The sequence below is a fragment of the Caballeronia sp. dw_19 genome, assembly GCF_018449515.1.
Taxonomy (GTDB): domain Bacteria; phylum Pseudomonadota; class Gammaproteobacteria; order Burkholderiales; family Burkholderiaceae; genus Caballeronia.
The window spans coordinates 55,163-107,781 of record NZ_JAAVUQ010000028.1; the positions used below are offsets into that span (position 1 = coordinate 55,163).

Annotated in this window: 54 protein-coding genes, 1 tRNA gene and 1 riboswitch (1 of these 56 cut by a window edge); of the genes, 49 read left to right on the top strand and 6 right to left on the bottom strand. The window is 59.7% G+C overall.

Features of this window, described 5'->3' with window-relative positions:
• From pilQ to ugpQ, 10 genes are all read left to right on the top strand, one after another.
• Positions 1-560, top strand: the final stretch of a protein-coding gene (gene pilQ, locus HB376_RS29000) for a type IV pilus secretin PilQ (protein ID WP_213767128.1). The gene continues 1,066 nt to the left of window position 1, outside the view; only the last 560 of its 1,626 coding nucleotides appear in the window; the start codon falls outside the window, past its left edge; the stop codon is at positions 558-560.
• Positions 561-667: 107 nt separating this feature from the next.
• Positions 668-1,219: a shikimate kinase AroK gene (gene aroK / locus HB376_RS29005; protein ID WP_213767129.1), complete on the top strand. Its 552-nt coding sequence runs from the start codon at positions 668-670 to the stop codon at positions 1,217-1,219.
• Positions 1,220-1,227: 8 nt separating this feature from the next.
• Positions 1,228-2,304: a 3-dehydroquinate synthase gene (gene aroB, locus HB376_RS29010; RefSeq protein ID WP_213767172.1), complete on the top strand. Its 1,077-nt coding sequence runs from the start codon at positions 1,228-1,230 to the stop codon at positions 2,302-2,304.
• Between the two features lie 376 nt (positions 2,305-2,680).
• Positions 2,681-3,907 (top strand): deoxyguanosinetriphosphate triphosphohydrolase, encoded by a 1,227-nt coding sequence (locus tag HB376_RS29015; protein WP_213767130.1) that lies wholly within the window; start codon positions 2,681-2,683, stop codon positions 3,905-3,907.
• A 73-nt stretch (positions 3,908-3,980) separates the two neighbouring features.
• On the top strand, positions 3,981-5,303 hold the full coding sequence (gene ugpB, locus HB376_RS29020; RefSeq protein WP_213767131.1) for a sn-glycerol-3-phosphate ABC transporter substrate-binding protein UgpB: 1,323 nt from the start codon (positions 3,981-3,983) through the stop codon (positions 5,301-5,303).
• A 7-nt stretch (positions 5,304-5,310) separates the two neighbouring features.
• Positions 5,311-6,195: a sn-glycerol-3-phosphate ABC transporter permease UgpA gene (gene ugpA, locus HB376_RS29025; protein ID WP_213767132.1), complete on the top strand. Its 885-nt coding sequence runs from the start codon at positions 5,311-5,313 to the stop codon at positions 6,193-6,195.
• Positions 6,192-7,037, top strand: a complete 846-nt coding sequence (ugpE, locus tag HB376_RS29030; protein ID WP_213767133.1) for a sn-glycerol-3-phosphate ABC transporter permease UgpE — start codon at positions 6,192-6,194, stop codon at positions 7,035-7,037. The genes ugpA and ugpE overlap by 4 nt, the downstream gene beginning before the upstream one ends.
• Positions 7,038-7,051: 14 nt before the next feature.
• On the top strand, positions 7,052-7,360 hold the full coding sequence (locus tag HB376_RS29035; RefSeq protein ID WP_213767134.1) for an antibiotic biosynthesis monooxygenase: 309 nt from the start codon (positions 7,052-7,054) through the stop codon (positions 7,358-7,360).
• Positions 7,361-7,370: 10 nt separating this feature from the next.
• Positions 7,371-8,453 carry a sn-glycerol-3-phosphate import ATP-binding protein UgpC gene (locus HB376_RS29040; RefSeq protein WP_213767135.1) on the top strand — a complete coding sequence of 361 codons (1,083 nt, stop codon included), beginning with the start codon at positions 7,371-7,373 and terminating at the stop codon, positions 8,451-8,453.
• An 11-nt stretch (positions 8,454-8,464) separates the two neighbouring features.
• Positions 8,465-9,208 (top strand): glycerophosphodiester phosphodiesterase, encoded by a 744-nt coding sequence (gene ugpQ, locus HB376_RS29045; protein WP_213767136.1) that lies wholly within the window; start codon positions 8,465-8,467, stop codon positions 9,206-9,208.
• 79 nt (positions 9,209-9,287) lie between these two features.
• Here the strand turns inward: ugpQ and HB376_RS29050 are convergent, their stop codons facing one another.
• Both HB376_RS29050 and HB376_RS29055 read right to left on the bottom strand, forming a co-directional pair.
• Entirely contained in the window at positions 9,288-9,665 is a 378-nt protein-coding gene (locus HB376_RS29050) for a DUF883 family protein (RefSeq protein WP_213767137.1), read from the bottom strand.
• A 343-nt stretch (positions 9,666-10,008) separates the two neighbouring features.
• On the bottom strand, positions 10,009-10,734 hold the full coding sequence (locus tag HB376_RS29055) for an OmpW family outer membrane protein (protein WP_213767138.1): 726 nt from the start codon (positions 10,732-10,734) through the stop codon (positions 10,009-10,011).
• A 267-nt stretch (positions 10,735-11,001) separates the two neighbouring features.
• Here HB376_RS29055 and HB376_RS29060 point away from each other — a divergent pair, with 267 nt between their 5' ends.
• The 3 genes from HB376_RS29060 (at position 11,002) to HB376_RS29070 (ending at position 18,331) form a co-directional block, all read left to right on the top strand.
• Complete coding sequence (locus tag HB376_RS29060; RefSeq protein ID WP_213767139.1) at positions 11,002-11,709, top strand: transposase; 708 nt, start codon at positions 11,002-11,004, stop codon at positions 11,707-11,709.
• Positions 11,710-12,071: 362 nt separating this feature from the next.
• Positions 12,072-16,775: a glutamate synthase-related protein gene (locus tag HB376_RS29065; protein WP_213767140.1), complete on the top strand. Its 4,704-nt coding sequence runs from the start codon at positions 12,072-12,074 to the stop codon at positions 16,773-16,775.
• 89 nt (positions 16,776-16,864) lie between these two features.
• Positions 16,865-18,331: a glutamate synthase subunit beta gene (locus HB376_RS29070; protein WP_213767141.1), complete on the top strand. Its 1,467-nt coding sequence runs from the start codon at positions 16,865-16,867 to the stop codon at positions 18,329-18,331.
• A gap of 147 nt (positions 18,332-18,478) precedes the next feature.
• Here the strand turns inward: HB376_RS29070 and HB376_RS29075 are convergent, their stop codons facing one another.
• Together HB376_RS29075 and HB376_RS29080 are read right to left on the bottom strand one after the other, a co-directional pair.
• Positions 18,479-19,732 (bottom strand): MFS transporter, encoded by a 1,254-nt coding sequence (locus HB376_RS29075; RefSeq protein WP_213767142.1) that lies wholly within the window; start codon positions 19,730-19,732, stop codon positions 18,479-18,481.
• Positions 19,733-19,885: 153 nt separating this feature from the next.
• Entirely contained in the window at positions 19,886-21,637 is a 1,752-nt protein-coding gene (locus tag HB376_RS29080; RefSeq protein WP_213767143.1) for an ABC transporter ATP-binding protein/permease, read from the bottom strand.
• Between the two features lie 372 nt (positions 21,638-22,009).
• Positions 22,010-22,140: riboswitch (TPP riboswitch) on the top strand.
• 238 nt (positions 22,141-22,378) lie between these two features.
• Here HB376_RS29080 and HB376_RS29085 point away from each other — a divergent pair.
• The 29 genes from HB376_RS29085 to tatC all read left to right on the top strand — a co-directional run bounded on the left by HB376_RS29085 (position 22,379) and on the right by tatC (position 45,422).
• Entirely contained in the window at positions 22,379-23,524 is a 1,146-nt protein-coding gene (locus HB376_RS29085; protein ID WP_213767173.1) for an FAD-dependent oxidoreductase, read from the top strand.
• 8 nt (positions 23,525-23,532) lie between these two features.
• Entirely contained in the window at positions 23,533-23,730 is a 198-nt protein-coding gene (gene thiS / locus HB376_RS29090; protein WP_213767144.1) for a sulfur carrier protein ThiS, read from the top strand.
• Between the two features lie 23 nt (positions 23,731-23,753).
• Positions 23,754-24,566, top strand: a complete 813-nt coding sequence (locus HB376_RS29095) for a thiazole synthase (RefSeq protein ID WP_158934218.1) — start codon at positions 23,754-23,756, stop codon at positions 24,564-24,566.
• 2 nt (positions 24,567-24,568) lie between these two features.
• On the top strand, positions 24,569-25,630 hold the full coding sequence (gene thiE / locus HB376_RS29100; protein WP_213767174.1) for a thiamine phosphate synthase: 1,062 nt from the start codon (positions 24,569-24,571) through the stop codon (positions 25,628-25,630).
• Between the two features lie 117 nt (positions 25,631-25,747).
• Positions 25,748-26,566 (top strand): ATP-binding cassette domain-containing protein, encoded by an 819-nt coding sequence (locus tag HB376_RS29105; protein ID WP_213767145.1) that lies wholly within the window; start codon positions 25,748-25,750, stop codon positions 26,564-26,566.
• The gene (mlaE, locus tag HB376_RS29110; protein WP_213767146.1) at positions 26,563-27,330 is read left to right on the top strand and encodes a lipid asymmetry maintenance ABC transporter permease subunit MlaE; all 768 of its coding nucleotides are present in this window, start codon (positions 26,563-26,565) and stop codon (positions 27,328-27,330) included. The genes HB376_RS29105 and mlaE overlap by 4 nt, the downstream gene beginning before the upstream one ends.
• A gap of 118 nt (positions 27,331-27,448) precedes the next feature.
• Positions 27,449-28,015, top strand: coding sequence for an outer membrane lipid asymmetry maintenance protein MlaD (mlaD, locus tag HB376_RS29115; RefSeq protein ID WP_213767147.1), 567 nt, complete (start codon positions 27,449-27,451; stop codon positions 28,013-28,015).
• A gap of 97 nt (positions 28,016-28,112) precedes the next feature.
• Positions 28,113-29,027 carry a VacJ family lipoprotein gene (locus tag HB376_RS29120; protein ID WP_213767148.1) on the top strand — a complete coding sequence of 305 codons (915 nt, stop codon included), beginning with the start codon at positions 28,113-28,115 and terminating at the stop codon, positions 29,025-29,027.
• A 122-nt stretch (positions 29,028-29,149) separates the two neighbouring features.
• Complete coding sequence (locus tag HB376_RS29125; protein ID WP_213767149.1) at positions 29,150-29,779, top strand: ABC transporter substrate-binding protein; 630 nt, start codon at positions 29,150-29,152, stop codon at positions 29,777-29,779.
• Complete coding sequence (locus HB376_RS29130) at positions 29,773-30,048, top strand: STAS domain-containing protein (protein WP_213767175.1); 276 nt, start codon at positions 29,773-29,775, stop codon at positions 30,046-30,048. The genes HB376_RS29125 and HB376_RS29130 overlap by 7 nt, the downstream gene beginning before the upstream one ends.
• A gap of 1,221 nt (positions 30,049-31,269) precedes the next feature.
• The gene (locus HB376_RS29135; RefSeq protein WP_213767150.1) at positions 31,270-32,196 is read left to right on the top strand and encodes an ABC transporter ATP-binding protein; all 927 of its coding nucleotides are present in this window, start codon (positions 31,270-31,272) and stop codon (positions 32,194-32,196) included.
• Positions 32,193-32,948 (top strand): ABC transporter permease, encoded by a 756-nt coding sequence (locus HB376_RS29140; protein ID WP_213767151.1) that lies wholly within the window; start codon positions 32,193-32,195, stop codon positions 32,946-32,948. Before HB376_RS29135 ends, HB376_RS29140 begins: the two co-directional genes overlap by 4 nt.
• Positions 32,949-32,989: 41 nt before the next feature.
• On the top strand, positions 32,990-33,229 hold the full coding sequence (locus HB376_RS29145; RefSeq protein WP_031362176.1) for a BolA family protein: 240 nt from the start codon (positions 32,990-32,992) through the stop codon (positions 33,227-33,229).
• Positions 33,230-33,363: 134 nt separating this feature from the next.
• Positions 33,364-34,632, top strand: coding sequence for a UDP-N-acetylglucosamine 1-carboxyvinyltransferase (gene murA, locus HB376_RS29150; protein ID WP_213767152.1), 1,269 nt, complete (start codon positions 33,364-33,366; stop codon positions 34,630-34,632).
• Positions 34,629-35,321, top strand: coding sequence for an ATP phosphoribosyltransferase (gene hisG, locus HB376_RS29155; RefSeq protein WP_158934227.1), 693 nt, complete (start codon positions 34,629-34,631; stop codon positions 35,319-35,321). Before murA ends, hisG begins: the two co-directional genes overlap by 4 nt.
• A gap of 42 nt (positions 35,322-35,363) precedes the next feature.
• Positions 35,364-36,689, top strand: coding sequence for a histidinol dehydrogenase (gene hisD, locus HB376_RS29160; RefSeq protein ID WP_213767153.1), 1,326 nt, complete (start codon positions 35,364-35,366; stop codon positions 36,687-36,689).
• 82 nt (positions 36,690-36,771) lie between these two features.
• Positions 36,772-37,842 carry a histidinol-phosphate transaminase gene (hisC, locus tag HB376_RS29165; protein ID WP_213767154.1) on the top strand — a complete coding sequence of 357 codons (1,071 nt, stop codon included), beginning with the start codon at positions 36,772-36,774 and terminating at the stop codon, positions 37,840-37,842.
• 29 nt (positions 37,843-37,871) lie between these two features.
• Positions 37,872-38,459, top strand: a complete 588-nt coding sequence (hisB, locus tag HB376_RS29170; protein WP_213767155.1) for an imidazoleglycerol-phosphate dehydratase HisB — start codon at positions 37,872-37,874, stop codon at positions 38,457-38,459.
• 93 nt (positions 38,460-38,552) lie between these two features.
• Positions 38,553-39,173, top strand: coding sequence for a MarC family protein (locus HB376_RS29175; RefSeq protein WP_213767156.1), 621 nt, complete (start codon positions 38,553-38,555; stop codon positions 39,171-39,173).
• Positions 39,174-39,204: 31 nt separating this feature from the next.
• Complete coding sequence (gene hisH, locus HB376_RS29180; protein ID WP_213767157.1) at positions 39,205-39,855, top strand: imidazole glycerol phosphate synthase subunit HisH; 651 nt, start codon at positions 39,205-39,207, stop codon at positions 39,853-39,855.
• 171 nt (positions 39,856-40,026) lie between these two features.
• On the top strand, positions 40,027-40,779 hold the full coding sequence (gene hisA / locus HB376_RS29185) for a 1-(5-phosphoribosyl)-5-[(5-phosphoribosylamino)methylideneamino]imidazole-4-carboxamide isomerase (RefSeq protein ID WP_089166109.1): 753 nt from the start codon (positions 40,027-40,029) through the stop codon (positions 40,777-40,779).
• Positions 40,780-41,061: 282 nt separating this feature from the next.
• Positions 41,062-41,835, top strand: coding sequence for an imidazole glycerol phosphate synthase subunit HisF (gene hisF, locus HB376_RS29190; protein WP_213767158.1), 774 nt, complete (start codon positions 41,062-41,064; stop codon positions 41,833-41,835).
• 3 nt (positions 41,836-41,838) lie between these two features.
• Entirely contained in the window at positions 41,839-42,252 is a 414-nt protein-coding gene (hisI, locus tag HB376_RS29195; protein WP_213767159.1) for a phosphoribosyl-AMP cyclohydrolase, read from the top strand.
• The gene (locus tag HB376_RS29200) at positions 42,252-42,632 is read left to right on the top strand and encodes a phosphoribosyl-ATP diphosphatase (protein WP_062092252.1); all 381 of its coding nucleotides are present in this window, start codon (positions 42,252-42,254) and stop codon (positions 42,630-42,632) included. The genes hisI and HB376_RS29200 overlap by 1 nt, the downstream gene beginning before the upstream one ends.
• A gap of 45 nt (positions 42,633-42,677) precedes the next feature.
• The gene (locus HB376_RS29205) at positions 42,678-43,070 is read left to right on the top strand and encodes a hypothetical protein (protein WP_213767160.1); all 393 of its coding nucleotides are present in this window, start codon (positions 42,678-42,680) and stop codon (positions 43,068-43,070) included.
• A gap of 54 nt (positions 43,071-43,124) precedes the next feature.
• Entirely contained in the window at positions 43,125-43,487 is a 363-nt protein-coding gene (locus HB376_RS29210) for a histidine triad nucleotide-binding protein (RefSeq protein ID WP_213767161.1), read from the top strand.
• Between the two features lie 191 nt (positions 43,488-43,678).
• Positions 43,679-43,909, top strand: a complete 231-nt coding sequence (tatA, locus tag HB376_RS29215; protein ID WP_213767162.1) for a Sec-independent protein translocase subunit TatA — start codon at positions 43,679-43,681, stop codon at positions 43,907-43,909.
• Between the two features lie 94 nt (positions 43,910-44,003).
• Positions 44,004-44,552, top strand: a complete 549-nt coding sequence (gene tatB, locus HB376_RS29220) for a Sec-independent protein translocase protein TatB (protein ID WP_213767163.1) — start codon at positions 44,004-44,006, stop codon at positions 44,550-44,552.
• Between the two features lie 69 nt (positions 44,553-44,621).
• The gene (tatC, locus tag HB376_RS29225; RefSeq protein ID WP_213767164.1) at positions 44,622-45,422 is read left to right on the top strand and encodes a twin-arginine translocase subunit TatC; all 801 of its coding nucleotides are present in this window, start codon (positions 44,622-44,624) and stop codon (positions 45,420-45,422) included.
• Positions 45,423-45,559: 137 nt separating this feature from the next.
• On the opposite strand, the gene HB376_RS29230 is transcribed toward tatC, so the two are convergent.
• Positions 45,560-46,783: a Do family serine endopeptidase gene (locus HB376_RS29230; protein ID WP_213767165.1), complete on the bottom strand. Its 1,224-nt coding sequence runs from the start codon at positions 46,781-46,783 to the stop codon at positions 45,560-45,562.
• A 20-nt stretch (positions 46,784-46,803) separates the two neighbouring features.
• On the opposite strand from HB376_RS29230, the gene HB376_RS29235 reads away from it, so the two are divergent.
• The 7 genes from HB376_RS29235 to HB376_RS29265 all read left to right on the top strand — a co-directional run bounded on the left by HB376_RS29235 (position 46,804) and on the right by HB376_RS29265 (position 51,912).
• Positions 46,804-47,550 carry a Nif3-like dinuclear metal center hexameric protein gene (locus HB376_RS29235; RefSeq protein WP_213767166.1) on the top strand — a complete coding sequence of 249 codons (747 nt, stop codon included), beginning with the start codon at positions 46,804-46,806 and terminating at the stop codon, positions 47,548-47,550.
• A gap of 204 nt (positions 47,551-47,754) precedes the next feature.
• The gene (gene petA, locus HB376_RS29240; RefSeq protein ID WP_213767167.1) at positions 47,755-48,375 is read left to right on the top strand and encodes a ubiquinol-cytochrome c reductase iron-sulfur subunit; all 621 of its coding nucleotides are present in this window, start codon (positions 47,755-47,757) and stop codon (positions 48,373-48,375) included.
• Entirely contained in the window at positions 48,375-49,757 is a 1,383-nt protein-coding gene (locus HB376_RS29245; RefSeq protein WP_213767168.1) for a cytochrome bc complex cytochrome b subunit, read from the top strand. Before petA ends, HB376_RS29245 begins: the two co-directional genes overlap by 1 nt.
• A 19-nt stretch (positions 49,758-49,776) precedes the next feature.
• Positions 49,777-50,529 carry a cytochrome c1 gene (locus tag HB376_RS29250; protein WP_213767169.1) on the top strand — a complete coding sequence of 251 codons (753 nt, stop codon included), beginning with the start codon at positions 49,777-49,779 and terminating at the stop codon, positions 50,527-50,529.
• A 97-nt stretch (positions 50,530-50,626) separates the two neighbouring features.
• Positions 50,627-51,238, top strand: coding sequence for a glutathione S-transferase N-terminal domain-containing protein (locus HB376_RS29255; RefSeq protein WP_031362199.1), 612 nt, complete (start codon positions 50,627-50,629; stop codon positions 51,236-51,238).
• A 64-nt stretch (positions 51,239-51,302) separates the two neighbouring features.
• Positions 51,303-51,818 carry a ClpXP protease specificity-enhancing factor gene (locus HB376_RS29260; protein WP_213767170.1) on the top strand — a complete coding sequence of 172 codons (516 nt, stop codon included), beginning with the start codon at positions 51,303-51,305 and terminating at the stop codon, positions 51,816-51,818.
• Between the two features lie 18 nt (positions 51,819-51,836).
• Positions 51,837-51,912, top strand: a tRNA-Thr gene (locus tag HB376_RS29265).
• Between the two features lie 380 nt (positions 51,913-52,292).
• Here HB376_RS29265 and HB376_RS29270 read toward each other — a convergent pair.
• Positions 52,293-52,619, bottom strand: a 327-nt coding sequence (locus HB376_RS29270; RefSeq protein ID WP_213767171.1) for a hypothetical protein, incomplete at its 5' end; no start/stop codon positions are given.

Below are 52,619 nucleotides of genomic sequence, written 5' to 3' on the forward strand. Positions count from 1 at the left end.
TTGGCGGATTTGACGCCGCGACCGCCGGCCTGACGCTATTCGCCGCGCAGGCTACGCGTTTGCTGAACGTCGAGTTGAGCGCGCTCGAAAACGAAGGCCGCGGCGAGATTGTGTCGAGTCCCCGCGTGATTACGGCGGATCGCGTGAAGGCGGTGGTCGAGCAAGGCACGGAGTTGCCGTATCAGGCGAAAGTGGGCAATGGCGTATCGGGCGTCCAGTTTCGCCGGGCCGCGCTGAAACTGGAGGTCGAGCCCCAAATTACGCCGCATGGCCACGTGATCCTTGATCTCGATGTATCGAAGGACAGCGTCGGCGAGCAGACGGCAGCCGGCCCGGCAATCAACACCAAGCACGTCCAGACGCGCGTGGAGGTGGAGGACGGCGGCACGGTGGCAATCGGCGGGATATATTCCTCCGATGAGCGCGAGGACGTCACGAGGGTCCCGCTGCTCGGTAAAATCCCGGTATTGGGCTGGCTTTTTCGTCATACCGCGCGCCGCAATTCACGCAGCGAACTGGTCATTTTCATTACCCCGCATATCGTTCCGGCGCGTCTGTGAGGGCCGCCGGCAAGCCTTTCCGACTCGACAAACCGGCCCTTTTGCCCTTAAGCTCCCGCACGAACGGGACCAGAATCGGGACCGGAATCAATGCACAAGGAAGCGAGTTGGAAGCCGGGCAAGCGAACGCAAACGTATTTTTTGTCGGACTCATGGGGGCAGGCAAGACCACCGTGGGGCGGGCGGTCGCGCGCCGGTTACAGCGGTCATTCATCGATTCCGACCACGAAATCGAGGCGCGTACGGGCGCGCGCATCCCGGTAATCTGGGAGGTCGAGGGCGAGGATGGCTTCCGGCAGCGCGAAGCGGATGTGATCGACGAGTTGTCGCGGCGCGAGAATATTGTGCTGGCAACCGGCGGCGGCGCGATTCTCCGGGCGGAGAATCGGGAACATCTGAAGAGTCGCGGGCTGGTGATTTACCTGCGCGCCACGCCGCATGAATTGTGGCAGCGCACGCGGCGCGATAAAAACCGGCCGCTGCTGCAGACCGACGACCCGCGCGGTAAGCTGGAAGCGCTCTACAAGGCGCGTGATCCGCTGTATCAGGAGTGCGCGCATTTCATCGTGGAAACCGGCCGGCCGACCGTGAATAACCTCGTCAACATGGTGTTGATGCAACTGGAGATGGCCGGCATCGCCAAGCCGGCTACGTCATAATGTCCGCCATGATTACCGTCAAAGTCGAACTGGGCGATCGCGCCTACCCCATCCATATTGGCGCCGGGCTGATTGGCCGGACCGACCTGTACGCACCGCATATTGCCGGTTCGTCGGTCGCCATTGTCACCAACACGACCGTCGATCCGCTCTACGGCGATGCGCTCCGCGCTGCCCTCGCGCCGCTCGGCAAGAAAGTCACGACCATCGTTCTGCCCGACGGCGAGGCGCACAAGAATCTCGAGACGCTCAACCAGATTTTCAGCGCGCTGCTGACCGAGCGCGCCGACCGCAAGACCACGCTGATTGCGTTGGGCGGCGGGGTGATCGGCGACATGACGGGTTTTGCCGCGGCCAGCTATATGCGCGGCGTGCCTTTTATCCAGGTGCCGACCACACTGCTCGCGCAGGTCGATTCATCGGTGGGCGGGAAGACCGGCATCAATCATCCGCTCGGCAAGAACATGATCGGCGCGTTTTATCAGCCGCAGGCGGTCATCGCGGACATAGGGGCGCTGCAGACGCTGCCGGCGCGCGAACTTGCCGCGGGTATCGCGGAAGTGATCAAGACGGGCGCCATTGCGGACAGCGAGTTCTTCGAGTGGATCGAGGCGAACATCGGGGCGTTGAACGCGTGTGATCCGGCCGCTCTTACGCATGCGGTGAAGCGCTCGTGCGAGGTGAAGGCTTCGGTTGTCGCTGCAGACGAACGCGAAGGCGGCTTGCGCGCCATTCTCAATTTCGGCCACACATTCGGTCATGCAATTGAGGCTGGTCTTGGTTACGGGGAATGGCTGCATGGAGAGGCAGTCGGTTGCGGCATGGTGATGGCAGCGGATCTGTCGGTGCGGCTTGGCCGGCTCGACGAAACTTCACGTGAGCGGCTCACGCGGTTGATCGCTGCGGCGAAGCTCCCGGTCAAGGCGCCGGCGCTTGGCGCGGATCGGTATATCGACTTGATGAAGGTCGACAAGAAAGCCGAAGCAGGTGAGATCAAATTCATCCTGCTCGAGCGTTTCGGTAATACGAAGATCACGGGTGCACCCGACGAGGCAGTGCGCGCAACGCTTGCGGCCAGCGTCTGAGCGGCTGCGTTCAGCAGTGGGTCGTTGCGACGAAGCTCAGTCGCGAGACGTCCGGGTTCACCAATGCGCTGAATGTCGTTCGTGGCCACGGCGCGAAGAACACCATCGCTCATGCTAACAAGTGAGCCGCACTACTTCCGGATGTTGAAGCCGTTCGCGCTGGCTTCGTTGATGCTGTTTTGAGGCGCGGCCATCGCCATGAAGAAGATGATGGTGAGTCGGAGCAACTGCCAAGCCGCGAGAGATGAAAGTTTCGGCCTTTGCGCTGATTTTCCCTGACGCTGTGCTGTGCTGAGGCAAAACCGTTGCCGCAGAAAATACGACCAAGCCAAGACCCAAGCAAAAACAACAAGGCAACGATGATTCGGAGCAGCCGGTGAGCGACAAGACATTCCAGTTTTCCAGCATCACGCCGACGTCCTTCGCGCTTGAGGCGCATCTCGCGCCGTATGCCGCGCATTCGGCCGAGTCGCGTGGCCGCCGCTTCGAAGAAAAACCGCCCGTCGCACGTACCGAGTTCCAGCGCGACCGCGATCGCATTGTTCACTCCACGGCGTTCCGTCGCCTCGAATACAAGACGCAGGTTTTCGTGAACCACGAGGGCGACCTGTTTCGCACACGCCTGACGCACAGCCTGGAAGTCGCGCAGATCGCCCGTTCCGTGGCGCGTAACCTGCGCGTGAACGAAGACCTGGTTGAAGCCATTTCGCTGGCGCACGATCTTGGCCATACGCCTTTCGGCCATGCCGGACAAGATGCACTGAATGAATGCATGCGCGACCACGGCGGCTTCGAGCACAACCTCCAGAGCCTTGTGGTGGTCGATGAACTGGAAGAACACTACGGCGCGTTCGACGGCCTGAATCTCTGCTTCGAAACCCGCGAGGGCATTCTCAAACACTGCTCGCACGAAAATGCGCTGAAGCTCGGCGCGTTGGGTGAACGCTTTCTGACTCGCAAGCAGCCGTCGATAGAAGCCCAGATCGCAAACGTAGCCGACGAAATCGCCTACAACAATCATGACGTCGACGACGGGCTTCGCTCCGGCCTGATCACGCTCGATCAACTGGCCGATGTCGCGTTGTGGCAGACGCACTACGAAGCGGCGCGCGGCGAGTATCCGGGTATTGAAGGGCGAAGACTGATTCACGAGACCATCCGCCGGATCATCAACGCGTTGATCGTGGATCTGATCGAGTCGACGAGCGAGAACCTGGCGCGGTTGAATCCGCAATCAGTCGATGACGTGCGCGACGCCCCGGCGCTGGTCACGCACAGCGAGACAGTTGCCGCCCAGGCTACCGAGCTCAAGCGCTTTCTTTACAAGAATCTGTACCGCCATTACCAGGTGATGCGGATGGCTAACAAAGCGGGGCGCGTGGTGAGCGGGCTTTTCAAGGCGTTCAACGACGACCCGCGCCTGCTGCCGCCCGCCTATCAGGCGCGCGGACCGATCGCGGAAGAGTCCGCCAATGACCCTCGCGGCAGCGAGACTGCTTCGGGCGGCACGCAAGCACGCTTGATCGCGCATTACATCGCGGGCATGACGGATCGTTACGCATTAAAAGAATATGGACGTCTGTTCGTCATCGACGACAATTAGAATCCCGCGTTCCAGGCGCGTTCGCGTTTGTTCCAACCAAAAAACTCCACCGGGGTTCAAGGAGAGGTTACTCATGAGTAGTCGCAAGTTGCTGGTCGGCGCCTTTTCCATCGCCGCCATATTCGCCCTTGGCGCCAGTCAGGCACAGGCCGCCACTGAAATCCAGTTCTGGCACGCCATGGAATCTGCGCTTGGCGAGCGCGTGAACGACATCGCAAACGACTTCAACGCGTCGCAGAGCGATTACAAGATCGTGCCGGTCTTCAAGGGCAGCTACGACCAGACGCTGGCTGCGGGTATTGCGGCGTATCGCAGCGGCAACGCGCCGGCCATCCTGCAAGTGTATGAAGTCGGTACCGCCACGATGATTCAGGCCAAGAAAGCGGTCATTCCCGTTTCCGATGTCTTCAAGCAAGCCGGCGTTCCGCTCGACGAAAAGGCATTCGTTCCGACCATTGCAAGCTATTACAGCGACTCGAAGACCGGCCACCTGATCTCGATGCCGTTCAACAGTTCGACGCCCGTCCTCTATTACAACAAGGACATGTTCAAGAAAGCCGGTATCGATCCGACCCATCCGCCGAAAACCTGGGACGAACTCGAAGCCGATGCGAAAAAGTTGAAGGCGGCCGGCATGTGCGGTTATTCGTCGGGCTGGCAGAGCTGGATTCAGTTGGAGAACTACAGCGCGTGGCACGGCCTGCCGTTCGCATCGGAGAATAATGGCTTCGACGGCACCAACGCCGTGCTCGAATTCAACAAACCGCTGCAGATCGCGCACATCCAGCGCCTGCAGAACATGGCGAAGGACGGCACGTTCACGTATGTTGGCCGGAAGGACGAGGCGGTATCGAAGTTCTATAGCGGCGATTGCGGCATCGTGACCAACTCGTCCGGCTCGTTGGCCAACATCAAGAAATACGCGAAGTTCAATTTCGGCACGGGCATGATGCCGTACGACCAGAGCGTGAAGGGCGCACCGCAGAACGCGATTATCGGCGGCGCGAGTCTTTGGGTGCTGGCTGGCAAGGATCCGGCAACGTACAAGGGCGTCGCCAAGTTCCTGGCTTATCTGACCTCGCCGGCAGTGGCAGCTAAATGGCATCAGGACACGGGTTATCTGCCGGTCACGACCGCCGCGTACGAACTGACGCAAAAGCAGGGCTTCTACGACAAAAACCCCGGCGCCGATACCGCGATCAAACAGATGCTGAACAAGCCGCCCCTGCCTTTCACGAAGGGCTTGCGTCTGGGCAACATGCCGCAGATCCGCACGATTGTCGACGAAGAACTCGAGCAAGTCTGGGCGGAAAAGAAAACGCCGAAGGACGCGCTTGATTCGGCGGTGTCGCGCGGCGACGACCTGCTGCGCCGCTTCGAAAAGGCTGGAAACTAAACTCGCCATGGAAAAACGATCGCGGTTCAATACGAGCCTGCTGCCTTATCTGCTGGTCGCGCCGCAACTCGCCATCACCGCGCTCTTTTTCCTGTGGCCGGCCGGCGAGGCGCTATGGCAGGCCACGCAGACCCAGGACGCGTTCGGTACATCGAGCGAGTTTGTCGGGCTGGCCAATTTCAAGCAGATCTTCACCGATCCGCTTTACCTCGCGTCGTTCAATACGACCATCATCTTCTGCACGCTCGTCACCGTGTCGGGTCTGGTGATCTCGCTGCTGCTGGCCGCGTGCGCCGATCGGGTGACAAGAGGCCGGAAGCTGTATCAGACGCTATTGATCTGGCCATACGCGGTCGCGCCGGCGATTGCCGCCGTGCTGTGGTCGTTCCTGTTTAATCCGAGCATAGGCCTGGTGACGTATGCGCTCGCAAAATACGGCATTGTCTGGAACCACGCGCTCAACGGTTCACAGGCCATGTTCCTGGTCGTGCTGGCGTCAGTGTGGAAGCAGGTCAGCTATAACTTCCTGTTCTTCTACGCCGGGCTGCAGGCTATCCCGCGTTCGCTGATCGAAGCGGCGGCCATTGACGGCGCCGGGCCCGTGCGGCGGTTCTTCGGAATCGCGCTGCCGTTGCTCTCGCCAACCAGTTTCTTCCTGCTGACCGTGAACGTGGTCTACGCCTTCTTCGATACCTTCCCGGTCATCGATGCAGCGACCGGCGGCGGTCCGGCGCAGTCCACAAAAACGCTCATCTACAAGATTTTCACCGAGGGTTTCCAGGGGCTCGATATCGGCAGTTCCGGCGCACAGTCGGTCGTGCTGATGGTGATCGTGGTGGCGCTGACTGTCGTGCAATTCCGCTTTATTGAACGTCGGGTGCAGTACTCATGATCGAGAACCGTCGCGGTTTTGACCTGTTTTGCCACGCGGTGCTGATCGTGGGCGTGGTGCTGGTCGTGTTTCCGGTGTACATCGCCTTCTGCGCGGCCACCATGAGCGAAGCGGAAGTTTTCAGCGTGCCGCTTTCGCTGGTTCCGAGCACGCATTTGTTCGAGAACATAGCGAATATCTGGACGCACGGCAGCGGCAACGCAGCGGCGCCGTTCGGCCACATGCTGTTGAACAGCCTGGTCATGGCGCTTGTGATTTCGATCGGCAAGATCGCTATCTCCATGTTGTCGGCCTACGCCATCGTGTTCTTCCGCTTCCCGTTTAAAAACCTGGCCTTCTGGCTAATTTTCATCACGCTGATGCTGCCGGTGGAAGTACGGATTTTCCCGACGGTCCAGGTGGTTTCATCGATGCATCTCAGCAACACGTACGCCGGACTGACATTGCCGCTGATTGCATCGGCGACGGCGACTTTCCTGTTCCGCCAGTTCTTCATGACGCTGCCCGATGAGCTGATGGAGGCGGCGCGCATCGACGGCGCCGGGGCATTGCGGTTCTTGTGGGACGTGGTGCTGCCGCTGTCGAAGACGAACATTGCCGCGCTGTTCGTGATCACGTTCATCTACGGCTGGAACCAGTATTTGTGGCCGATCCTGATCACCAGCGACCAGTCGCTGCAAACCGCGGTGGTCGGCATCAAGAGCATGATCGCTTCAGGAGACACCGCCACCGAATGGCATCTGGTCATGACCGCAACGCTGCTGGCCATGTTGCCGCCGCTCGCGGTTGTACTGACGATGCAGCGCTGGTTCGTGCGCGGTCTCGTCGATTCCGAAAAATAACGGAGGTTCGTTCAATGATCCTTGAAGTTGCTCAATTGCCGGTGAAGGCGGGCGAAGAGGCCGCGTTTGAAGCCGCGTTTGCTCAGGCCGAAAAGATTATCTCGGCGCAACCGGGCTATCTCTCGCACGAACTGGTGCGTGGCGCCGACGCGGACAACGGCTCGCATTACGTGTTGCTCGTGCGCTGGGAAACGGTCGCGGCGCATCAGGAAGGTTTCCGCAATTCCGCCGGCTACCAGACGTGGCGCGAGTTGCTGCATAAATTCTATGAACCGGGTGTCGCGGTCGCGCATTTTGCGACGGTCGCGGGCGCCCTTAAATGAAGGCGGGTCGATGGCTGCACTGAGCCTTCAAGGCGTCAAGAAAACCTACGACAGCAAGCAGTTCGTCCTGCACGGCATCGACGTGGAAGTGACGGACGGCGAATTCGTCGTGATGGTCGGGCCGTCCGGCTGCGGGAAATCGACTTTGCTGCGGATGGTCGCGGGGCTGGAAAGCGTGTCCGAAGGGACGATTTCCATCGGCGAGAAAGTGGTGAATAGGCTGGAGCCGAAGGACCGGGACATCGCGATGGTGTTCCAGAACTACGCGCTGTATCCGCATATGAGCGTCGCGCAGAACATGGCGTATGCGCTGAAGATCGGCGGTGTGAGCAAATCGGAAATCGACCGGCGCGTGCAGAATGCCGCGAAGATACTGGAACTCGAACCGTTGCTCGCCCGCAAGCCGCGCGAGCTGTCCGGCGGGCAGCGGCAACGTGTGGCAATGGGGCGCGCGATCGTGCGCGAACCGGCCGTGTTCCTGTTCGATGAACCGCTCTCCAACCTCGACGCCAAGCTGCGCGTGCAAATGCGGCTGGAGATCCAGCGGCTGCACGCGCGTCTCGCGACCACGAGCCTGTACGTCACGCACGACCAGATCGAAGCGATGACACTCGCGCAGCGCGTGATCGTGATGAATCGCGGCCGTGCCGAGCAGATCGGGCCGCCGACCGAAGTCTACGAGCGGCCGGCGACGGTGTTCGTGGCAAGCTTTATCGGCTCACCGGCCATGAATCTGCTGGAAGGCCGAGTGTCGGAAGACGGATCGGGCTTCGATGTCGCCGGTAACGGGCCACGCCTGCCGCTCGCGGGCATGCAGTCGTTGCAACAGGATCTGAAGGGCCGCGAGTGGGTGTTAGGCATTCGGCCGGAACACATGCTGCCGGAGCAGCAGAGCGCGCATGTCACGTTGACGGTCGATTCCTGCGAACTCCTCGGTGCCGATAACCTCGCGCATGGCCGTTGGGGCAAACACGACGTCGCGGTGCGTTTGCCGCACGAACATCGTCCGGCGCGCGGCGAGGCGCTGGAAGTGGCGCTGCCGGCTCATCGTCTGCACATCTTCGATCCGGCGACGGGCTTGCGCGTCAATTAATAGGAAAAGCGATGAAAATCTGGCCTTATCCGCGCATCGTTGCGCATCGTGGCGGCGGGAAAGTCGCGCCGGAAAACACGCTCGACGGTATTGATACCGGTGCGCGTCTCGGTCTGAAAATGATCGAATTCGATGCGAAGTTATCGGCGGATAACGTCGTGTTTTTGCTACACGACGATCTCGTCGATCGCACGTCGAACGGGCGCGGCGCGGCGAAAAATCTTCGCTACGAAGAACTTGAGCAACTCGATGCCGGAAGCTGGTTCGATCCGAGTTTCGCCGGTGCGCGCATGCCAACGCTCGCTCAGGTCGCGGAACGGTGTTTTTCGCACGGGTTAGCTGCGAACGTCGAAATCAAGCCGTGCGAAGGGCGCGATGTTGAAACGGGCGTTTTAGTGGCGCAGGAAGCTGCGCGGCTGTGGTCAGGAGCAGAACCGGCGCCGTTGTTGTCGTCGTTTTCCTACGCTGCGCTCGAGGCCGCCGCCGGAGCTGCGCCGGATCTGCCGCGCGGCATGCTCTATGAAGCCATTCCCAGCGACTGGCGCGCGCAAACCGCAGCGTTGTCGTGCGTGTCGCTGCATGCGGATCACCAGACGCTGGACGAGCGTCTGGTCGCCGAGATCAAGGATTCGGGCTTGCGGATACTGGCCTACACCGTCAACGACCCGGAGCGGGCGCGCGAGCTCGCCGCATGGGGCGTGGACGCGATCTGCACGGACCGGATCGATGTGATCGGCGCGGATTTTCTGGACTGAGCGGAAACGAGCGAACGAGTAAAAGCGCGCGCGGAAGCAAATTCCAGCGCGCGTTTTTACATCGATACAAGCAAAAGGCTTATCGGGCGCGGGCCAGCAACACGCCTGCCACCAGCGCCAAGCCGCCCACCAGGGCAATGGTTTGCCACGGTTTGTCGTGAATATAGGTGTCCGCATCGGCCAGGGCCGTATTCGCGCGAGCGCGTACCGCGTCGTGCGTATTATTCAACCGCTCGCGTGCCGAATCCACGCTCTTGCTCAATTGAGCCCGCAGCGCGGCGACGTCGGCCGACGTCCCTTCCGACAGTGTTTCTTCAATCTCCGAAATCAGCGTGCGTAATTCGCCGCCAATGTCCTGCGCCGCGTCGCGGCTGTGACGCGAAATGCGGCGCGCACGGCGGCTGGTGGAGTTCCATGAATCTCCGATGGCATCTCGCGTATTGGGGAATGCGTTCATAGGATCGCTCCGTCGATGGATGAATCGTGGGATGGGCCGCGAAAGTGCGGAAAAACAAAAGGTGAGCAAGTTGGATGCCGATTCGGCCGCCGCGTTCAACATTGCACGCTCGAGCCTTGCCACACAAGGCATCTCGCGAAAACTAGAAAATCAGGAAAAGTAGAAACTGCCCGGCCAGGCTCGGAAAAGTGCGTGCTGCGCGTCATATTTACAAGCGCTGAAACACAAACGCCGTTACGAGGATTCCCCGCAACGGCGTTTGTGTTTGTTCTTGGCTTGCTTTGACGGAACAGCGTAAAAACAGAAGGGGTGTCGGCGTTTAGAACCGAGTTTAGAACCGAGTTTAGAACCGATACCCGACGTTCAGGTACGTCACGATCGGGTTCAGCTTCAGCTTTGCCTCCGACTTCACGGTGAGCTGACCAACTGGCGTCTGCGCCTGCGTTGTCAGCTTCGCCGTGGCATGGAGCGGCACGAACGAGAGGGAGAAACCGGCGAACCAGTGATCGTTGAACGCGTATGTAAGGCCTGCATTAAACACGGGAGCCCACGAACTATCCGTCGATACGTCGGTCGGACCATGCAGTACGTTGGCTTCGAAAGCGGTGTTCGTGATCTTTGCGTCCGAGAACCACACGCGCGTCACGCCAATACCCACATACGGGCGAATCTTCGATTGCGGTTGCATGAAGTAGTACTTCAGCAGCAGCGTCGGGCTCCACTGCTTGGCCGTGCCGAGCGTGCCGTATTGCGAATACGACTTTTCGCCTTTCAGGTCGAACGAGGGCGGAATGCCGATAACGAATTCGCCGGCAATATGGTCGGTGACAAAGTAGCCGGCGGTGAAGCCTGCGGTGTCGGCGTTAGAGAGGCTCGCGCCGGTGTTGGGTACTTCAATGCCGACTGCCGATCCACCCACGCTCGTTTCCTTGAGCGGGCCGCTACTGGAAATAGGAGCGAAATGGAACCAGCCTGTAGTGACGTAGAAAGTGTTTGCTGACTGGGCATGTGCTGCGCCAGACACGCACGCGAATGCGGCGATCCCCGTAACAACCCGTTTTATTTTCATTGAGTGCTCCTCCGAAAAAGCACGCTAATTATGAACAGAACATTTGAAACAAACCATGCTTCGCCTCAGAGCGTTTTCCCTAAGAAGAATGCTGGCTCCGATTGGGTTAGCGAGCTGCCGGGCTCCTGATTTTCCCGGCTGATGCATGGGTTGCTGCCTATCCCGCACGACTTGAACGAAAAATTTCAAGGTGGCCCAGAATGTGGCTTTGACGGACCGCCGGAATACCCCGAACCCGACCAACGCTCGACCAACGGAAAATCCAGCATGGCACGGCTTGCACGACTCTACGTTCCCGAACAGCCGCAGCACGTCATCTTGCGCGGTCTCGATCAGCAGCCCGCTTTCGTCGAAGCTCCGGACTATGAGCTTTTCATCGAATGCCTGCGCACCGCCTCCCGCGACCACCATCTCGCCATCCACGCTTATGCGCTGATGCCAGGCGCGGTGCATCTGCTCGTCACTCCCCGCGACGAAGCTAGTCTCCCGAAAGCCATGCAGGCTGTCGGCCGGCGCTACGTCGCGCATTTCAATCGTCGTTATGCCCGCCGCGGCACCTTGTGGGAAGGCCGCTACCGGGCAACGGTGATTGAAGGCGAAACCTACTTCCTGCTCGCGAGCCGGGTAGTCGAGATGGCGCCGGTGCATGCCGGCCTCGCGGCCCTCCCGCAAGACTACAAATGGTCCAGCTACCGCCATCACATCGGCTTGACGCTCGACAGCCTTATAACCGACCACTCGCTGTACTGGAAGCTCGGCAATACGCCGTTCGAACGCCAGCGCGCCTATACCGAGTTGTGCGAGCAGCCGCTCGATGAACGCGAAGCCAACCGGCTGCTTCAGGCGACGCTCAAGGGCTGGGTGCTCGGCAGCGACTCCTACAGGGAGTGGGCAGGACGCGCCGCCAACCGGCGCGTCTCACCGTTGCCTCGCGGCCGCCCTCGCAAGATTCGCGAGACTCCTCAGACGCGTTAACGGTGTTTTTGCGCCGGAACTGAAGAATGACTGAACGGCATGACGACAAAAATCGGGATGCCGTTTATTTTTTGCCTTACTTGATGTGGACCTAATTAAATGGGGCAATCATGCACCAACTCGATAATAGGTGTCAGATCAACGCGTTTTGGTTGCCAAGTTTTTGATTCATCGCGTATATTTCGTTTTCCGGCAGTTCAGGACGCATCGCGTCTGTTTGCACGACCGGCTTCGCGTTTTTCGCCCAGGTTCAGGGTCTTGGCCTGCCGGAGGCGCGAGCAACGCACGTAAGCAATGCACGTAGGCCCAAGCAAGAACATGTTCAACGGCCGCCCGCGGCCCCCCACAGAACACGGTGACCCATGAACGATCAACTGCCGCCGACTCTCGGTTCCGCTCCCGCCGCGCAGGGCATGTACGACCCCGAAAACGAACACGACTCCTGTGGCGTCGGCTTCGTTGCGCACATCAAGGGCAAGAAGCGCCACGAAATCATCCAGCAGGGTCTGAAGATCCTCGAGAACCTCGACCATCGCGGCGCTGTCGGCGCCGACAAGCTGATGGGCGACGGCGCGGGCATCCTGATCCAGATCCCGGACGGGTTTTATCGCGAGGAAATGGCGAAGCAGGGCGTGACGCTGCCGCCGGAAGGCGAGTACGGCGTCGGCATGATCTTCTTGCCGAAGGAAAACGCATCGCGTCTCGCGTGCGAGCAGGAGCTGGAGCGCACGGTGAAGGCCGAAGGTCAGATCGTGCTGGGCTGGCGCGATGTGCCGGTGGACGCCACCATGCCCATTTCGCCGACCGTGAAGGCCAGCGAGCCGCTGATACGGCAGATTTTTATCGGCCGGGGCAAGGACATTGTCGTGACCGATGCGCTCGAGCGGAAGCTGTACGTGATCCGCAAGACCGCTAGTCACCGGATCCAGGCGCTCAAGCTCAAGCACGGCAAGGAATACTTCGTGCCGTCCATGTCGGCGCGTACCGTCGTCTATAAGGGTCTGCTGCTGGCCGGTCAGGTTGGCGTGTATTACCGCGACCTGCAGGACGAACGCACCGTATCGGCACTCGCGCTCGTGCACCAGCGCTTCTCCACCAACACGTTCCCTGCGTGGGAACTCGCGCACCCGTACCGGATGATTGCGCACAACGGTGAAATCAACACCGTGAAGGGCAACGTCAACTGGCTGAACGCGCGTACCGGCGCGATCGCCAGCTACGTGCTGGGCGACGACCTGCCGAAGCTCTGGCCGCTGATCTACCCGGGCCAGTCGGACACGGCATCGTTCGATAACTGCCTTGAACTCCTGGTCATGGCGGGTTATCCGCTCGTCCACGCAATGATGATGATGATTCCCGAAGCCTGGGAACAGCACACGCTGATGGACGACAACCGCCGCGCTTTCTACGAATATCACGCTGCCATGATGGAGCCGTGGGATGGCCCCGCCGCAATCGCGTTCACGGACGGCCGCCAGATTGGCGCCACGCTCGACCGCAACGGCCTGCGTCCGGCGCGCTATGTCATCACCGACGACGACCTCGTGATCCTCGCATCGGAATCGGGCGTGTTGCCGGTGCCGGAATCGAAGATCGTGAAGAAGTGGCGTCTGCAGCCGGGCAAGATGTTCCTGATCGATATGGAGCAAGGCCGGATCATCGACGACAAGGAACTCAAGGACAACCTCGCGAACGGCAAGCCGTACAAGAGCTGGATCGACGCCGTGCGCATCAAGCTCGACGAGATCGAGCCGAAGGCCGAGGAAGTTGACACGCAGCGCCGTGAAGCGGCTGCTTTGCTGGATCGTCAGCAGGCGTTCGGCTACACGCAGGAAGACGTCAAGTTCCTGATGGCGCCCATGGCGCAGTTGGGCGAAGAAGCCGTTGGCTCCATGGGCAACGACTCGCCCCTCGCGGTCATGTCGAACAAGAACAAGACGCTGTACCACTACTTCAAGCAGCTCTTCGCGCAGGTCACGAACCCGCCGATCGACCCGATCCGCGAGAACATGGTGATGTCGCTGGTGTCGTTCGTCGGCCCGAAGCCGAACCTGCTCGACACGACCAACATCAACCCGACGATGCGTCTCGAAGTCTCGCAGCCCGTGCTCGACTTCAAGGACATCGCGAAGATTCGCGCCATCGATAAATACACCGGTGGCAAGTTCAGCTCGTATGAACTGAGCATCTGCTATCCGGTGGTGTGGGGTAACGAAGGCGTGGAAGCGCGCCTCGCTTCGCTGTGCGCGGAAGCAGTGGATGCGGTCAAGTCCGGCTACAACATGCTGATCGTCTCCGATCGCAAGATGGATCGCGACAACCTGGCTATTCCGGCGCTGCTCGCTACGTCTGCTATCCATACGCATCTCGTGCAGCACGGTCTGCGCACGAGCACGGGTCTGGTCGTGGAAACGGGCTCGGCGCGCGAGACGCATCACTTCGCGCTGCTCGCCGCGTACGGCGCGGAAGCCGTGCATCCGTACCTCGCGCTGGAAACGCTCGCACAAATGGCCGAAGGCCTGAAGGGCGATCTTTCCGCCGATAAAGCCATCTACAACTACACGAAGGCCGTGGGCAAGGGCTTGTACAAGGTCATGTCGAAGATGGGCATTTCGACGTACATGTCGTACACCGGCGCGCAGATTTTCGAAGCGGTCGGGCTCTCGAGCGAACTCGTGGAGAAGTACTTCAAGGGCACGGCGTCGAAGGTCGGCGGAATCGGCATTTTCGAAGTGGCTGAGGAAGCGATTCGTCTGCATCGTGAGGCGTTTGGCGAGAACCCCGTGCTCGCGACCATGCTCGATGCGGGCGGTGAATACGCGTATCGCGTGCGTGGTGAAGAGCACATGTGGACGCCTGACGCTATCGCCAAGCTGCAGCATTCCACGCGCAGCAACTCGTACCAGACGTACAAGGAATACGCGCACCTGATCAACGACCAGACCAAGCGTCACATGACGTTCCGTGGTTTGTTCGAGTTCAAGGTCGATCCGGCGAAGGCGATTCCTTTGGACGAAGTGGAACCGGCGAAGGAAATCGTAAAGCGTTTTGCGACCGGCGCAATGTCGTTGGGTTCGATCAGCACCGAAGCGCACGCCACGCTGGCTGTGGCCATGAACCGTATCGGCGGGAAGTCGAACACGGGTGAGGGCGGTGAAGACGCGAACCGGTATCGCAACGAACTTCGCGGCATTCCGATCAAGAACGGCGACACGATGCGCTCTGTGATTGGCGATGAAGTCGTCACCGATATCCCGTTGAAAGACGGCGATTCGCTGCGCTCGAAGATCAAGCAAGTGGCGTCCGGACGCTTCGGCGTGACGGCGGAGTACCTGTCGTCGGCGGATCAGATCCAGATCAAGATGGCGCAGGGCGCGAAGCCGGGCGAAGGGGGGCAACTGCCGGGTCATAAGGTCAGCGATTACATCGGCAAGCTGCGGTACTCGGTGCCGGGCGTGGGCCTGATTTCGCCGCCGCCGCACCATGACATCTATTCGATCGAAGACCTGGCGCAGCTCATTCACGACCTGAAGAACGTGAACTCGTCGTCGAGCGTCTCGGTGAAGCTGGTCTCGGAAGTGGGTGTGGGAACCGTTGCCGCGGGCGTTGCGAAAGCGAAGGCCGATCACGTCGTGATCGCCGGTCACGATGGCGGCACGGGCGCTTCGCCGTTGTCATCGCTCAAGCATGCCGGTACGCCGTGGGAACTCGGTCTGGCCGAAACGCAGCAAACGCTGGTGCTTAACCGCCTTCGCGGCCGTATCCGCGTGCAGGCCGATGGCCAGATGAAGACCGGCCGCGACGTGGTGATCGGTGCGCTGCTCGGCGCCGATGAATTCGGTTTCGCGACCGCGCCGCTCGTCGTGCAGGGCTGCATCATGATGCGCAAGTGTCATCTGAACACGTGCCCGGTCGGCGTTGCGACGCAAGATCCCGTGCTGCGCGCCAAGTTCACGGGACAGCCGGAACATGTGGTGAACTTCTTCTTCTTTATCGCGGAAGAAGTGCGCGAAATCATGGCGCAACTGGGTATCCGCAAGTTCGATGACCTCATCGGCCACGCCGAATTGCTCGATACGAAGAAGGGCGTCGAGCACTGGAAGGCTAAGGGCCTGGATTTCTCGAAAGTGTTTTATCAAGTGCCGAACGACGGCAGCATCGCGACGAAGCACGTCGAGACGCAGGATCACGGGCTTGAGAAGGCGCTCGATCATGTGCTGATCGAGAAGTCGAAGGCGGCTATCGAGAAAGGCGAGCACGTCTCGTTCATCCAGCCGGTGCGCAACGTGAACCGCACGGTGGGCGCGATGTTGTCCGGTTTGATCGCACGGAAGTACGGTCACGACGGCCTGCCCGACGACTCGATTCATATCCAGTTGAAGGGCACGGCGGGCCAGAGTTTCGGTGCATTCCTGGCGAAGGGCATCACGCTGGATCTCGTCGGCGATGGCAACGACTACGTTGGCAAGGGTCTGTCGGGCGGACGCATCATCATTCGCCCGACTAACGACTTCCGGGGCAAGTCGGAGGAAAACATCATCTGCGGCAACACGGTGTTGTACGGCGCGATTGAAGGCGATGCGTATTTCCGGGGTGTCGCGGGCGAGCGTTTCGCCGTGCGTAACTCGGGCGCGACCGCAGTCGTGGAAGGCACTGGCGACCACGGTTGCGAATACATGACCGGCGGCACGGTGGTCGTGCTCGGCGAAACCGGGCGCAACTTCGCGGCGGGCATGTCGGGCGGCGTGGCGTTTGTCTTCGATGCCGACGGCACGTTCAGCGGCAAGTGCAACAAGGCGATGGTCGCGCTCGATCCTGTCTTGCAGCAGGCAGAACAGGAACGTACGGTGGACCGGGCTTTGTGGCACACCGGCAAGACCGACGAAGCGTTGCTCAAGGACCTGATCGAGCGGCACTTCCAGTCCACCGGTTCGACGCGTGCGAAAGCGCTGCTCGAGAACTGGGATGCGTCGCGCCGTCAATTCGTGAAGGTGTTCCCGACGGAATACAAGCGAGCGCTCGGCGAGATGGGCGCAAAGAAAGCAAAAGACGCGATTGCGGCCTGAGCTTCCTTCCGTTTCCGATGACTAGTACGGCCCTTCGGCGTTAGACGCCGAAGGGTGGATCAACCCCCAATACAGAGAAAGAGAACCACATGGGCAAGGCAACCGGTTTTCTCGAGTTCGAGCGCCAGCATGAGACGTACGAAGCGCCGCTCGCTCGCGTCAAGCATTACAAGGAATTCGTTCACGCGCTGTCCGACGAGAACGCGAAGATCCAGGGCGCGCGTTGCATGGATTGCGGCATTCCGTTCTGCAATAACGGCTGTCCGGTGAACAACATCATTCCGGACTTCAACGACCTGGTGTTCCAGCAGAACTGGAAGACGGCCATTGACGTGCTGCATTCCACGAATAACTTCCCGGAGTTCACCGGGCGCATTTGTCCGGCGCCGTGTGAGACGGCTTGCACGCTCGGTATCAACGACGATCCGGTCGGCATCAAGTCGATCGAACACGCCATCATCGATAAAGCCTGGGCCGAAGGCTGGGTCGCACCCTTGCCGTCCAAGCACAAGACTGGCAAGAAGGTGGCCGTGGTCGGATCGGGTCCCGCCGGATTGGCCGCTGCGCAGCAACTGGCGCGTGCGGGGCATGACGTGACGGTGTTCGAGAAGAACGATCGGATTGGTGGATTGCTGCGATATGGCATCCCCGATTTCAAGCTCGAAAAGTGGCTGATCGATCGCCGCATGCGGCAGATGGAAGCCGAAGGCGTGGCGTTCCGGACCAATGTTTTTATCGGTAAGGATCCGCTGCCGGGGCATATCGCGAATTCATCGCGTGAAACCATTTCGCCCGATGAGTTGCGTGAGCAATTCGATGCTGTTGTCATTGCAGGCGGCTCGGAAACGCCGCGTGATTTGCCGGTGCCTGGGCGTGAAATGCAGGGCATCCATTACGCGATGGAATTCCTGCCGCTGCAGAACAGGGTGAATGCCGGCGATACGGTCGTCGATCAGTTGATTGCCAAGGGCAAGCACGTTGTGGTGATCGGTGGCGGCGATACGGGTTCGGATTGTGTCGGGACATCGAATCGGCATGGCGCGAAAAGCGTGACGCAGTTCGAGTTGCTTTCACAGCCGCCGGAGACGGAGAACAAGCCGCTGGTGTGGCCGTACTGGCCGATCAAGTTGCGCACGTCGTCGTCGCATGAGGAAGGCTGCGAGCGCGATTGGTCGGTGGCGACCAAGCGCTTCGAAGGCAAGAACGGCAAGGTTGAAAAGCTGATCGCGGTGCGCGTGGAATGGAAGGACGGGAAGATGCAGGAAGTGGCGGACTCGGAGTTCGAAATGAAAGCCGATCTGGTGCTGCTCGCGATGGGATTCACGCAGCCCACATCGCCGGTGCTCGAGGCGTTTGGTGTGGATAAGGACGCGCGCGGGAATGTGAAGGCTTCGACCGAAGGGGAAAAGGCATACTTTACGTCGGTGCCGAAGGTGTTCACCGCCGGCGATATGCGTCGGGGTCAGTCGCTGGTTGTGTGGGCGATTCGTGAAGGACGGCAGTGCGCGCGCTCGGTCGATGCGTTTTTGATGGGGTCTAGTGAGTTGCCGCGATAAGATTTTTCTCGTGGGATGTTCGTTGAAAAGCCGGGCTCGGGGTTTGAGCCCGGTTTCAGTAGACCATCTGCCGAAAGGCGGCGCATGGCACATAAGCAGGCCGTTTTAACGCAAGTTAAAACGGCCTCGTTTTTATCCTCAAGAAACTCACCCCGTCACCGCACCAAGCGCCTTCCCCCGCGTTTCCGGCAACAATAACGCCGCAACAATCACCAACAAATATCCCGTTCCTGCCACCACGCCCATCGCTTTAACCAGCGACATTCCCTGTGAAAGCACGCCGACAAGAATCGGGAAAAACGAGCCGAGCCCGCGCCCGAGGTTATAACAAAACCCTTGTCCTGAGCCGCGTATCGCATTCGGGTACAGCTCCGATAAATACGCGCCCACGCCCGCAAAAATCCCCTGTACGACAATGCCAAGCGGAAAGCCGAGCAGCAGCATCGCATGGTCGGTAATGGGGATCATCGTGTAGATCATCCCTAGCAGAAACGAGCCGATAGCAAACAGTACGAACGATGCACGCCGCCCAATCTTGTCGCAGAGAATAGCCCCGAACACATAACCAAAAAACGAGCCGACAATCAGCACTACGAGATAACCGCTCGTATTGAACACGGACAAATGGCGCTCGGTCTTGAGATAGGTCGGCAGCCACGTGGTGATGGCGTAATAACCGCCGAGCATGCCGGTGCACAACGCGCTGCCCAGTATCGTGGTCTTGAGGTGCGAGCCTTTGAAGATATCGGAGAACGTAGCGGTTTCAGTGCCGGCATCGCGCGCGCGGCGTGTAGCGAGATAGATGTCCGGGTCGCTGACGTTGCGGCGAATGTAGAGGATCCACAGCGCCGGCAAGATACCGATCCAGAAGCACGCGCGCCACGCGTTATCTTCGGGCAGCAACGCGAAGAACGCCCAGTAGAGGATGGCCGCCGCACCCCAGCCGAATGACCAGCTGCTCTGCACAGTCCCCACGGCTTTCGCCCGATGCTGCGGCGAACGAATGGTCTCGGCCATCATCACGGTGACCACGGACCATTCGCCGCCGAAGCCCACGCCTTGCAGCGTGCGCGTGGCCAGCAACTGTCCGAATGAATGCGTGAAGCCGGAAAGAAACGTGAAGAACGCAAACGTGCCGATCGTCCACTGCAATACGCGGACGCGGCCATATCGGTCAGAGAGAATGCCGGCGAGCCAGCCGCCAATAGCCGATGAAATCAGCGAGCTCGTCGCAATCATCCCGGCTTCGCTCTTCGTCATGCCCCACGTGGCAATCAGCGTGGGAATGAGGAACGAGTAGATCATGAAGTCGAAGGCATCGACGGCGTAACCGCCGAAACCTGCGTAAAGCGTGCGGCGCTCGCGCGTCGTCAACTCGGTGAACCACTCGAACGCTCGCATCCGGTCTCCCGTTCAAAGCCTGCGATGCAGGCGCCGGGACATTCTACGGTGCGTCGTTCAACGGGAAAAGCAAGTCAAAAAGAACCTGCCCGGTTGCGAGTCACACGCCGTTCGATGCCAAGGGGCACCGGGCATCGAACAAGCGCTTCGCTCTTACACAACCAGGCTTTCAGCTCCCGCGCGCTCGATCTCGATCCGGCTCTCATGGAAGCCACTCACCGACTCGCGATGCGCGACGCTGACGATCGCGGCGTTCGGTAACGCGTCGATGATCGCCGTATAGATCAGCATCTCGTTCTCGGCGTCGAGCGCACTGGTGGCTTCATCGAGGAACATGAAGTCGGGTTTTTGCAGCAACACGCGGGCCGCCGCGAGCCGCTGTTGTTCACCCGGCGACATCATCTTGGCCCAATGCCCCGACTCCTCCAGACGCGTGCCGTACGCGTTCAGGTTGCAGGCGCGCAAGGCTTCGCGGCAGGCTTCATCGGAGAAGGCTTCCGCAGTCGACGGATAACTCAGCGCCGCCTTCAACGTGCCGATCGGCAAGTAGCTTTGCTGCGGAATGAACATCAGCTTGGCGTCGACCGGGGCGTCGATCGTGCCGTCACCGAACGGCCACAGGCCGGCCAGCGCGCGCATCAACGTACTCTTGCCCGAACCGGACGGGCCTTGCACCAGCCAGCGCGAGCCCGGCTTCACGATCACATCCGCGACGTTCGCGAGCGGCGTACCGTTCGGCAACGAGAGCTTCAGCCCCGTCGTGGTCAGCGCTTTTGTATCCGTGTAATGCAGGTTGATGCCGCCGTGGGCGGTCGCTGGCGATATCGCTTCCTTGATGTGCGTGGAGCGCATCACGCGCTTGAATTCGCGCAGCCGGTTCACGGTGGCGCGCCATTCGACCAGGGTCGAGTAACTATTGATGAACCAGGAAAACGAGTCGCTGACTGTGCCGAACGCCGAACTGATCTGCATCAGCACGCCGAACGTGAATGCGCCTGCGAAGTAGCGGGGAGCGGCGACCATGATCGGGAAAATAATCGCGATCTGGCCGTAGAAGGACAGCACGAAGGTCATCCGCCGCGTGTACTTCATGATCTGCCAGTAATTCTGGCGGATCGTTTCGAAGATGGTCCGGGCGTTGGTGTTTTCCGTCGCGATGCCGTCGTAAAACGCGATTTGCTCGGCGTTCTCACGAATGCGGATCAGGCCGAAACGGAAGTTGGCTTCCACTTTCTGCGCCTGGTAATTAATCGATACCAGCGGGTGGCCGAAACGCTGGATCAGCAGCGAGCCGAGCACTGCGTACAGCGCGGCGGCCCAGACCATGTAGCCCGGAATAGTGATCGGCGTGCCGAACAACGAGAAACTCAGCGCGCCGGCCAGCGTCCACAGGATCGTGATGAAGGTGACGAGCGTGACGAGCGTGGACAACAGATCCAGCGACAAAGACAGCGTGGTCGTGGCGAAAGACTGCAGGTCGTCGCTGATCCGCTGGTCGGGGTTATCGGCGAGACGATCGCGTTCTATGCGGTAGAAGGCTTTATCGCCGAGCCATTGTTCGAGGTACCGGTGCGTGAGCCATTGGCGCCACCGGAAGCCGAGCATCTGGCGCAGATACCGGCCATACACGGCGAGCAGGATGTACGCGAACGCGAGACCCGCGAAGATCAGCAGCAAACGCGGAAACTCGGCGACCCGCTTGGCCTGCAGCGTGTTATAGAAGTCCGCGCTCCAGGTGTTCAGGCGGACATTGATGTACACGACCGTCATGTTGATCGCGATGATCGCGATCAGCAAAAGCCATGCAATGCCGCGTTCTTCCGATACCCAGTAAGGCTTGATAAGACTCCACGCCGACACTTTGTCGGCGTTTTGTTCTGTGTTGCCGGGAGGTGTGGTGGTCATGAGCTTCCTGAAGACGTGCCGGCTCGGCGGCAGGTTGTAACTTGGCGGTATCGTATCGATGCGGAGGGTCCTGCTCCGTCTCAATGATCGTAAGAGGCCATTAAAGACGGCGCGTGCCGGAGCATTGTTTCGGGCGTGGCTTAATTCTTCCTTAATCCTCGCCCGGCTGGCGACCGCCCGCTGATGCAATGCAGCAGCGAGGCGCTTGCCGTACGCGTATGCTGCCGGCCAACCAAGACGAATCGGCGTTCGCGGCATTGTGCCAGAGTGCGCGTACCGCGAACGAAAGGGAAGGCTGTCCGGTCTTGTCCGCGCCGGGTCCCCGGCTTTTCCCGGTTTGCGGGTCGTTTCGCTTTTATGTTTTAATGATCGATGACGAAACAGGGGTGCTTCGGCACGCGTCTGCCTCCTTGAAATAACGGAGAAACGCGCGGCGAGGCTGAGAGAGTCCCTTTGCACCCGATCCGGGTAATACCGGCGAGGGAAGTTTCCGGAAACCGCCGCGTTTCCAGTTTCTTCCAGTATTGGCTGGCACAGGAGCCGCAGGTTATGCGCTCCCGAGCCGCTTTCTCGCCGTGGTTTCGTCCCTGAATTATGTTTTTGTGCGCCGCGCGTGCAACCAGGGTTCGAAACGGGCGTTCCTCCCGATCTCGATTTCCGTGCTGTGTGCTCCGTGCGTTCTGCAGCGTCTGCTGAGGAGGCATCGTCATCGTGAACACCGCTGTGCATTCCCATTCCACTATGCACTCCACTCGCTCCCGTGCGTCCGGGCGAGACGACTTTGCCGTCGTTGGCGGTGGCTTGTGCGGGCGGCTGGTCGCCTGGCTGCTGGCGGGCACGGGGCATCGCGTGGCGCTGTACGACCGGGGCGATGCCGCCGGCACGCAATCGGCCGCATGGGTCGCGGCGGCGATGCTCGCGCCGCTCGCCGAGGCCGCCAGCGCTGAATTGCTGATCACTGAACTTGGGGCGGCATCGCTTGAGCGCTGGCCGGGTTTTATCGCTGAAATGCCGGAACCGGTGTTTTTCCAGCGCAATGGCACGCTGGTCGTCTGGCATGCCGGCGACCGCGCCGAAGCGCCGCTGTTCGAGCGCCGTTTGCGCGCGAATGCGCCTTCGGAGCTTTTCCAGAACGGCTTCGTCAAGCTCTCCGGCGCGCAAGTCGCGGCGGCGGAACCGTCGCTGGGCACGCGTTTTCCGCAAGGCTGGCTGCTGCCGAACGAAGGCCAGCTCGACAACCGGCAAGTGCTGACTGCGCTGGCTGCGGGGCTGGCCGAACGTAACGTCGATCTCCACTGGAATACGACGATCGATACCGATACCCCGCCGGACGCACATTTCGTGATCGATTGCCGGGGGCTCGGCGGAAAACCGGCATGGCCGGCGTTAAGAGGCATTCGCGGCGAAGTAGCGCGTGTGCATGCGCCGGGTATCGGCCTGACGCGGCCGGTGCGCTTGCTGCATCCGCGCTATCCGCTTTATATCGCGCCGAAACAGGACGACCTTTACGTGATTGGCGCAACCGAAGTGGAAGGCGAAGACATGTCGCCGATGACCGTACGCTCCGCGCTCGAACTCCTGAGCGCGGCGTTCGCGGTGCATCCGGGTTTCGGCGAGGCGCGCATTCTCGAACTCAATTCGCAATGCCGGCCGACCTTGCCCGACCATCGTCCGGCAATTGTCTGGGACGGCGCACGAACCTTGCGGGTAAACGGGTTGTATCGACACGGCTACATGATCGCGCCCGAAGTCGCCGACTCCGCCCGTGCGCTCGCCGAAGCGCTGCTCGGTGGTGCGATCACCAATCCGGATTCCTTCGACGACTGGCGCCGCCAAGCCCGCTGGTCCGCCTTGCTGCGCTGCGAACACGCGGCGCCCGTGCTTTGACTTTCATCATGAACATTCACATCAATCAGCAGCCTTTTTCCATGCCCGACGAAGCGACCGTCACCGACGCCCTCGCGGCCTTCGGCGCAAAACCGCCGTTCGCCGTGGCGCTGAACGGGCAATTCGTGGCGCGTGGCGAACACGCATCGAAGGCGCTTACGGCTGGCGACAAACTCGATATCGTCTCGCCGGTCGCCGGCGGCTGAGGGTAACCAAAGGGAATCGAACCATGACTTCAACCATCACCACAGCCGATACCCTCACGCTCTACGGCACGTCGTTCCCGAGCCGGGTGCTGCTGGGGACGTCGCGCTATCCGTCGCTGCAATCGCTGTCGGATTCCATCGATGCCGCCCGTCCCGGCATGGTCACCGTCGCGTTGCGGCGCCAGTCGAACACGGGCGAGGCCGGTTTCTTCGATGTCCTCAAGCGTCACGGCGTCGCGTTGCTGCCCAACACGGCCGGCTGCCAGACCGTGGACGAGGTGCTGACCACGGCGCGCATGGCGCGTGAACTCTTCGATACCCCGTGGCTGAAGCTCGAACTGATCGGTGACGACTACACGCTGCAGCCCGATCCTATCGGCCTCGTGGAAGCCGCTGAAATACTGATCCGCGAGGGGTTCAAGGTGCTGCCGTATTGCACCGAGGATCTGGTGATCGGCCGGCGTCTGCTCGATGTCGGTTGCGAGGCGTTGATGCCGTGGGGCGCGCCTATCGGAACGGGGAAAGGGGTGACGAATCCCTACGGATTGCGCACGCTGCGTGAGCGGCTGCCGGATGTGCCGCTTATCGTCGATGCCGGTCTTGGCGTGCCGTCGCATGCGTGCCAGGTGATGGAGTGGGGTTTCGACGGCGTGTTGCTGAACACGGCTGTCTCACAGGCGACGTTTCCGCCGCAGATGGCGCGTGCGTTTGCGCTGGGCGTCGAGGCGGGGCGAATGGCCTATCTCGCCGGGCCGATGGCCGAGCGTGATAGCGCACAAGCGAGCACGCCGGTGGTCGGCATGCCGTTCTGGCATCAAGACGGGAGTGCTGCATGAGTATGGCATTGCTGGATAAGGAAGTATTTTGGCCCCCGGCGGATGAATTGCTGGAAGCCGCCGAGCGAATCCGGCGGCGGCTGGGCGAGTGGCCGGCGGCATCTAAGACATGGCGAATCTGCTTGAGCGAGCCGGATCATCCGCGCTCGGGTGATTTGATCGTGGATGGCGGCGTTGAGCCGTTGCCGAAGGGAGTTGGGCGTCTGGAGGTAGAAGCGGGGAGGGCGACGCTGCATCTGGATAACGTCGCGTACACACTGGAGGGCGAATGGTCGGACGATTGGCCGGCCGCGTTGGCCGCATTCCTTGATTGCGGTTTCGAGCCGCACGACGCGCTCGTGCTGGCGCTTGCGTGGCGCCCGGCCAATCTGGATGAACTCGACGCGTGGCCCGTCGATTTTTCCACGTTTCCGAAGGTCGGGAAATTGCCGGCGGCCCCTTCAAAGCCTTTCCCCCATTGCCCGGAGAGGCTTGGCTTATATCCCGTCCTGCCGAGCGCGGAATGGGTCGAACGGGTTCTCGACCAAGGCGTCCGAACGGCGCAATTACGCCGTAAAACCACCGATTCCGGCGATTTAAAGCAGGAAATCGAACGGTCGGTGGCGTCGGGCGCGAAGCACGAGGCGCAGCTTTTTATCAATGATCATTGGCAGGAAGCCATCAAGGCCGGTGCGTACGGCGTGCATCTCGGGCAGGAAGACGTGGAGACTGCCGACCTGAACGCGATTGCCGAAGCGGGCTTGCGCTTGGGCCTGTCGACCCATGGCTACTATGAAATGCTGAAGGCGCTGCATTTCAAGCCGAGCTACCTCGCGCTCGGCGCGGTGTTCCCGACCACGACGAAAATCATGCCAACGGCGCCACAAGGTTTGTCGCGTTTGACACGTTATGTGCGCTTGCTCGACGGCATCGTGCCGCTCGTTGCAATTGGCGGCATCAACGGCCCGGTTTTGCGACAAATTATTTCAACCGGCGTGGGAAGCGCAGCAGTCGTGCGGGCCGTTACAGAGGCGCCGGATCTGGGTGCCGCCATTTCTGCGCTGCAACAGGAATTCGGGCGATAATGCGCCGGATTCGGGAAAATATTCAGCCGTTAAACCAACCGAAGGGGGCCCCCACGACACCCGTTGCGTAGAGGCCCTATAATTCGGCCCTCTTGCGTAAAAGGATTGTCAGCCTTCGTGTCAGCTTCTCCCGAGACCTTGCTAGAGCTTCGCGACGTCGATTTCGGCTACGGCGACCGGCTCGTATTATCGAACCTGAACATGCGCTTCAAGCGCGGTCAGGTCGTGGCTGTCATGGGCGGTTCCGGCTGTGGCAAGACGACCGTGCTACGCTTGATCGGCGGCTTGGTGAAGGCTAAACGCGGCCAGGTGTTGTTCGGCGGCAAGGACGTCGGCACCCAGAGCCGCGACGGCCTTTACGCGCTTCGCCGCAAGATGGGGATGCTGTTCCAGTTCGGCGCGCTGTTCACCGACCAATCCGTATTCGATAACGTCGCGTTCCCGCTGCGGGAACACACCGATCTCCCCGAAGAACTCCTGCGTGACCTCGTGCTGATGAAGCTCAACGCGGTTGGTTTGCGGGGTGCGCGCGATCTCGCGCCGTCGGAGATATCGGGCGGCATGGCTCGCCGCGTGGCGCTTGCCCGCGCCATCGCGCTGGATCCCGAACTGATGATGTACGACGAGCCCTTTGCCGGCCTCGATCCCATTTCGCTCGGCATCACGGCTAATTTGATCCGCACGCTGAACAGCGCGCTGGGCGCCACGTCCATTCTGGTGACGCACGACGTGCCGGAATCGTTCGCCATTGCCGATTACGTGTATTTCATCGCGAACGGCGGCGTTCTGGCGGAAGGCACGCCGGCGCAGTTGCGGGCGTCCCAGGAACCGTCGGTTCGGCAGTTTATCGACGGTACGCCGGACGGTCCGTTCAAATTTCACTATCCAAGCACGACGCCGCTGGCGGCGGACTTTGGACTCGGAGCAAAAGCATGATCAGCGCCATCGGACGGTCGGTGCTCGGCAGCTTCGGCACGATTGGTTACGCGACGCGCATGTTCCTGCGCCTGGTCGTCGAATTCTTTCCGTTGATGCGCCGACCGCGCCTTGTCACGAAACAGATCCTGTTTGTCGGTAACTATTCGCTGTTGATCATCGCGGTTTCGGGCTTGTTCGTGGGTTTTGTGCTCGGTTTGCAGGGTTATCTCACCCTTAACCGATACGGCTCCGAGCAAGCGCTCGGCCTCCTGGTGGCGCTGTCGCTGGTGCGCGAACTCGGGCCGGTGGTGACCGCGTTGCTGTTCGCGGGTCGCGCGGGCACGTCGCTGACGGCGGAAATCGGCCTGATGAAAGCCGGCGAGCAGCTTACCGCCATGGAAATGATGGCGGTCGATCCGCTCAAGGTGGTGGTGGCGCCGCGCTTCTGGGCGGGCATCATCGCCATGCCGATTCTGGCCGCCATTTTCAGCGCGGTCGGCATTTTCGGCGGTTATGTGGTCGGCGTGCTGATGATCGGCGTGGATTCGGGCGCGTTCTGGTCCCAGATGCAAGGCGGCATCGACGTATGGAGCGACGTAGGCAACGGCGTGATCAAGAGCCTGGTGTTCGGCTTTGCCGTCACGTTCATTGCCCTGTTCCAGGGTTATGAAGCCCAGCCGACGCCGGAAGGCGTTTCGCGCGCGACCACGAAAACGGTGGTGTACGGCTCGCTGGCCGTGCTCGGGCTGGATTTCCTGCTGACCGCGCTGATGTTCAACTGACTACTCCGGGCCGGACCGCGACGCTCTTTGTGTCGCGATTCGGTTCACCGGTTCGTGGACGTTGTGAAGGGCACAGTCCTTCACACAAAAAACTGCGACAAGATTCTTTGGGAAGACGATGAAAAAGACTGCTGCTCTCGACTTTTGGGTCGGCCTCTTCGTGGTGCTGGGCTTCGTGGCGCTGTTATTCCTTGCGTTGAAGGCGGGCAACATGAGCTCGCTGTCGTTTCAGCCGACCTACGCGGTCAAGCTGAAATTCGACAATATCGGCGGGCTGAAGCCGCGTGCGCCGGTGAAGAGCGCGGGCGTGACGGTGGGCCGTGTGGATTCGATCGGTTTTGACCAGAACACGTATCAGGCGTTGGTCACCATCAATCTCGATAAGCAATATCAGTTTCCGAAGGATTCGTCGGCGAAGATCCTGACGTCGGGCTTGCTCGGCGAGCAGTACATCGGCCTGGAGCCGGGCGGCGACGACCAGATGCTCAAAGCGGGCGACACCATTTCGATGACGCAATCGGCGGTGGTTCTTGAGAATCTGATCGGGCAATTCCTGTACAACAAAGCGGCGGATTCGGGCGCATCCAAGAGCCCGGCAACCTCTGCCGCACCTGCTGCAACGCCTGCTGCGCCAGCTTTCCCGGGCGCCGCGAGCGCGATGGGCGCGAGCGCGGCGACTCAATGAGCCGGACTGGCGGTTCCAGATTCCAGGCAGTCGAAGGCGCGCCGATCTCGCAGTACGGGCTTGGCCTTCGGATCAGCATCAATAAGGAGAAGAACAAATGCAGGCAATGCGCGTAAATAGCGCGGCTGTGATAGTCGCGGTGGCGGTGCTTGCCGGGTGCGCAACCGTCACCACGCCGACCAAGGGTGATCCGTTCGAGAGTTACAACCGGACGATGTTCACGATCAACGACAAGATCGATGAAGTCGCGCTCAAGCCGATTGCCAAGGGGTACGTGTACGTTACGCCGCAGCCGGTGCGCGACAGTGTCACAAATTTCTTCGGCAATATCGGCGATATTTATACCGCTGCGAATAATCTGGTGCAGTTGAAGATTGCAGACGGCGTGTCGGACATCATGCGTGTCGTGATGAACTCGATCTTCGGCGTGGCCGGCTTGTTCGACGTAGCGAGCGTTGCCGGACTGCCGAAGCACACCCAGGACTTCGGCTTGACGCTCGGCCATTACGGCGTGCCGGCGGGTCCCTATGTCGTGCTGCCGTTGCTGGGACCGAGCACGGTGCGTGATACGGCGGGTACGGTTGTCGATTATTTCGGCAGCGTGACGAGCTTCGTGGACCCGACCTGGTTCCGTTCCACGCTGTTCGGTCTGCAACTGATCAACACGCGAGCCAACTTGCTGGGCGCGGGCGACGTGCTGGCGGGCGCGGCGCTCGACAAGTATTCGTTCGTGCGTAATGCGTATCTGCAACGCCGCCAGTATCTGATCGGCGGCGACAACAGCGCGAGCGACGGCAACGAAGCTCTGCCGAAGTACGAGGATGTAGACAGCGGCGCGGCAGCAGGCGCAGCGCCTGCTTCAGCTACCACTGCGGCGCCGGTTGCGGCTGCGTCGGCACCGGAGGCGGCTTCGGGCGAGACTGCGGCGAGCGAACCCGGTGCAAATACTGTGCGGCCGGACCAGATGGTGCCGCCGCGGATTCCGTCGTTCCCGTCGTTCAGGCTGCGTTAAAGCGTGCAGAATGACGGCCCGGTAATATAACGAAAGCCTTTCGATGGCTGAAAGGGTGTGGAAGATGAACTCATGGTGAACACCACGCTCAAACTCAGGCCACTTTTTTTGCAGAGTCCGTAATGAAAAAACTATTTCTACTTCCCCTGTTTGCCGTGCTGATGGCGTTTTGCAGCGGTGCGTTCGCGCAGGCTGGCGACATGTCCACTCCTGACGGGTTGGTCAAGACAGTCACATCGCAAGTGCTCGATCAGATCAAGGCTGACAAGCAGATCCAGTCGGGCAACATCACGCGCATCACGCAGCTGGTGAACGAGAAGATCCTGCCGTACACGGACTTCACGCGGACCACGCGTCTTGTCATGGGGCGCAACTGGAACACGGCTACGCCGCAACAGCAGAAAGACATCGTCGAGCAGTTCAAGATGCTGCTGATCCGTACGTATTCGGGGGCGCTTGCTCAGGTTCGCGATCAACAGGTCCAGTACAAGCCGTTCCGGGCAGATCCTAGCGATACAGACGTGGTGGTGCGCTCGGTGGTGCTGAACAACGGTTCGCCGATCGAGCTCGACTATCGTTTGTACAAGACGCCGCAGGGCTGGAAGGTCTATGACATCAACGTGCTGGGCGCGTGGCTGATTCAGGCTTACCAGCAGCAGTTCAACGAGCAGATCCAGCAACACGGCGTGGACGGGCTGGTGCAGTTCCTCACGCAGCGTAACCAGCAACTGGCGAGCGGCAAGGCATCGTGAGTCGCTTCGAAACCGCCGCGACGCTCACGCACGAGAGCGCAAGAAGCGCGCTCGACGCGGGTTTGTCGCGGATCGCCGCTGGCGCGACTGAAGTGGATTGCGCGTCGCTCAAACAATTCGATTCGTCGGCGCTCGCCGTGCTGCTCGCGTGGCAACGCGCGGCGGTTGCGCGTGGCGCGGCGCTTACTGTTGTTAATCTTCCCTCGGGGCTTGCCAGTCTTGCGCAGGCTTATGGCGTGGATTCACTTCTGTCTTTTCGTTCGCACTAGGGGGATGGGTTCCGGGTGCGAGCGTTAGGGGGCGGGGTTGATGCCGGGTTGGTCGGTTCTGGGGTTAGTGGTCGGGGTCTATGCCGGGTTGCTGCTTTCAGCGTTAGTGGTCTGCAGGAGTCGGATTTTCTCTTTATCACTATTAGCCACTGTGCGTGGCGGCACGTCATTTCTTTGTCCAAAGCGACAAAGAAACGAAGCAAAGAAAACGCTTTAACCGCGCTACCCTAAGTGTCCACAGCGTGCAGTTTCAATTCATGGGTGCCCCAAAAGCACGGTGCTCGCCAGAGCGGAGGATGTGTGAACCCCTCCTTCTCCGAACACGGATACCCACACGCTTCGCCACCAGTGACTGAATCTGCCCAAGGAGCACCCCGCGCTATCCGCGGATAACCTCCCTCCAATGTGTACGCGCCTCGAACCTCGTCGCCAACCCGCCAAGAAACGAAGCCGCGAAGATGCGGGCGGCCGTAACTGACGAAAATAGCTGTACAGAACGCGCAGCCAATTCACAAAAACTGAGGCAGTAACCACAAGCACGCATCAAGCTGTGGCCTACGAATACGGTCGCACAGACCAGATAGCTAATCCGTCAAAACCGCAGCCGTAAATACCCGTAAGGCTGTGCGGGTTCCTTAGCAATTGTGCTTGCCCGAGAGCGTACGGGGCGAAGCGTGTTCGTGTCAGGATTCGCGAGAAGGAGGGGTTCACACATCCGTGGCTCTGGCGAGCACCGTGCTTTTGGGGCACCTATGAATGAAAACTGCACGCTGTGGACACTTAGGGTAGCGTGGTTGAAAGCGTTTTCTTTGCTTCGTTTCTTTGTCGCTTTGGACAAAGAAATGACGTGCCGCCACGCACAGTGGCTAATAGTGATAAAGAGAAAATCCGACTCTCACAGACCACTAACACTGAAAGCAGCAACCCGGCATAGACCCCGACCGCTAACCCCAGAACCGACCACCCCGGCATTGACCCCGACCACTACCGCCGAAACCACCAACCCAGCATTGACCCCTAACCACTAAACACCGAAAGCACCAACCCAAACAGAACCCCAAGTGCGAACGAAGACCCCTTGAGCAATCGGCTAACCTCCGCCGCGTTTGGCCTATAATCAACCGTTTTTTCGGCCTGCTATCCGCCTTTCATTTTGTAAAGGCCGGTTCCGGTTCCGATCCGCACACATCGAGGCGCAGCCCCGCCGGCGCGCGCACTGTCATGTCAGCCATAGAAATACGCAACGTCAAGAAGCGCTACAAAGAGCTGCAAGCGCTCAAAGGCGTGAACCTCGTCGTCGAAGAAGGCGAGTTTTTCGGCCTGCTCGGCCCCAACGGTGCCGGTAAAACGACCCTCATCAGCATCCTCGCGGGCCTCGCGCGCGCCGATAGCGGAGCCGTCTCCGTGCTCGGCCACGACGTGGTCACCGACTTCCGCCAGGCGCGCCGCTCGCTGGGCGTGGTGCCGCAGGAACTCGTCTTCGATCCGTTTTTTACCGTCCGCGAAGCACTGCGCATCCAGTCCGGCTATTTCGGCCTGCGCAAGAACGACGACTGGATCGACGAAATCATGGCCAATCTCGATCTCACCGAGAAAGCCGATGTCAACACGCGCGCGCTCTCAGGTGGCATGAAACGTCGTGTGCTGGTAGCCCAGGCGCTGGTCCACAAGCCGCCGGTGATCGTGCTAGACGAGCCAACCGCGGGTGTCGATGTCGAATTGCGCCAGACGCTCTGGAAGTTCATCTCCCGGTTGAACCGCGAAGGCCACACCATCGTGCTGACCACGCACTATCTTGAAGAAGCCGAGGCGTTGTGCGACCGGCTCGCCATGCTGCGTCGGGGTGAAGTCGTCGCGCTTGAACGAACCAGCACGCTATTGCAGCGCTTCGCCGGAATGCAGCTTTCGTTGCGTTTCTCGCACGGCGTATTGCCCGTCGAGTTGCGCGCGCTGGAAGTCGATTCGCGCGCGGCTTCCGGGACCAACCATTTGTTGCGGCTCGCAAGCTACGACGACGTCGAGCCGATCCTGGCGAAATGCCGCGCAGCGGGCTGCACGTTCGATGAAATCGATGTGCGCAAAGCAGATCTGGAGGATGTGTTCGTGCAGGTGATGAACGAGCCGGAAGTCATCGAGGGCCTTTCATGAGCGGCTTTCGTACCCTGTTCTACAAAGAACTCCTGCGTTTCTACAAAGTTGGGTTTCAAACGGTGCTCGCACCGGTTATCACCGCGCTTTTGTACCTGATGATCTTCGGGCACGCGCTGACAAATCACGTCGAGGTTTATCCGGGCGTGGCTTACACAAGTTTCCTCGTGCCGGGACTGGTGATGATGAGCGTGTTGCAGAACGCGTTCGCGAACAGCTCGTCGTCGCTGATCCAGTCGAAGATCACGGGCAACCTCGTTTTCGTGCTGCTGCCGCCGCTGTCGCACTGGGAAATGTACTTTGCGTATGTGCTCGCGTCCGTCGTGCGCGGGATTGCGGTCGGTTTTGGCGTGTTTATCGTCACGGTGTGGTTCATTCCCATGAGTTTCGCCGCGCCGTTCTATATTCTCGGTTTTGCGATCCTCGGTTCTGCAATTCTAGGAACGCTCGGATTGATCGCCGGCGTCTGGGCCGATAAATTCGACCAGCTCGCGGCATTCCAAAACTTTTTGATCATGCCGCTGACTTTCCTGTCGGGCGTGTTTTACTCCACCCATACGCTGCCGCCGATCTGGCGCGAAGTGTCGCGACTGAATCCGTTCTTCTACATGATCGACGGTTTCCGATACGGCTTCTTCGGCATGTCCGACGTCAATCCACTCGCGAGCCTTGGCATTGTCGGCGGGTTTTTCATCGTACTGGCGGGAATCGCCATACGCTTGCTGGCAAGCGGTTACAAACTGCGTCATTGATAGCGTCACTCATCAGTTCGCTTAATTTTCAGGAGACTTCCATGTTGCCAACTCCGGAACAAGTGAAGGAATACATTGCTGGCGGCCTCGCTTGCCAGCATGTCGAAGTAGAAGGCGACGGCCAGCATTTCTTCGCGACCATCGTGAGCGACGCATTCGAAGGCAAGCGGCCCATCGCTCGCCATCAACTCGTCTACGCGGCGCTCGGCGACCGCATGCGCGCGGAAATCCACGCGCTGAGCATGAAAACGCTGACCCCGGCCGAGTGGAAACCCGTCTGAGCGTTCCCAACATTTGATGATGTCACCGCATCACCCGTAACCGACTGGCTGAAAATTTAGTGCGATTCACTCAAGACAACCGCAGCGCCGATAACGGCGCTGCAGCAGGAAGCTCCGTAGAAGGAACGCCAAGCATGGACAAACTCGTGATTGTCGGGGGCGCGAAGCTCTCGGGCGAAATCGTGGTATCGGGTGCGAAGAACGCGGCGCTGCCCATTCTTTGCGCCAGTCTGCTCACGGCTGACGACGTGCATCTGGAAAACGTGCCCAACCTGCAAGACGTGCGCACGATGCTCAAACTGCTCAACCAGATGGGCCTGCGTTCCGAATCAGCGAACGGAAAGGTCTGGCTGAATGCATCGAAGGTCGACAACCTGCTCGCGCCGTATGAAATGGTCAAGACCATGCGCGCGTCCATTCTCGTGCTCGGGCCGCTGCTCGCGCGTTTCGGCGAAGCCAAGGTGTCGTTGCCGGGCGGCTGCGCGATCGGCGCGCGTCCCGTCGATCAGCACATCAAGGGCCTGCAGGCGATGGGCGCCGAGATCACGATCGAACATGGGTTCATTGAAGCGCGGGCGAAGCGGCTGAAGGGCGCACGCATTGTCACCGACATGATCACCGTCACCGGCACGGAAAACCTGCTGATGGCTGCGGTGCTGGCGGAAGGCGAAACGGTCATCGAGAACGCGGCGCGCGAGCCGGAAGTCAGCGATCTCGCGAATCTGCTCGTCGCGATGGGCGCGAAGATCGACGGGATCGGGTCGGACCGGCTGGTGATTCAGGGCGTAGACAAGTTGCACGGCGCGCGTCATTCGGTGGTGCCGGATCGGATTGAAGCGGGCACGTTCCTGTGCGCGGTCGCGGCTACCGGCGGCGACGTGACGTTGCGTAACGTGAATCCTTCGTTGCTCGAAGCCGTGATTGAAAAGCTGCACGAAGCGGGTGTATCTATTGAAGAAGGCGAGAACTGGCTTCGTGTACGTATGAACAAACGTCCGACGGCGGTCAGCTTCCGTACGTCGGAATATCCGGCGTTCCCCACCGACATGCAGGCTCAGTTCATGGCGCTCAACACGCTCGCGACCGGCACGTCGCAAGCGGTGGAAACCATCTTCGAAAACCGTTTCATGCACGTGCAGGAATTGAACCGATTGGGCGCAAGCATTACCGTCGACGGTAATACGGCGCTCGTGAACGGTGTACAGAAACTGTCGGGCGCGAAGGTGATGGCGACGGATCTGCGGGCATCGGCGAGTCTGGTGATCGCGGCCATGTGCGCGGATGGTGAAACGTTGATTGATCGTATCTATCACCTCGATCGCGGCTACGACCGGATGGAAAGCAAACTGACCGCAGTTGGCGCGAACGTACGGCGTATCAACGGTAGCGGAGGCGAGCAATGAGTTCGCTGCAAACTTCGCAGTCGTTGAGTTCGGTGCCGGCTAGCGCGATGTTGACGCTGGCGTTATCGAAGGGACGCATCTTCGACGAAACCCTGCCGCTGCTCGCCGCAGCCGGCGTGGAAGTGACGGAAGATCCCGAAACGTCGCGCAAGCTGATCCTGCCGACCACGAACCCGAACTTGCGCGTGATCATCGTGCGTGCAACCGATGTTCCGACCTACGTCGAATACGGCGCGGCCGACTTCGGCGTGGCGGGCAAGGACGTGTTGATCGAGCATGGCGGCGGCGGTTTGTATCAACCGATCGATCTGAATATTGCGCGCTGCCGGATGTCGGTGGCGGTGAAGAATGGCTTCGATTACGAAACCGCCGTGCGCCAGGGTGCACGGCTGCGCATCGCGACAAAATATGTTGAAGTGGCACGTGAGCATTTCGCGGCGAAGGGCGTTCACGTCGATCTGATCAAGCTGTATGGATCGATGGAACTGGCGCCGCTGGTCGGTCTGGCCGACGCCATTGTCGACCTGGTCAGTTCAGGTAATACATTGCGCGCGAATGATTTGGTCGAAGTTGAAGAAATCATGGAAATATCGTCGCGTCTGGTCGTCAATCAGGCCGCGCTGAAGTTGAAACGCGCCGCGTTGAAACCGTATCTCGATGCGTTCGAACGCGCGTCGGTTGGCGCGTAAAAGTAGAGTAAAGCAGAGCAGGGCAAACAACCGGATACCAGCATGTCTATCAAGATTCGCAAACTCGATTCCAGCGCCAACGGTTTTCACACGGCGCTGCACGCGGTGCTCGCGTTCGAGGCGAGCGAGGACGAAGCCATCGAGCGCTCGGTCGCGCAAATTCTCGCCGATGTCAAAACGCGTGGCGACGACGCTGTCCTGGAATACACGAACAAGTTTGACCGGCTGAAAGCCGAGAACGTCGCGTCGCTGGAATTGCCGCAGGCTGAACTGGAAGCGGCGCTCGAAGGGCTCGTACCGAAACGCCGCGCCGCGCTGGAAGCAGCGGCGGCGCGCGTGCGCGGTTATCACGAGAAACAGCGGATCGAGTGCGGCAGCCATAGCTGGCAGTACACGGAAGCAGACGGCACGGTGCTCGGCCAGAAAGTCATGCCGCTGGATCGCGCGGGTATCTACGTGCCGGGCGGCAAGGCGGCGTATCCGTCGTCGGTGCTGATGAACGCGATTCCCGCGCGCGTGGCCGGCGTGAAGGAAATCGTGATGGTCGTGCCCACGCCCGACGGCGTGAAAAATCCGCTGGTGCTCGCGGCGGCGTTGCTGGGCGGCGTGGACCGCGTGTTTACCATCGGCGGCGCGCAGGCGATCGGCGCGCTGGCCTACGGCACGCAATCCATTCCTGCCGTCGATAAAATCTGCGGCCCGGGTAACGCGTACGTTGCATCGGCAAAACGGCGCGTGTTCGGCACCGTCGGTATCGACATGATCGCGGGACCGTCGGAAATCCTGATTATCTGCGATGCGACCACGGACCCGCGCTGGGTCGCAATGGATCTGTTCTCGCAAGCCGAGCACGACGAACTCGCGCAATCCATCCTGCTGTGCCCGGACGCGACGTTTATCCAGCGCGTGGAAGACGCGATCAACGAATTGCTGCCCACGTTGCCCCGTCGCAATGTGATCCAGCGCTCGCTCGAAGACCGTGGTGCGCTGATCAAGGTCGCCGACATGAACGAAGCTTGCGCGATCGCCAACGACATCGCGCCGGAACACCTCGAAATTTCCGCGCTCGATCCGCATCACTGGGCGGCGCAGATCCGTCACGCGGGCGCTATTTTCTTGGGCCGCTACACGAGCGAAAGCCTTGGCGATTACTGCGCGGGACCGAACCATGTACTACCGACGTCACGTACCGCGCGGTTTTCATCGCCGCTGGGCGTGTACGACTTCATCAAGCGCTCAAGCGTGATTGAAGTCAGCGCGGAAGGCGCGCAGACGCTCGGCGAGATTGCAGCCGAACTGGCGTATGGCGAAGGCCTGCAGGCGCATGCGCGCAGCGCTGAATATCGGATGAAAAATACATCGCAGTAACAAAGCAAAGACGCAAACCGAGTTAAACACCGAGGCGGCCTTAGAGCCGCCCAACGTCCGGCGCCTGGCGTCCGGCAATACCATGACACGACCACAAGACATTCTCCGCCCCGACGTCCTTGCAATGACGTGTTATCCCGTGCCGAATTCAACCGGTCTAGTGAAGCTCGACGCAATGGAAAATCCGTATCGGTTGCCGGCGAAGCTGGCTGCTGAATTGGGCGAACGCTTATCGGACGTCGCCTTGAACCGATACCCCGAACCCCGTCCGACCGCGTTGATCGAGAAGATCAAGCGCGTCATGCAAGTGCCCGCCGCGTGCGAATTGCTGCTCGGCAACGGCTCGGATGAATTGATCAGCATGATGTCGATGGCGTGCGCGAAACCCGGCGCCACCGTCGTCGTGCCGGTTCCCGGCTTCGTGATGTACGAGATGTCGGCGAAATTCGCGGGGCTTGAGTTTATCGGCGTGCCGTTGAACGCTGATTTCACACTCGATGTCGACACGCTGATTTCCGCGATCGAAACGCACAACCCGGCGCTGGTATATCTCGCGTATCCGAACAATCCGACCGGCACGCTTTACGACGACGCGGATATTGAACGCGTGATCGCGGCGGCATCGAACAGCCTGGTTGTAATCGATGAAGCGTATCAACCGTTCGCCCAGCAAAGCTGGCTGCCGCGCGCTGCAGATTTCGACAACGTGGTCGTGATGCGGACGATGTCGAAGCTCGGCCTGGCGGGTATTCGCCTGGGTTATCTGGCGGGCAAGGCGTCATGGACCACGGAATTCGATAAAGTGCGTCCGCCGTACAACATCAACGTGCTGACGCAGGCGGCCGCGGATTTCATGCTCGATCACCTCGATGTGCTCGATGCCCAAGCCGCCGAACTCCGCATTGAACGCTCGCGGTTGGAACTGGCCTTGAAGGCGCTGCCCGGCGCGACCGTTTATCCCAGCGCCGGCAACTTTCTGCTGGTTCGTGTTCCCGATGCTGCTGCCGTCTTCGAAACCCTGCTGACATCGCGGGTTTTGATCAAAAACGTGAGTAAAATGCATCCGTTATTGGCGAATTGCGTGCGTTTGACGGTCGGATCGGCAGAAGAGAATGCGCAAATGATCGCCGCTCTGAAACTCGCGCTGCACTGAAATCTCTTAAAAGTCTCAAAGGAAATACCATGCGCAATGCGGAAGTCGTTCGCAACACCAGCGAAACGCAGATCCGTGTGAAGCTCGACCTGGACGGCACCGGCAAGCAAAAGCTTGCCACCGGTGTGCCGTTTCTCGACCACATGCTCGACCAGATCGCGCGTCACGGCCTTTTCGACCTTGAAGTCGAAGCGCATGGCGACCTTCATATCGATGACCACCACACGGTGGAAGATACGGGTATCACGCTGGGTCAGGCCGTGGCGAAGGCCATTGGCGACCGCAAGGGCATTCGCCGATACGGCCATTCCTACGTGCCGCTCGACGAAGCGCTGTCACGCGTGGTGATCGATTTTTCGGGCCGGCCGGGGCTGGAATTTCACGTCCCGTTCACGCGTGCGCGCATTGGCACGTTCGACGTCGATCTCACCATCGAATTCTTCCGCGGTTTCGTGAATCACGCGGGCGTGACGCTGCACATCGACAATTTGCGCGGCATCAATGCGCATCATCAGGTGGAAACCGTCTTCAAGGCATTCGGCCGCGCGTTGCGCATGGCTGTTGAGCTGGACGAGCGCGCGGCAGGGCAGATTCCATCGACCAAGGGCAGCCTTTAAGCGCCTTCTAAATAACGCGAAACTGGCACATGTCGGGCGTGTTTCCAAGCGCGTCCGGGCCGTCCGCGTCGATACGAGCCATGCCGGCCTGCGATGAATCTACTCAAATCGTTTATTTCGTTGCTCGCGCTGATCAATCCGGTCGGCGCGATCCCGTTTTTTCTGAGCTTGACGACCGATATGTCGAGCCCGGAGAAGAAAAACACGATCCGGATCGCGTCCATTTCGGTCTTCTGCGTGATTGGCGTGACTGCGCTGCTCGGACAGCAGATCATCGCGTTCTTCGGGATTTCCGTCGGATCTCTTGAAGTGGGCGGCGGCATCATCATGTTGTTGATGGCGATCAACATGTTGAACGCGCAAGTCGGCAACGCGCGCTCCACGCCGGAAGAGCGACACGAAGCCGAGATGAAAAGCAGCATCGCGGTCGTGCCGCTCGCCATTCCGCTGCTGACGGGACCGGGTTCCATCAGCACGGTGATCGTCTATTCTGCAAGTGTGGTGCACTGGTATGACCGTATCGGACTGGTCATGATCGGCGGGGTGCTGGCGCTGTTGTGTTTCGGTGCGCTGCGCCTGGCTGAACCCATTGCGAGCTGGGTCGGGCGTACGGGCATTAACATTGGTACGCGCCTGATGGGTTTGATGCTGTCGGCGCTGGCGGTGGAATTTATCGTCAACGGATTGAAGGCGTTGCTGCCCTCCTTGAAATAGCGTTCTGGAACGTGCTGAATTGAATACTTCGATGAAAACTTCGATAGCAATCGTGGATTACGGCATGGGCAACCTGCGTTCCGTGTATCAGGCGCTGCGCAAGGCCGCGCCGGAAGCGGACGTGGCGATCGTCGAGCAGCCCGAAGCAATCCGTGCGGCCGACCGGGTCGTGCTGCCGGGACAGGGCGCCATGCGCGACTGCATGGCGCACCTCGGCGCGTCGGGCCTGCAGGAAGCCGTCATGGAAGCCGCGCGCAACAAACCCATGCTGGGCGTGTGTGTCGGTGAGCAGATGCTGTTTGACTGGAGCCAGGAAGGCGACGCGAAGGGCACGAATGGCCTTGGCCTGATACCCGGCAAGGTCGTGCGCTTCGATCTGGAAGGCCAACTGCAAGATGACGGCTCGCGTTTCAAAGTCCCGCAGATGGGCTGGAACCGCGTGCGTCAGACGCAGCGGCACGCGCTGTGGGACGGCGTGCCCGACGAATCATTTTTCTATTTCGTGCACAGTTATTACGGCGTTCCGGACAATCCGGCGCATACGTCCGGCGAAACCCTGTACGGCGCGCCGTTTACTTCGGCTATTGCTCGGGACAATCTGTTCGCGACCCAGTTTCACCCAGAGAAGAGCGCCGATGCGGGCTTGCGGCTGTATCGAAACTTCGTACACTGGAAACCATGAAGTTCGCGTTTTTGGTGCTGTTTTAGCGGTGATTTGACGTTTTGGCTTATGCCGTTTGCAGCGGCGAGCCTTGCATCACTTGTACTACACTAGCGAGACGGCAGGCAAAACAGGGCGCTGTGCCCAAATTTGCAACCGTTCGATCAACCCTCATCCGATAACGCTATTTCTATGTTGCTCATTCCGGCCATCGATCTAAAAGACGGTCAGTGCGTACGCCTCAAACAAGGCGATATGGACCAGGCGACCATTTTTTCCGAAGATCCGGCGGCAATGGCCCGGCTATGGGTCGATCGGGGCGCACGGCGGCTTCATCTCGTCGACCTGAACGGCGCGTTTGCCGGCAAGCCGAAAAACGAAGAAGCCATCCGCGCGATCATCAAGGAAGTCGGTAACGACATCCCGGTGCAGCTCGGTGGCGGCATTCGCGACCTGAACACCATCGAACGCTATCTCGATGACGGTCTGGAGTACGTGATCATCGGCACGGCGGCGGTGAAAAATCCGGGCTTCCTGCAAGATGCGTGCACCGCGTTTGCGGGTCATATCATCGTCGGGCTGGATGCGAAGGACGGTAAGGTCGCCACCGACGGCTGGAGCAAGCTGACGGGGCACGAGGTCATCGACCTCGGCCGCAAGTTCGAAGACTACGGCTGCGAGGCGATCATCTATACGGATATCGGCCGCGACGGCATGTTGCAGGGCATCAACATTGAAGCCACTGTGCGCCTCGCGCAAGCCGTCAAGATTCCAGTGATCGCGAGCGGCGGATTATCGAACCTGGGCGACATCGACTCCCTGTGCGAAGTGGAAGACGAAGGTATTTCCGGCGTGATTTGCGGACGCGCGATTTATTCGGGCGACCTGGATTTCGCCGCCGCGCAAGCGCGCGCCGACAAGCTGCGCGAAGCCGACGACGCCTGAGCCTAAGTTCTTACGCCTAAGTCTTAAGCCTAAGCAGCCGCATGTTGCGAGGGCGCCGCGCAGTCGTGGGTAACTGACCACGCGGCGACCTTTTCGGCCAGCCTGATTTAAGCGCCTTATGTGCTTCCGGACAGTTTTCTGCTCAGCCTGATCGAGGCGCGCCGCAAGTCCGTACAGGCGGGGCGGCCATTCGTTTCGCTTCTTTCCGCGATGGTCAATTTCGATTGAACCGCCTCGCTTATCCTAAGCACTCACTCGCAGCGCAACGGCATTCGTAACAACATGGCTCTCGCTAAACGCATCATCCCGTGTCTCGATGTCACCGCTGGCCGCGTGGTCAAGGGCGTCAATTTCCTCGAATTGCGCGACGCGGGCGATCCCGTCGAAATTGCTCGCCGATACGACGACCAGGGCGCCGACGAACTCACGTTCCTCGACATCACCGCCACCTCCGACCAGCGTGACCTGATCCTGCCGATCATCGAACAGGTGGCGTCGCAGGTCTTTATCCCGCTGACCGTTGGCGGCGGCGTGCGCGCGGTGGAAGACGTGCGTCGGCTGCTGAACGCGGGCGCCGACAAGATCAGCATGAATTCATCGGCGGTGGCGAATCCGCAACTCGTGCGCGATGCATCGGACAAACACGGTTCGCAGTGCATCGTGGTGGCCATCGACGCAAAGCGTGTCAGCGCCGTGGGCGAAACCCCGCGTTGGGAAGTTTTCACGCACGGTGGCCGCAAGAACACGGGACTCGACGTGATCGAGTGGGCGCGCAAGATGGCGGAATTTGGCGCCGGCGAAATCCTGCTGACCAGCATGGATCGTGACGGCACGAAAAGCGGCTTCGATCTTGCGCTGACGCGCGCGGTGTCCGACGCTATTTCGATTCCGGTGATTGCATCGGGCGGCGTGGGTTCGCTCGCGCATCTGGCCGACGGCATCACCGAAGGTCACGCCGATGCGGTGCTTGCCGCCAGCATTTTCCACTATGGCGAACACACGGTCGGCGAGGCGAAACGCTTCATGGCCGATCAGGGTATTTCGGTGAGGATTTAAGCGGTGACTGCACAAACTGAAGAAGCGAGTTGGCTCGATAAGGTCAAGTGGGACGCGAACGGTCTCGTGCCGGTGATCGCTCAGGAATCCACAACGGGTGACGTGCTGATGTTCGCGTGGATGAACCGCGAAGCGTTGGCGAAGACCATCGAATTGAAGCGCGCCGTGTATTACTCGCGTTCGCGCCAGCGCCTGTGGTTCAAGGGCGAGGAATCGGGACACGTCCAGCACGTGCATGAAGTCCGGCTCGATTGCGATGAAGACGTCGTATTGCTCAAAGTGGAGCAGGTGTCGGGCATTGCGTGCCACACCGGCCGCCATTCGTGCTTTTTCCAGAAATTCGAGGGATCGGTCAAAACGGGCGACTGGATCGCGGTCGATCCGGTCTTGATGGACCCTGAACATATCTATAAGTAATGACTCAAGCCACGCTTTCCACGCAAGACACGTTGCTGCGCCTCGCGGCGATTATCGATAGCCGCAAGGGCGGAGATCCGGAACAATCTTACGTTTCCCGACTCTTTCATAAAGGTGACGACGCCGTTCTCAAGAAGATCGGCGAGGAAGCTACCGAAGTCGTGCTGGCCGCCAAGGACACGCGACACGGCGGTGCACCCAAGGCGCTTGTCGGCGAAGTGGCCGACTTGTGGTTCCATTGTCTCGTGATGTTGTCCCATTTCGACCTCGGTCCGGCAGACGTCATTGCCGAACTGGAACGGCGAGAGGGGATGTCGGGGATCGAAGAAAAGGCGTTACGCAAATCCCGCGATCGTGAGCAGAACGAAAACGGCGGCTAAGCTGCAGGGTCGGGTCACGTTCGACCGGTCGCCGAGGAGGATGAAATGAATCAGCCTTATGAGCCTTATCCGCCGCCTGTTTACCAAAACTCGCCCGAATCCGAACGCCTGCGCAGCTTGCGCACGCTGACCCACGTGCTATATGCGCTTTACGCCGCGTACTGGCTCACTGGCGGGTTGACCGTGCTGATCGCGGTCATCATCAATTACCTGAAACGCGATGACGTCGCCGGAACGCCGTATGAAGCGCATTTCCGGTGGCAGATCCGCACCTTCTGGTGGGCGCTACTCGGTCATGTGATCGGCATAGCGCTGATCTGGGTGTTTATCGGCTTCCCCATTTTGTTCGTGGTCGGCATCTGGACGCTGTATCGCGTTATAAAGGGCTGGCTGTTTTTGTACGAGAACAAGCCATTGCAACCGGGTGCCTGGGTTTGAGACCGAACGCCTGATCTTCAACATGCATTCATATCGGGATATCCCGCGACACACATGAGCCAAGAGAACTGCATTTTCTGTAAGATCGCTGCAGGAGAAATTCCGAGCAAGAAAGTCCATGAAGACGATGAATTCGTTGCTTTTCACGATATCAACCCGGCCGCGCCCGTCCATGTGCTGGTGATCCCGCGTAAACATATTGAGACGCTGTCGAGCTGCACCGAAGCCGATGCGCCGCTGCTTGGTAGAATGCTGAGCCTGACGGCACGGCTTGCCAGCGAGCTGGGCGTTGCGTACACGGGCGGCGAGACTGGTTTCCGAACGGTCATCAATACCGGTCCGGGCGGCGGGCAAGAGGTGTATCACATTCACGCTCATATCCTCGCCGGGGAACGTCCGTGGCGCCGGATGGGCTGAAGGATCGTCGATGGAAAGGGCTGATCGTGTGATCAAGATGTAATGAAAGCGAAAGCGTCTTTCCATCGCAATATTAGGCGTGCAAGATATCGGTTTAATCATCGGGGCGTCGACGCTCCGACTCGGGCCGCAAGGCCCACATTCTTCGTCGCGAGCGACATGCGCGGCGAAGCCAAGGAGAGTTTTCAGTCATGGGTTCGTTGAGCATTTGGCATTGGTTGATCGTTTTGCTGATCGTGGCACTGGTCTTCGGCACGAAGAAACTGCGCAACATCGGCGGGGATCTGGGCGGCGCGGTAAAGGGTTTCAAGGAAGGTATGAAGGAAGGCGAAGGGACGCCGGCCGAGCAGCGCGAATTGCCGCGCAACGGTACGGTCGACGTGGAAGCGAAGGACAAGACCCGTTCGAGCGACTACCGCTAATCAAGCTGATTAATCTGACCCAGGTAATCTGACCCAGGCACGGTAAGCCCGGCACCGGTCACCTTCACTCGCCACCCTCAGGATCTTCGATTCCATGCTCGACCTTGGTCTGACCAAAATGGCGCTGATTGGCGTCGTCGCGCTGGTAGTGCTCGGGCCGGAACGCTTGCCCGGTGTGGCACGAACAGCAGGCGCGCTGTTTGGCCGCGCACAGCGGTATATCAACGACGTCAAGGCCGAAGTCTCGCGTGAGATGGAACTCGACGAGTTGAAGAAGATGCGCACCGAGTTCGAAACGGCGGCATCGAATGTCGAGAACAAGATTCACGACAATCTTCGCCAGCACGAAAACGAACTCAACGACGCCTGGAACCAGGGCACGTCCGTGTCGGACAGCGTGGCGGGCGGTGGCGACCCGAATCTGACGCACGTTTCCGGGGACACCTGGCGTTCGAACTCGGACAACACGTTCAGCAGCAGCAACGTGTCGCCGGCGAAACGCAAGAACTGGCGCGTCAAGCAGGCCGCCATTCCGAACTGGTACAAGCGCACCACGTTACGCAAGACGCGCGTTCAGTCAGGTGCGGCGCGCGTGGCGCGGCATACGCCTGAGACGCTGCGTCGTCCCACGCGGTTTTTCTGATGTTTGCGCCACTTTCATTGCGCGAACGCCAACTTCCCTTCCATCGATGAATCCCAGCAGAGGGCCGGCGTGAGCGACCCGCAACAGATTAAAGACGAGCCCGTCGAAGAGACGTTTATCTCGCACCTGGTCGAACTGCGTGACCGCATCATCCGCGCAGGCGCTTCAGTCATCGTCGTGTTCATCGGGCTGGTTTATTGGGCACCGGACATATTCAGGCTGCTCGCGCGTCCGCTGATGCAGAACTTGCCGAAGGACGGCAAGATGATCGTCACTGACGTCACTGGCTCGTTCTTTGTGCCAATGAAGGTGACCATGATGGTCGCGCTTGTTATAGCGTTGCCAATTGTGCTGTACCAGATCTGGGCGTTTATCGCGCCGGGGCTGTATCAGCACGAAAAGAAGCTGGTCGTGCCGCTGGTCGGGAGCAGCTATGTCCTGTTCCTGTGCGGCATGGCGTTCGCCTATTTCGTCGTGTTTCCCACCATTTTTCGCGTGATGGCGCATTACAACGCGCCGCTCGGTGCGGAAATGACGACGGATATCGATAATTACCTGAGCTTCGTCCTCACCATGTTCCTCGCGTTCGGCGTGACCTTCGAGGTGCCGATCATCGTGGTGATCCTCGCGCGCATGGGGTTCGTCACCATCAAGAAGTTGCGGCAGATCCGGCCGTACGTGATTGTCGGCGCGTTCGTGATTTCCGCCGTGGTGACGCCGCCGGACGTGTTCTCGCAACTGATCCTGGCTGTGCCGCTGATCATTCTTTACGAGGTCGGCATCATTGCGGCACGGTTGATCGTGGGCAAGGACAAGATCAAGGAGCAGGAAGCGGACGCTGCAGAGGACGCGAAGCGGGAAGAGGAGTGAGGGTTTCAGTCGCCGGGTGACGGGCAAGAATACAAAAAAGGGGCCGTTCCAAACGTGAGTTGGAACGGCCCCTTTGGTTTGTGCGCGTTACAAGTACGAGGAGTTGCCGGTCAACGATCGGCGGCAACGTTCCTAGTTCACTCGTCGTTTTGATCCCCGCCGCCGTTATCATCGTCCGGTGCCTGGGGCTGCTTGGGCTGCATCGGTCGTTTGCCGATTACCACGCTCAAGTCCAGTTCGCGGCTTTTGCGCATCAGATGCACCTTCACCGACGTTCCCGGCTTGATCTGCGCGACTACATTCAGCAGGCGCGTGGTGTCGGTGATGGTGTCGTCGTTGATGCTGATCAGGATGTCGCCGGGCTTGATGCCGGCTTTATCGGCCGGTCCGCCTTGCAATACGCCGGCCACGATCGCGCCGGACTTTTGCTCGAGCCCGAACGATTCCGCGATTTCCGGCGTCACGTCCTGCGGTTCCACGCCAATCCAGCCGCGCGTGACCGTGCCCGTGGTGATGATGCTTTCCAGCACGCTGCGCGCCGTTGACACGGGAATGGCAAAGCCAATCCCGAGCGAGCCGCCGCTGCGCGAATAGATCGCCGTATTGATGCCGAGCAGATTACCGTTCACGTCCACCAGCGCACCGCCGGAATTACCCGGGTTGATGGCCGCGTCGGTCTGGATAAAATTCTCGAAGGTATTGATGCCGAGGTGATTGCGCCCGAGCGCGCTGACAATCCCCATGGTCACCGTCTGCCCGACGCCAAACGGATTGCCGATCGCCAGCACCACGTCGCCCACGCGCGTTTGATCCATGCGGCCGAGCGTGATGGTGGGCAGGTTGGTCATATTGATCTTCAGCACGGCGAGATCGGTTTCCGGATCCACGCCGATCACTTTGGCCGACGAGGTCCGTCCGTCAGCCAAAGCAACTTCGATCTGATCAGCCCCATCGACGACATGTTGGTTCGTTAGAATGTAGCCTTCGGAGCTGACAATCACGCCTGAGCCGAGATTCGACGCCGGCGTTTCGTCGCCCTTACGCTTGTTCTTGTCGCCGAAGAAATAGCGGAACAGCGGGTCTTTCGCGCGCGGATCGGGCGGTAATGTGCCGTCCTTGCTCGAAAACACGTTGACCACGGCGGGCATCGCTTTCTGCGCGCCATCCGCATAGGACGATTGGGCGGGCCGGGAACCGATGCTTGGCGCAACTTCCTGCAACGCGACGATCGGTTCGGCGAGTTGCTTGCCGAACGTTCCCTGGCGTTGAAGCCACTGCGGTTTCAAGGTCGCGACGATGAACATCAGCGCCAAAAGCACGGTCACCGCTTGGGCAAAAAACAGCCAGAAGCGTCTAAGCATTTGATGGAATAGAGGAATTCATGGATCGGATCGAACTAGAATTGTATCTGAACAATCTGCTTGAAATCGGGCGCTTCAAGGACTATTGCCCGAATGGTCTGCAGGTTGAAGGCTCACGTCGCGTGGGCAAACTGGCAACCGGCGTGACGGCGTCGCAGGCGTTCCTGGACGCGGCCATCGAATGGGGTGCCGATGCCGTGCTCGTGCATCACGGCTACTTCTGGAAGAACGAAGCGCCGCAGGTCACGGGCCGCAAATACCGGCGGCTGAAGACGCTGCTGGACCATGACATCAACCTGTTCGCGTACCACCTGCCGCTCGATTCGCATCCCGAATTCGGCAACAACGCCCAGCTTGGCGCGCGTCTTGGATTGATCGCGGACAACCGTTTCGGCGACCAGGATCTCGGCTGGATTGCGTCGTTGCCGGTGCCGTTGTCGCTCGAGCATTTCACCGCGACGGTCGAGAACGAATTAGGGCGCAAGCCGCTCGTATTCGGTAATCCGGATTGGGAGCTGCGTCGCGTGGCGTGGTGCACAGGCGGCGCGCAAGGCTTCTTCGACGAAGCCATTGCCGTCGGCGCCGATGTCTACATAAGCGGTGAAGTCTCCGAGCAGACCATGCACATCGCGGCGGAAAGCGGCGTAGCCTACGTTGCGGCAGGGCATCATGCCACTGAACGATACGGCGTCCAGGCGCTCGGCGCCCATGTGGCCGAGCATTTCGATATCGAACACGTTTTTATCGATATCGATAATCCGGTGTGATTATCTTGCAGTGCAATAAATAATCGAATGGGTTAAATAACCCCTTCATTCCATACTCACGATAAGTGCGGGGAAACCCTTAATAATGAAGGACTTCGAGCGTTTTTTGCTATTCAACTCTTGTAAATGACGACTCCATTCGCGCACACTAGCGTCGGTAGAACGACCTGACGGTATAAATCCAACTCAGAAGTGGGGCGTGTGATGCGAGACAACGAAGATCAACGCGTCGACGGCAGCCGCCGAACCTGGCTGATCACGACGACCGTAATGGGCGGAATTGGTGGCGTAGCGGCTTGCGTCCCGTTCGTCGGGTCGTTTGCACCGTCGGAAAAAGCCAAGGCAGCGGGCGCGCCGGTCGAAGTCGATATATCAGGTCTCAAGCCTGGCGACCTGATGACGGTTGCCTGGCGTGGCAAGCCTGTCTGGATTTTGAATCGTACCGACAAAATGCTCGCCGACGTGAAGAAGGCCGATCCCGAACTCGCGGATCCGCAATCGAAGAAAGTATTCAGCATGCCGCTGCCGGAATACTGCAATAACGAATACCGTTCGCGCACCGATCATAAGAATCTGCTTGTTGCCGTGGCCGTGTGCACTCACCTCGGCTGCACCCCTACGCCGCGTTTCCAGGAAGGCGCCCAGCCTAATCTCCCTGACGACTGGCCCGGCGGTTTTCTCTGCCCGTGCCACGGTTCGACCTATGACCTGTCCGGCCGCGTCTTCAAGAACAAGCCCGCGCCGGACAACCTGGACATCCCGCCTTATATGTTCACTTCGGCGACGTCACTCGTGATTGGCAAGGACGAAAAGGGAGAAGCGTAATGGCGGCTACCGACAAGGAAGTGGAAACAACGGGGTTTCTGGGCTGGATCGACCGGCGGTTTCCGCTGACATCGACCTGGAAGGCGCACGTTTCCGAGTACTACGCACCGAAGAATTTCAACTTCTGGTACATCTTCGGCTCGCTGGCGCTGCTGGTGCTGGTGAACCAGATCGTCACCGGCATCTTCCTGACCATGAACTACAAGCCCGATGCGACGCTCGCGTTCGCATCGGTCGAATACATCATGCGGGAAGTGCCGTGGGGCTGGCTGATCCGCTACATGCACTCCACGGGCGCGTCGATGTTCTTCGTCGTCGTGTATCTGCACATGTTCCGCGGGCTGTTGTACGGCTCGTATCGCAAGCCGCGCGAACTCGTTTGGATCTTCGGCTGCGCGATTTTCCTGTGCCTGATGGCCGAGGCGTTCTTCGGCTACCTGCTGCCGTGGGGCCAGATGTCGTTCTGGGGCGCGCAGGTGATCGTGAACCTGTTCTCGGCTATTCCGTTCATCGGCCCGGATCTGTCGCTCTGGATTCGTGGCGATTACGTGGTGTCGGACGTGACGCTCAACCGCTTTTTTGCGTTCCACGTGGTCGCCATTCCGCTCGTGCTGATCGGACTGGTGGTCGCCCACCTGGTCGCGTTGCACGAAGTGGGGTCGAATAACCCGGATGGCATCGAGATCAAGGCGAAGAAGGACGAGAAAGGCATTCCACTCGACGGCATCCCGTTCCATCCGTACTACTCCGTCCACGACTTCATGGGCGTGTGCGTGTTCCTGTTCATCTTCGCTGCGATCATTTTCTTCGCGCCGGAAATGGGCGGCTATTTCCTCGAAGCCAATAACTTCGTGCCGGCGAACTCGCTGCAGACGCCGAACGAGATCGCCCCAGTCTGGTATTTCACCGCCTTCTACGCGATGCTGCGCGCCACGACCGACCCGTTCAAGATTGTCCTGATGATCGTGGTTGCGTTGCTGGGCGTGCTGGCGTTGCTGCGAGCGCGCGGCAAATGGCGGATCGGTTTGCCGGTGCTGGCGTTGCTGATGGTCGTGTTCATGGCGTTCACCGAATCGAAATTCTGGGGCGTGGTGGTGATGGGTACGGCCGTGGTATCGCTGTTCTTCCTGCCGTGGCTTGACCGAAGTCCCGTCAAATCCATTCGCTATCGGCCGTTTTTCCACAAAGTGTTCTATGGCGTCTTTGTGTTCGCGTTCCTGGTACTTGGCTATCTCGGCACGAAACCGCCGTCGCCGGCCAGCACATTGATAGCGCAGATCTGTGCATTGATTTATTTCGCGTTTTTCCTCGGCATGCCCTTCTGGACGACGCGCGGCCGCTTCAAACAGCCGCCCGACCGCGTGCGGTACAAGCCGCATTGACCCCAAAGGAGACACGACGATGAAAAAATGTTTTTCTACCCTCGCGGTGATTGGCGCGGCGCTGCTGTCGTTCGGCTTGATCCCGGCGCACGCGCAGGAAGTGCCGCTGGATGCCGCGCCCGATAGCTCCGAAAATTTTGCTTCGCTTCAACATGGCGCAAAATTGTTTGTAAACTATTGCCTGAATTGCCACAGCGCCAATTTGATGCGTTACAACCGGCTGACGGACATCGGCATCGATCCGAAGGAGATCGAGGATAATTTGCTTTTCACGACCGACAAGGTCGGCAATACGATGACGATCGCCATGCGTCCCGATGATGCAAAAACGTGGTTCGGGGCGGCGCCGCCGGATTTGTCGGTGGAGGCGAGGGCGCGCGGCAAGGACTGGATCTACACGTACTTGCGGAGTTTTTATCGCGACGATACCCGGCCGACCGGCTGGAACAATCTCGTGTATGAAAACGTCGCCATGCCCCATGTGCTGTGGGAGTTGCAGGGTATACGGACGGCGAAATTCGATACTGACGTCGACGAAAAAACCGGTGAAAAGGTCAAACATTTCGCGGGTTATACCCAAGTGACTCCGGGGACGATGTCGCCAGTAGATTATGATTCGGCTATGGCCGATCTGGTTTCGTACCTTTCGTGGATGGCGGAACCGGCCCAGCAGGAGCGAAAGCAGCTGGGTGTCTGGGTCCTGATGTTCTTGGGAGTTTTGAGCTTTCTGGCGTGGCGCCTCAACGCGGCATACTGGAAGCAAATTAAATAACACGCCGCGATCGGTGTGGGTCAGCGTGGACGAAGCGCCTCCTAGCAGGCGCTTTTCGCACGCTGGCCCTTATGTTTTTCTGAAGGGACTTTTAATCATGATGGTTTTGTACTCCGGCACTACCTGCCCGTTCTCCCAGCGCTGCCGGCTGGTGTTGTTCGAAAAGGGCATGGACTTCGAAATCCGCGACGTTGACCTGTTCAACAAGCCGGAAGACATCGCGGTGATGAATCCGTACGGCCAGGTTCCCATTTTGGTCGAACGCGACCTGATCCTGTATGAATCGAACATCATCAACGAGTACATCGACGAGCGTTTTCCGCATCCGCAACTCATGCCCGCCGATCCGGTGCAACGCGCCCGTGCTCGTCTGTTCCTGCTGAACTTCGAGAAAGAGCTGTTCGTGCACGTCGGCACGCTGGAAAACGAAAAGGGCAAGGCTGCGGAAAAGAATCACGAGAAGGCGCGCAACGCCATCCGCGATCGCCTGACGCAACTCGCCCCCATTTTCCTGAAGAACAAGTACATGCTCGGCGAAGAGTTTTCCATGCTCGACGTCGCCATCGCGCCGCTGCTGTGGCGCCTGGATCACTATGGCATCGAACTGTCGAAGAACGCTGCGCCGTTGATGAAGTACGCCGAGCGAATTTTTAGCCGTCCGGCCTACATCGAAGCGCTGACGCCTTCGGAAAAGGTAATGCGTCGCTAATATTTTCGATTGGCGGGCGCGCCGGCTCGACCGGCGGCGCTCCCCATCGATCGAGGGCAAGTCGATGCAAGAAATATCCACCAAGCCTTATCTACTGCGCGCGCTCTACGAGTGGTGCACGGATAACGGCTTTACGCCGCATATCGCGGTGCGGGTCGACAACGGCACGCGCGTGCCGCGCCAGTTCGTGCGCAACGATGAGATCGTGCTGAACATCAGCTTCGAGGCGACGAGCCAGTTGCAGATGGGCAATGAGTGGATCGAGTTCAGTGCACGCTTTTCCGGCAAGTCGCACAAGATCGAAGTGCAGGTCACCAACGTGCTGGCTATCTATGCACGAGAGAATGGCCAGGGCATGGCCTTTCCCGTCGATCCCGCTGCGATCGGCGCGGCGCCGGACGTGTCGGGGGAGAACGGGCCGCGTTCGTCGGAGCTGGGTCCGGAGGAAAGTGGGGCTGAGCGGATCGAGCACCGTGAGACGACGGCGTCAGCACGCGACGCACGAGATGACAATGAGTCGCCTCCTGACGACGATGGGTCGAAATCATCTGGTCGAGGCCGCCTCAAGGTCGTCAAATGAAGTAAAATCGCTGACTTCGCCGGCTTAGCTCATCAGGTAGAGCAGTTGATTTGTAATCAGAAGGTGGCGGGTTCGAGTCCTGCAGCCGGCACCAGTTTAGCTTTTCATGAAGTACCAAGATGTATTGAACCCCGCGCCCGGTAACGGTCCGCGGGGTTTTTTGTTTTCGGCAGCATCAATCGCTCGATGCTGAATAGCGCGATGGGCGTGGTCCTTGGGGCCCTCGGCCGACATCTTTGCGTCGTCATTTGCTGCAAAGCAGGACCTGGATCCGGAAGCCGGGCGAGTTTCCGAGATAGCGGCGGGAAGCAAATTTCCGAAACAGTGCGGCACGAAGTCGAGTAAATCACCACGGTCTTCGATGCGCTTGGTACTTGAGACTTGATCGGCCGATGCCCGATGCCAAAGGGTGCGATAGCGACTCGCCCCCCGATCGATTCCGCATATCCATCAGAAGGTCTTCTCAGCGGGCAATCACGCGTGTGTCTGGTCGTAGTTCTTCTTCATATTTCGCTGGATTCGCGCGGACTCTTCACGTGCCATTAATAATCTTTTCACAAACCCCTTGCACAACGTCTGAGGGGGCACTAGAATTCGGCCTCTTCGCTTCTGGATGAGGCGAAGAGAAGCGGGAAGTAAGGGCGTTAGCTGTTCAGTTTCGGTACCCGGAGAGCCAAGCAGGACGGCGCTTCGACGGAATTGGAAAGTCCAGGTGGTCGAGATGATGTTTGTCACGAAGCGGTAAAAAACCTGTTGACGGAAAGCGAAACGCAGGACATAATCTCGTTTCTGTGCTGCAGA

Excerpts from the sequence above, each read along its gene's own strand:
- HB376_RS29260 (WP_213767170.1), top strand. The coding sequence starts at position 51,303 with ATGCAAGAAATATCCACCAAGCCTTATCTACTGCGCGCGCTCTACGAG.
- hisB (WP_213767155.1), top strand. The coding sequence starts at position 37,872 with ATGCGCAATGCGGAAGTCGTTCGCAACACCAGCGAAACGCAGATCCGT.
- HB376_RS29035 (WP_213767134.1), top strand. The coding sequence starts at position 7,052 with ATGATCCTTGAAGTTGCTCAATTGCCGGTGAAGGCGGGCGAAGAGGCC.
- hisF (WP_213767158.1), top strand. The coding sequence starts at position 41,062 with ATGGCTCTCGCTAAACGCATCATCCCGTGTCTCGATGTCACCGCTGGC.
- ugpE (WP_213767133.1), top strand. The coding sequence starts at position 6,192 with ATGATCGAGAACCGTCGCGGTTTTGACCTGTTTTGCCACGCGGTGCTG.
- murA (WP_213767152.1), top strand. The coding sequence starts at position 33,364 with ATGGACAAACTCGTGATTGTCGGGGGCGCGAAGCTCTCGGGCGAAATC.
- ugpQ (WP_213767136.1), top strand. The coding sequence starts at position 8,465 with ATGAAAATCTGGCCTTATCCGCGCATCGTTGCGCATCGTGGCGGCGGG.
- HB376_RS29095 (WP_158934218.1), top strand. The coding sequence starts at position 23,754 with ATGACTTCAACCATCACCACAGCCGATACCCTCACGCTCTACGGCACG.
- hisH (WP_213767157.1), top strand. The coding sequence starts at position 39,205 with ATGAAAACTTCGATAGCAATCGTGGATTACGGCATGGGCAACCTGCGT.
- HB376_RS29140 (WP_213767151.1), top strand. The coding sequence starts at position 32,193 with ATGAGCGGCTTTCGTACCCTGTTCTACAAAGAACTCCTGCGTTTCTAC.
- thiS (WP_213767144.1), top strand. The coding sequence starts at position 23,533 with ATGAACATTCACATCAATCAGCAGCCTTTTTCCATGCCCGACGAAGCG.
- HB376_RS29070 (WP_213767141.1), top strand. The coding sequence starts at position 16,865 with ATGGGCAAGGCAACCGGTTTTCTCGAGTTCGAGCGCCAGCATGAGACG.
- hisA (WP_089166109.1), top strand. The coding sequence starts at position 40,027 with ATGTTGCTCATTCCGGCCATCGATCTAAAAGACGGTCAGTGCGTACGC.
- hisD (WP_213767153.1), top strand. The coding sequence starts at position 35,364 with ATGTCTATCAAGATTCGCAAACTCGATTCCAGCGCCAACGGTTTTCAC.
- tatB (WP_213767163.1), top strand. The coding sequence starts at position 44,004 with ATGCTCGACCTTGGTCTGACCAAAATGGCGCTGATTGGCGTCGTCGCG.
- hisC (WP_213767154.1), top strand. The coding sequence starts at position 36,772 with ATGACACGACCACAAGACATTCTCCGCCCCGACGTCCTTGCAATGACG.
- tatA (WP_213767162.1), top strand. The coding sequence starts at position 43,679 with ATGGGTTCGTTGAGCATTTGGCATTGGTTGATCGTTTTGCTGATCGTG.
- HB376_RS29040 (WP_213767135.1), top strand. The coding sequence starts at position 7,371 with ATGGCTGCACTGAGCCTTCAAGGCGTCAAGAAAACCTACGACAGCAAG.
- HB376_RS29135 (WP_213767150.1), top strand. The coding sequence starts at position 31,270 with ATGTCAGCCATAGAAATACGCAACGTCAAGAAGCGCTACAAAGAGCTG.
- HB376_RS29210 (WP_213767161.1), top strand. The coding sequence starts at position 43,125 with ATGAGCCAAGAGAACTGCATTTTCTGTAAGATCGCTGCAGGAGAAATT.
- ugpA (WP_213767132.1), top strand. The coding sequence starts at position 5,311 with ATGGAAAAACGATCGCGGTTCAATACGAGCCTGCTGCCTTATCTGCTG.
- HB376_RS29175 (WP_213767156.1), top strand. The coding sequence starts at position 38,553 with ATGAATCTACTCAAATCGTTTATTTCGTTGCTCGCGCTGATCAATCCG.
- HB376_RS29205 (WP_213767160.1), top strand. The coding sequence starts at position 42,678 with ATGAATCAGCCTTATGAGCCTTATCCGCCGCCTGTTTACCAAAACTCG.
- mlaD (WP_213767147.1), top strand. The coding sequence starts at position 27,449 with ATGAAAAAGACTGCTGCTCTCGACTTTTGGGTCGGCCTCTTCGTGGTG.
- HB376_RS29075 (WP_213767142.1), bottom strand. The coding sequence starts at position 19,732 with ATGCGAGCGTTCGAGTGGTTCACCGAGTTGACGACGCGCGAGCGCCGC.
- HB376_RS29145 (WP_031362176.1), top strand. The coding sequence starts at position 32,990 with ATGTTGCCAACTCCGGAACAAGTGAAGGAATACATTGCTGGCGGCCTC.
- HB376_RS29085 (WP_213767173.1), top strand. The coding sequence starts at position 22,379 with ATGCACTCCACTCGCTCCCGTGCGTCCGGGCGAGACGACTTTGCCGTC.
- petA (WP_213767167.1), top strand. The coding sequence starts at position 47,755 with ATGCGAGACAACGAAGATCAACGCGTCGACGGCAGCCGCCGAACCTGG.
- HB376_RS29235 (WP_213767166.1), top strand. The coding sequence starts at position 46,804 with ATGGATCGGATCGAACTAGAATTGTATCTGAACAATCTGCTTGAAATC.
- HB376_RS29080 (WP_213767143.1), bottom strand. The coding sequence starts at position 21,637 with ATGACCACCACACCTCCCGGCAACACAGAACAAAACGCCGACAAAGTG.
- aroB (WP_213767172.1), top strand. The coding sequence starts at position 1,228 with ATGATTACCGTCAAAGTCGAACTGGGCGATCGCGCCTACCCCATCCAT.
- HB376_RS29245 (WP_213767168.1), top strand. The coding sequence starts at position 48,375 with ATGGCGGCTACCGACAAGGAAGTGGAAACAACGGGGTTTCTGGGCTGG.
- mlaE (WP_213767146.1), top strand. The coding sequence starts at position 26,563 with ATGATCAGCGCCATCGGACGGTCGGTGCTCGGCAGCTTCGGCACGATT.
- HB376_RS29065 (WP_213767140.1), top strand. The coding sequence starts at position 12,072 with ATGAACGATCAACTGCCGCCGACTCTCGGTTCCGCTCCCGCCGCGCAG.
- thiE (WP_213767174.1), top strand. The coding sequence starts at position 24,569 with ATGGCATTGCTGGATAAGGAAGTATTTTGGCCCCCGGCGGATGAATTG.
- HB376_RS29230 (WP_213767165.1), bottom strand. The coding sequence starts at position 46,783 with ATGCTTAGACGCTTCTGGCTGTTTTTTGCCCAAGCGGTGACCGTGCTT.
- HB376_RS29255 (WP_031362199.1), top strand. The coding sequence starts at position 50,627 with ATGATGGTTTTGTACTCCGGCACTACCTGCCCGTTCTCCCAGCGCTGC.
- hisG (WP_158934227.1), top strand. The coding sequence starts at position 34,629 with ATGAGTTCGCTGCAAACTTCGCAGTCGTTGAGTTCGGTGCCGGCTAGC.
- HB376_RS29060 (WP_213767139.1), top strand. The coding sequence starts at position 11,002 with ATGGCACGGCTTGCACGACTCTACGTTCCCGAACAGCCGCAGCACGTC.
- ugpB (WP_213767131.1), top strand. The coding sequence starts at position 3,981 with ATGAGTAGTCGCAAGTTGCTGGTCGGCGCCTTTTCCATCGCCGCCATA.
- HB376_RS29055 (WP_213767138.1), bottom strand. The coding sequence starts at position 10,734 with ATGAAAATAAAACGGGTTGTTACGGGGATCGCCGCATTCGCGTGCGTG.
- HB376_RS29125 (WP_213767149.1), top strand. The coding sequence starts at position 29,150 with ATGAAAAAACTATTTCTACTTCCCCTGTTTGCCGTGCTGATGGCGTTT.
- HB376_RS29050 (WP_213767137.1), bottom strand. The coding sequence starts at position 9,665 with ATGAACGCATTCCCCAATACGCGAGATGCCATCGGAGATTCATGGAAC.
- HB376_RS29120 (WP_213767148.1), top strand. The coding sequence starts at position 28,113 with ATGCAGGCAATGCGCGTAAATAGCGCGGCTGTGATAGTCGCGGTGGCG.
- HB376_RS29250 (WP_213767169.1), top strand. The coding sequence starts at position 49,777 with ATGAAAAAATGTTTTTCTACCCTCGCGGTGATTGGCGCGGCGCTGCTG.
- HB376_RS29200 (WP_062092252.1), top strand. The coding sequence starts at position 42,252 with ATGACTCAAGCCACGCTTTCCACGCAAGACACGTTGCTGCGCCTCGCG.